The sequence below is a fragment of the Paenibacillus sp. YSY-4.3 genome (assembly GCF_054767475.1).
Genome location: NZ_BAABMC010000004.1, coordinates 461372 through 503885, shown reverse-complemented (window position 1 = coordinate 503885; position 42514 = coordinate 461372). Strand labels below are relative to the sequence as shown.

Genomic DNA, 42514 nt, shown 5'->3' with positions numbered 1-42514 from the left:
CACAGTCCGTTAATATTAAATTTCACGTATTTTTTTAAAAATAGCGAACGTAGGGTCCGTAAAGCTTATGGAGAGTACACTGCGTGATCATCGGCCCAAGTTTGTTGGAATGTGCCACCGAAACACCTTGGAACCTTCAGTCGGCCCTTCAATAGGTCTCTCAATGGGACTCTTCAATAGAACTTTCCATGGGAACTTCCCATGGAACTCCAGCGGTTCTTCCATTAGTTCTTCTTCCATTAGTTCTTCTTCCATTAGTTCTTCTTCCATTAGTTCTTCCATTAGTTCTTCCATTAGTTCTTCCACTGCTATCTTCAGCGTTACTTCCACTATCAATTGCCAGACCTTCGTTTGCTGTCCTTTGGCCTCCATTGAGCACAATACACAATACATGCCCTGATAAACGCAGAATAACCCGCTTTAAGCGAGGCTTAAAGCGGGTTATTTATAAGCACAGATGCATTGCAAATCCCTGGTTACTTCTTATCCGGCAGCTGGAAAGAGCTCTTCAGTGAAACGACCAGGTTAAAGACCGGACGGCCCGGAGCCGAATATTTGGAATCGACGTTGAAATAGCCGTGGCGGAAAAATTGGAATTTATCCTGCGGCTGCACGTCCTTCAAGCCCGGCTCCACAAAACCTTGAACCACCTTCAAGGAGTTCGGGTTGAGGTAGTCCATGAAGGTTTTCTCCTCGCCGCCTTCCTCATCGTCGAGCTGACCTTCCTCTTCTACTTGATCATCCAGGATTAGCGGCTCATACAGTCTGAACTCGGCCGGCACCGCCTGCGATGCCTCGACCCAATGGATCGTGCCCTTCACCTTGCGTCCAGTAAAACCGCTGCCGCTCTTCGTTTCCGGATCGTAAGTGCAGTGGATCTCCACTACGTTGCCTTCTTCATCCTTGATCACGTCGTTGCACTTGATGAAATAAGCATGCTTCAAGCGCACCTCATTGCCCGGGAACAAGCGGAAATATTTGCTTGGCGGGTCCTCCATGAAGTCTTCACGCTCAATGTAAATTTCCCGGGAGAACGGGATTTGGCGATTCCCCATTTCCGGGTTCTCGCTGTTGTTCTCAGCTTCGAGCAGCTCGGTTTGCCCTTCCGGATAGTTCGTGATCACAACTTTAAGCGGATCGAGAACAGCCATCGTTCTAGGCGCCTTCAGCTTCAAATCCTCGCGGATGAAATGATCGAGCATCTTCAGATCGATTTCCCCGTACGCCTTGGATATCCCCGCTTCGAACACGAAAGCTTTAATCGCTTCCGGCGTTAAACCGCGACGGCGCAGGCCGGATATCGTCGGCATTCTCGGGTCGTCCCAGCCGTCCACGATGCCTTCGTCGACCAGCAGCTTCAGCTTGCGTTTGCTCGTTACCGTCTGGGTCAGATTCAAGCGCCCAAATTCATACTGACGCGGAACGCTTGGCATTTCTGTCTCCTCGATGACCCAGTCGTAGAACGGACGTTGATCTTCAAACTCCGTTGTGCAGAGCGAGTGTGTGATGCCCTCAATCGCGTCCTCCAGTGGATGGGCATAGGTATACATCGGATAAATACACCACTTATCTCCTGTGTTGTGATGAGAAGCATGGAGTATGCGGTAAATGACTGGATCCCGCAGGTTAATGTTCGGCGAGGCCATGTCGATTTTGGCGCGAAGCACCTTCTCGCCATCCTTGAATTCTCCCGCGCGCATCCGGGCGAACAAATCGAGGTTCTCCTCCACGGAACGGTCGCGATGCGGGCTGTTTTGTCCCGGCTCGGTCAGCGTTCCGCGGGTCGCGCGAATCTCGTCCGGGCTTTGGTCGTCGACGTAGGCTTTGCCTTTCTTGATCAGCACGATCGCCCGCTCATACATCTCCTCGAAGTAATCCGAGGCAAAATGCAGCTCTTCCCAATCGAAGCCAAGCCATTTCACGTCTTCCTTGATCGAGTTGACGTACTCTACGTCCTCCTTGACAGGGTTCGTATCGTCAAAGCGCAGATGCGTGCGGCCGCTGAATTCATCAGCGATCGTAAAGTTAATCCAAATCGCCTTGGCATGCCCGATATGCAAATAACCGTTAGGCTCCGGCGGAAAGCGCGTGACGATCTCCTTTACTTTGCCGCTCTTCAGATCCTCGGTAATAATATTTTTAATAAAGTTAGGTGGGGTACTGTTGCTGCTGTTATGCTCCACGGATATCAACCTTTCCTTATATGATAAACCTCGTTCTAATCCGATTTTTCTTCTTATAAATATACCGATATCTCCGCAATAGTTCAATGGCATAGGCGTTTTCGACCCAGGAGCTGAAACCGGGCCGGCCTGAAACCTGAAGGATTCAGCAGTATCTTCAAGTAGGCGCAGCCCGGTGCTTTTGTTAAAATATAAGAAAACTACCGCTAATCGCGGTCTGGCTCAATACGTCGTTAAACGTTTTTCTTCTAAAAAAAACACCAAATCACGCGAAAGGACGTAATAAAATATGGCCATCACCCCATTAAAACTGCCGAGAGAGCAGCGTGAGCAAATCATATCGCTCATTCAGGAATATTTCGAAATCGAAAGAGGCGAACAAATCGGCGACCTGGCCGCAGACAGTATGTTAGACTTTTTTCTGAAACAAATCAGCCCGTATGTATACAATCAAGCACTAAGCGACGCCCGGCAGCTTGTGAATGAGAGAATGGCATCGCTGGAGGAAGATATCTATGCGCTTGAGCTGAGACCTGGGCGGATAAGATAACGGAGAGGAGAGTAAACCTCCTTGTTCAGTCGATCTCCTGGCCGCACATCTCCAGCTAGAGCTACTTTTCGCCATCCTTTGCTAAGGGGCGATCGGATACCACATTAAAATATCGTCCACGTATTCCCCTTCAATGTAATATTCCGCAATCAGCCTGCCCTGCATTATGAATCCGCAGCTTTCATAAAAAGCGATAGCACAAGGATTAGTGCCGAGTACACGTAGAGAAAGCTTGCGGATGCCCTCCTCTGCGGCCAGCTCCTTCACCGCCGCCATCAGTCTGCTTCCGATCCCGAGCCGCCGGAAAGCGGGGTGGATCGCCACATGAATCTCATACACATGGCGATGGCACGGCATCGCCGTCGGTGCGGCAAAACCCAAATATCCACACACCTGCCCACCCATTACAGCTACGAGCTGGTCGCCCGGCGGGCAATGCTGCAAATATTGCTCCCGGGAGGCCCACTTGATGGGAGAAGGGCTGGTCTTGCCGTTCCAGACCAACTCATCAAGCTCCATCAAATGAACTGCATCCCGCAGTTCCGATCGTCTAATCCATATGCTGGAGTCACGTAGCACATCTGATTCATCCGCCATGCATGCCGCATCCCTTTCCATCGTCCTTTAAGATGTTCCATCTAATTATACCACTATAGAAAATTTACTAAAAAAATCATATTGCATGCTTTGCGGCAGCCCGCGTCCGGTTCATTCGGGAATGGACGATAAAGAAGCAAATTGAAAGCACCGCAGTTCCGGCAGCCAGCCACGCGACCGGCGGAAGGCCGCCACCATCATACATCGTTCCCATGATATACGGGCCGATCACACGTCCTGCAGCACCTAAGCCGCCTACAAGCCCGATATAGAACGGAGCCTCCTTGCCGCACCGCTCAGCAATAAACGAAGGGATCGCGGGAGAAATCAGCATTTCTCCAAGCGTAGCCAGCACCATCGCCAGCACCATGCCCGGATAATTGTTCATGATGACAATGACGACGTAAGCGGACAAGTAGAACATGGCGCTGACCGCCATCTGGACATTTTCCGTACGGGCAAACAGCCGCTTAATCGCCCCCGTCACCGGCTGAGCGACGAAGATCAATATGCCGTTCAGCGTCCACAAATAGCCATAAGCGGTTTTGGACATCCCTTCCGAGATGATATACGGCGATACTCCGGTGTTCCAAATCGAGTTGCCGAACCAGAGAAACAGCGAGCCGAGCCCCATGTAGAGATAGATACGCGTGTTTCCAAGCAGCAGCCCCATCCCCTTGCCTTCGGGCGGAGCTCCCTTCTTCATCTGCACCGCTGCTTCAGAGCCGACGCCGTCAATCCGCGACAGATACGAGAAGAAGAACAGCGCGAAACCCGCTGAGGTTACTCCGTTCAGTATAAAGCTCAAATGATACGAGAATTCGGCCAGAAATCCGCTCAGCGCTGTGCCGACGGCCACTCCGATATTGTTGGCCACATAAATGACGTTAAATAGCTCGCCGCGCCGATCGGCAAACCGGAAGCCGATAAACGCCTGAATTGCCGGGAGAGACACGGCATTGCAGAAGCCGATGAAGCCCATCATCGCCACGAATAACAGCCAGTAGCTGCTGATGAAAGGCAATGTAAACAATCCGAGCGCATTCAGGATCAGGGAACCGACGATTAACCTTTTAACGCCGATTCTATGATACAGACCGCCCCCGAGAAGCTGTCCGGCGATGCCGCCGACCGATTGGATCAAAATGACGAAGCCGGCGGCCGCCATGCTGCGGCCCAGCTCATCAAACACATACATGGATACGAGCGGCCACATCAGCGACCCGCCCGCGGAGTTGACAAGACTCGCGACTAGAAAGCCCCTCACTTCTTTAGGATACTGCTCCAAAAATTTCATCCTTATCGCCCACCATCTGCATGAAGAGGAAAAAGCCCTCGCGGGCTTTTCCAATACACAAAAATAATTATCTAGTATCGCGCAATCTTATTGATTCGGCAAGCACTTCCGTTGACGCTTTACCTCGACAACAGTCGAGAAGAAGGTCGCTCCGTTCCCCATATCGGCGAGGCGCTCAGGAGTCAGTGCATTCGCACGCTGGCGCTTGTCTTCCTGCTCCCACCACAGCCCCTGGCTGACAACGGTGCCCGGCAGCATTTTATCCGTCACTGCCGCCGTTACTTCGAACTGCCCTCGATCGTTCCACACGAGAACCGCGTCCCCGTCAGATATTCCCCGCGCCGCCGCATCCTCCGGATGAATTTGCAGCATCGGTTCCTTCTCCAGCGCTGCCAGCTTCTCTACATTAGCGAAGGTGGAGTTGAGGAAGCTGTGGTTCGGCGGCGAAATGAACATAAGCGGATAGCGGGAGCCTGTGCCTGGCCGCCGTTCGCCGTCATAGCCTTCCACGAGCGGAACATAAGTGGGCAGCGGCGGAAGTCCGGCCTCGGCCATGCGCTGCGAATACAGTTCAATTTTGCCGGAAGGGGTTGGCGGCGCTGTGAAATAACGGCTCTGATATTCCATATTCAGCTTCAGGAAGCGGTGCTCCTTCAATCCATCCAGCGTAATATGCTCGATATGCGGATTTGCTGGGTGATCCAGCGCCTGGCGAATCATATCCTCTTCCGTATCCTGAAAGGCCTCCTCCGTGAACCCCATTGCCTGCGCAAGCAGCTTGAATACCTCCATATTGCTCTTGCTCTCGCCCTGCGGGGGAATGACCGGCTCCTGAAGCTGGATGTAGTGATGCCAGTAGGACCGGTATACGTCCGTATTCTCGAAGGTTGATGTTGCCGGCAGGATAATATCCGCATATTTGGCCGTATCCGTCATGAACAGATCATGTACGACCGTGAACAAATCCTCGCGCAGCAAGCCTCGCTCCACCTTGTCTGTATCCGGGGCTACCACAGCCGGATTCGCGCAGTAGACGAACATTCCCCGGATCGGCGGATCCAGGGACAGCAGCGCCTCGCCGAGCTGATTCATGCTGACGATCCGGGCATCGGGATTCGCCCGGAGGTCGGAACGCTCCAACGCCGTTCCATTGAATTTGGAATAATCACCGTTCGCTTTAATCGCGCCGCCTCCCTCGACGAGCCACTGCCCCGTCAGCGCTGGAAGGCAGACGATCGTCCGGATGTTCATGCCGCCATTGTCGTGATGCTGCAGTCCGTTGCCGATTTGTATGAACGCCGGAGATGTTTCCCCGTACATCTTGGCTAGCTTGACGATATCATCCGCCGGAACCCCGGTAATGGCTGCCACCTTGTCCGGCGTATACTGCTTCACATGCTCGCGCAGCTCTTGATGGCCAATAGTATATTTCTCGAGGAACTCCTCGTTCACCAGGCCGCGGTCGAACAGGACATGCATCAAGCCGAGCGCCAGAGCCGCATCCGTTCCCGGATGGAGCGGAATGAACCAATCCGCCCGGTCGCCGGTCCGATTCCGGTGCACATCGATAACGACGAGCTTCGCCCCTTGCTTGCGCGCCTTTTCCATGATGGACCATGCGTGCATATTCGTGCTGATCGTATTCTGTCCCCATACAATGAACAGCTTGGCCTTGGCGGTCTCCTCCGGACTCTTCCCCCCCATGAATCCCATCGTATACTTCCAGCCTACGTTGCCGGCGGCATTGCAAATGCCCTGGTCCAGCCGGGTTGAGCCGAGTCTGTGAAAGAAACGGCGGTCCATGCCGTCCACGCTCAGCGCTCCCATATTGCCGTAGAAGCTGTACGGCATGATGCTCTCAGAGCCGTGATCACGAATCAATTCCGTAAATTTCCCGGCAATTTCGCCGATGGCTTCGTCCCAAGTAATCCTTTCGAAATTCCCTTCGCCCTTGGCTCCCGTCCGCCGCAGCGGGTAGAGAATACGTTCCGGATGATAAATCCGCTCCGTCATGTTACGGACTTTATTGCAAATAGCGCCTTTCGTGACAGGATGTTCGGGATTCCCCGTCACCTTTACGATTTTTCCGTCTTCTTTATGCAGTAACAGGCCGCAGGTATCCGGACAATCCAATGGACACACAGCCGGAAACACTCCGTTCTCCTCTCGGACCATGTAAACACATCCCCTATTCTCCATGTCTTCCTTTTGTAATCATCTTAGAAAAAAGACGGACTGGTGTCTACTGGAACCTTAAATTAATCGGCTTGGCGATATGCCATAATACTTCTTGAACAGCTTAACGAAATAGCTCCTATTGTCATAACCAAGCGCCAGCGCCACTTCTTCTACGGCTGCGCTCGTATCGCTAAGCATCTCTCTGGCCTTCTCCATTTTCATCCGAGTCATATATTCAACAAAGGTCTCACCGGTTTCTTTTTTGAACAGCCGGCTGAAATAACTCGAGTTCAAGTAGAGGTGGTCAGCCACCTCCTCCAATGTAATCTTCCGCCGCAGATTCATTTGGATGTATTTTTGGGCTTCGATGATTTCTGTTTTTTTGCTTTGCTTGGAGATTTGATCCATGACGTAGACGGCTTCCATCAAAAATTGGGTCATCCAAACCTTCAATTCGTGGATATTGCCGATCTGGTCTAGCATCAGTTGGTTTTTTTTATTTTTAAACTGGTGGCTGTATATTAATTTCAGTTGTATATCAAGCTCGAGTTTATACAAAAATTGCTTCACGTAGCTCGGATGAAATTTCCGTTCGGCGATAAATTGGATAAATGCGTCAACCGTCGGTCCAACATCCGTATTTCCTTCCAAAACCAACAGATTGATCTGCTCGGCCAGCGCAGGGAAATAAGAGAGCAGCTCCTCTTGGCCTGCAAGCGGCATGATTCGATTTATTTGGCCTACTCCCGGTTCGGTGGAATAGAAAAAGGCGTTAACCGACTGGAACAAATCCATCCACTGGCGTTTCATTTTATGACTATCGCTACCCAGCTCGCCTATGAGAAAAGAAACTTCAACCTTAAGCGTCTCGGCCAAATTTCTCTGCAATTTGCAGCAAAAACGTTCCGCTTCTGCGTAGGGGTTAATTTTAAGATCTGGCTCGCACGCATAGAGCAGACAAAATTGCTTAGCCGAATAGGGAAAAAAAAGAATCCGCGATTCTTCTTGAAGCAACTCTTCCAACATATTCTCAATGACAAATTTTAAAACGTGTTCATTATTGTACCGAGATAAAGCATCTTCATAACTGTAAACACTGCCCACCATCGGCAGGAAACGTTTCAAATTCGGAATCAAACCATAATCGGTCAATTTTTGGATCCAGTTCTTAGGGTCCGTCAACGGGGAGGTCAAAAAATCCCGGAGCCACTTCTCCTTTAGGCTGGATTTGCTTTGAACAGCTTGATACTGCAGCTTCTCCACCCTTTGCTGTAAGCGGGAGCTTTCAACAAGCTGATTGCGGATTCTCCCGAGAATTTCCTCCATGCCTTCCATATTGAGTGTTTCTTTTAAAATATACTCCTGTACCCCTAGCTGAACCGCTTGTTGAGCGAATCTGAATTCATCATGACAGGAGAGGATAAGAAAATGCGCATGCCCGTTAAGCTCTTTCATTTTTTTAATCAGCTCTAGGCCGCTCATTCCAGGCATCCCGATATCCGTAACCACTAGGTCCGGCATATTCCGTTCACTTAATTCCAGGGCTTGATATGCATCCGAGCAGGCGCCTTCCAATTCAAAGCCATACTTCTCCCAAGATATCATATTGCTTAGGAAAGTAAGCACGGCAACGTCATCATCGACAATAATCACTTTATACATGGGCGTGGTTCTCCTTATTCTCTGTAAATGGTAATGTCAAAGTGATTTTTACACCCTCGCCGGAAAGGCTTTGCAGTTCCATGGAACAAGCTGTTCCGTAAATCATCTTGATCCGTTCATGGACATTGCGCAGGCCGATGCCTGAAATATGCTGATTAACCCGCGTTTCTCCCTCGATCTTCCCTTTGGATTGAAACAGATTCATCACAGCTTCCAACTGCTCCTCCGTCATGCCTTTCCCGTTATCCTGCACGCAAATAAACAGCTTAGTTTCGGTCTTCCAGGAGGAAATTGAAATTTCACCGCTCTTTTGCTCGAGGCCATGGATGTATGCGTTTTCAATGAGTGGCTGCAAAGTAAACCTCGGAATAGTTTCCAACAAGGTGTTGGAAGCGAGACTGATCTTGAGTTCCACCTTATCCATATGCCTGTAATTCATTAATTTCATATAATGCTCCACCGTTGCGACTTCCTCATGCAAAGGTATGAATTCATTATTCCGGTTAATCGTCATTCGGAGCAAAGTGGATAAAGACTCAATGATTTTAGCAATTTCGCCTTCGCCCTTCATCATGACCTGAAGACGAATGGAGTTCAAAATGTTAAACAGGAAATGGGGATTAATCTGGGCCTGCAGCAATTCCAGCTCAGCGATCCGCTTCCGGTTTTGCTCCCATTCGATTTGGCGGACCATTTCCTCAATCCGATCCAGCATTCGGTCAAACGACACCCCCAATTGGCCGATTTCGTCCGTCCCTTCGACTTTGGAACGTACATTGAGGTCGCCTCCCTGGACTCTGCCCGAGGTTCTTGCCAGTCGGATGATCGGATACGTAAATTGACGGAGCAAGTAGTACATGACGATAGAGAATATGATGACGAACAACATTTGCAGCAAAAACAAATAATTAATAAAACTGCCAATATTTCCCGTAACTTTCCGGGAGTCGATCAAGCTTTGCAGGCTCCAGCCCGCATAAGCAAGCGGATGGTCCACAGATAAATATTCCGTGCCGTTCCAATTCACCACAGCCTGGCCACCGGCCGAATGGGCTTCGGGAGCAGGTCGTCCGAGCTGTTCCAGGTCCGTATGCGAAATGATTTTTCCTGCCGAATCTTTCAACAAGATGGTTTGATCCGAGGCATATTTACTTAAGATTTGATGGAATTGCTCTTCAGGCTTGCTAATAATGATGTATGAGTTCGGACTGTGGGCATATAGCTGAAAGGTACGGGCCACGGTGATGACATTAGGATGTTTGCCGGCTTCCGACACGACATAGTTAGGCTGCGGCGCAATAAATCTCGTTGTATTTATCGGATCGTCCGCCATCTTCTGCAGCCAATTCGCATGATATATTGTAGAAAAATCTATATTATGCGTAGGATAATTCGTAAAATAAAGCCCGTTCGGCATAAGGATGGTCAAGTAGGTTTTATCCCGGATATAGGTAAAATCGCCAAGGTTTTCGGTTATTTTTCTAAAGGTGGAAAGATCGATTGAATTATAGCCTTCTTCATTGTATTGCATCCAGGCGGAACGCAATTGGGTGATGATTTCGCTGCTGTATTGGATCGAATTCGTAACGGAAATCATGTCGCTGACTATATTGGCTATATATAAATCAGAGACTTCCAAGGATTGCTCGGCATTAAGGATCGCTTTTCGCTTGAACTCATCCTTGGTATGGATACCGGTGAGCGCCAGTGAGATGATGGACGGAAGCATTAGACATAAGAGCGAGGTATAAATAAGTTTGTGTCTCCAGCTTATCTTGATCCTATTCATGGAGCCGGTTCCCTTCCTTTTATATAAAAATAGAGGGGATGCCTCAGGCGGCATCCTCCTTCTACTATAACGCAGCGATCATTTGTTTGCATCGATTATCTTTTGCAGGCTGGACTTAATCTTTCCAATCGTGGTATCGATATCCGCCTTGCCCAGCAAATATTGATCCACCTCGGAGATGTAAGCGTTCTCCAGATCGCCGGCATAAGGCACAACAACTGGTGGATTCGGGAGCTTCGTTACGGACAAAGTGTTCATAAGCGATTCTTTATCGATTTTGTCCGGAGATGGCGTCGAGGCAATAATGGCGTCAAGCTCTTTGCCCACATCCGCCTGCTTCCAGGCCGACAATTGTTTGGTCAGCGACATCCCTTCTGTCGAAAGGAAACGGATAAATTCATAGGACTCCTGTTTATGCTTGGATTGCGATGAAATAACCAGCGAATCGGCTCCGCCGTAAGAGTAAATTTCGTCGCCCTTATTGTTCGTAGGCCATGGTGCAAAGGCAGTTTCGAACGTGGCGGAAATCGTTTCCGTTCCTCCGGCTTCCGCAATCATCCACGGGCCCGTCGGCAGCATGCTGGCCTTGCCTTGGAAAAACTGATCGCGATAAGGTATTTTTTGCGTAATTACGTCCTGATAAGGCGTTGCGGACTTATCTACTTTCTCCATATCGTATCGGAGCTCGAGAGACTTTTTCATTAACGGATTATCCGCGTCTACCGCCGTTCCCTCATCATTCAGAATGCCTTGATTGTCGGGAGCGCTGTATTTGTTCAGCAACAGATAGTCCTTCCAGGTATGGAAGTGAGCTCCGTAATGCTTGCCCGCGCCTTCGCCGCTAGTTAACCGTTTGGCATAGTCACGGAATTCATCCCATGTCCAGCTCTCAGGAACAGACAGCCCTGCCTCGGTTAACTGGTCCTTATTCAACAGAATTAGCCAAGGCCCAAATTTTCCCGGTAAGGAGTAACGTTTGCCATCTACTTTCATTTGTTCGGCTTTATACTCGTCTTCATAAACCAAGCCTTCCTTGGCGATGTAATCATCAAGCGGCTCCAGCATGTCGTTGTTGGCCCGTTGGCTGAAATTAGGTGTGGAGTTAATCGAGAATACGTCAAATTCTTCACCTGAAGCGTACATGATATCCAATTTCTTTAATGTCTCGTTGGAGTCATTCTCAACCAATGGAACGTACTCAACAGTAATATGGGGATATTTCTGTTGGAAGGCATCGATCGCTGGCTGATAGACCTCAGGGCTCTCCCAGTTGATGAATTTGATCGTTACATGTTCCGCGGCAGTATTTCCAGCCCCCGAATCATTTGCAGGCGAAGCAGCATTCTGTTTCGGCTCGCTGCCGCAGCCGGACAACAGGCTAGTCAGCAAAGCGGATAAAGCAACGAATAATGCCCACTTTTTTCTCAATTTAAACCCTCCTTTATTTTAAAAACACATCTGAATCGTACCATCAAAATTTTTATGGCCAAAGCTACAATTTTGACTCGTTTCGCATTATTTTTACCCTTTTACGCCACCAAGCGCGATGCCTTCAATGACCTGCTTCTGAGCAAGAATGAAGATGATGATCAGCGGAATAATCGCCGAAACTGCGCCAGCCATAGTCAAGGAATAGAACACTCCGCTTTCCGAAGCAAACTTCTGAATGGCCAGCTGAATCGTCTCCAAGTTACGGCTCCGGAGAAAGATCAGTGGATTGGCATAATCGTTCCAGGTCCATATAAATCGCAGAATGGCGTAAGTGACCAATGCTGGACGAACCAGCGGCACGGCTACCCGCAGAAACAAGGTCGGTTGTCCGGCGCCGTCTATTCTGGCAGCATCAAGACAATCCTTCTGCAGCCCCATGAAAAATTGCCGCAGCATAAATGTGCCGAGCGCACTGAATGAACCGAGCAGGATTAGGCCCAGATGGCTATCGAACAGATGCAGCCATTTAAAGATCATGAATTGCGGGACCATAATCGAATAGTTAGGAATCATGAACGTCATGAGTACCAGGACGAACAAGAAATTTTTCCCCTTGAAATAAATCAGTCCAAAAGCATAGGCAGCCATGGAAGATACGGTAAGGGACAACAAAGTGGTTAGCACGCTTACCTTAATTGTATTCCAATAATATAGATAAAAGGGAGTTTCCTCGAACCAGACTTTGCTGTAATTTTTGTAAACTTGCCAATGCCGGGGAATCCACTCAATCGGGTACTTAAATACATCGATTTCCGGTTTGAATGAAGCCGAGATCATCCATAAGAAAGGCAGCAAAAAGGCAATTCCGAGAACAGTCATTAATAGCGTGAGGGCGATTTTCCCTAAATCGAGCGATTTTTTCATAGCAACCTCCGCATTAATAATTCACCCATTTGTTCTGGCCGTACAGTTGAATCACCGTAATCAGCATGACGCATCCAAACAAAAATAAGGCGATTGATGAAGCATAACCGGTTTTCAAATTTTCAAAGGCAGTTGTGTATAGATAGTAGGTGATGACTGAGGTCGAGTAGGACGGCCCCCCGCCTGTAAGGACTTTAATGATATCAAAGGATTTGAAGCTTGAAATCAGACCGGTGATAAGCAAAAAGAATGTCGTCGGCGAGACGAGCGGAAACGTAATCTTCCAAAACTTCGTTCTAAAGCCAGCCCCATCGATTTCCGCCGATTCATACAGGTCTTTGGAAATCGATTGCAAGGCAGCCAGGTAAACGACGAGACTAAAGCCGATACCAACCCACACCATAATGATCATCACGGAAGGAAGCGCGTAGTGCAGATCGGCCAACCACTTCGGCGGATCGGAGATTCCGAGCGCCCGCAAGGTCTGGTTGACGGGCCCGTAGGACGGCTGGAACAACAATTGGAATACAATGGCCACGGCCACGATGCTTGAAATATACGGCATGAAAAAAACAACCTTGAACACGCTTTTAAAATATACGTATTTGTCGATGATGACGGCGAATACTAATCCGATTAATAGCTGTACAGGCACGGCCAGCAGCAGGATCAGATTGTTCTTGAAGGAAGTGAGGAAGACCGGATCATCGAGCAGTTTCCTGAAGTTTTTCAAGCCAACGAACTTGATTTTATCGAGATGGGCAATAAAGCTCCATTCTGTAAAACTCAAAATAAAAGTAATGATGGTCGGAATGATGGTCAGGATCAGCAGTCCGATCAGCATCGGGGCAATGAAGACATAGCCGGCGAGATTTTCTTCTTTCTCGGTATTTATTTTTTTGCGTCTCGTTTTTTGGGTGGATATCGCGCTCACAGTTTACCCTCCTCTTCTTGCTGGTGTTGTATCATGGGTTAATATTTTTGTAAAAATCCTGCATCACATAGAACGCGGGTTTTTTATAGCTTTTGTCCCCATTCAATAGCCCTTTGGTATTGTAATAGTCTTGAGTAATCGGATGGAGCCTTCTCGGGCAGCGGAAATCATACAGAATCCAGGGGCTAGTTCCCTTGATATAAGGAATTTGGCCAAGCACCTTTACCTGTTTTTTATAGATGTCCACCTGGCAATCCTCGGTCCCTTTATCATCAGCGGTACCTCGATGTCCGGCTTTGGCATCGGCGCCGAATTCGGTAATGAGAACGGGCTTTTCCGGCTTGCTGTTCTCAAACAGCTTGATCAGATTGGTGAAATCGGTCTGATACCATCCGTAATATTGATTGGCCCCGATAATGTCCAGATACTCGGCAAGGCGGTCGTCAATGATATGATTGACATGGTCCAAGAGGCATGCAGCGGACACTAGCCGGGTCGGATCCCACTTTTTCGCCGTCATGGCCAAGGAACTCATAAATTTCAGTCTCGCATCGGTATCGGCATTTTCGTTGCCCACGGACCAGATGATGACGCTGGCTCGGTTGCGGTCTCTTTTAATGAGCTCGATCAGCTGGTTTTCTGCGTCCTGATAGGTTGCTTCGTTATGGAATTGAATAGCCCAATAGACGGGAATCTCCTCCCAGAGCATGATGCCCATTTCATCGGCGATTTTTGCCGCCTTTTCGGTATGGGGGTAATGAGCAAGCCTCATATAGTTGCAGTTCATCTCTTTGGCTAATGTAAAATTCTCAATAATCTCTGCTTCCGTAACGGCTTTGCCGTTAAGCACACTTTCCTCATGAGCACTGATACCCTTCAGGAAGATTTTGCTGCCGTTTAACAAAATGTCCGTACCCTCTACGCGGATTTCACGGAATCCAATGTTCTCACGGATCACGTCGTTTTCGAAAACCGCTTTGACCTTATACAGCTTCGGATGCTCAGGGCTCCATAATTCCGGTTTGGCGTCAATCACAGCGGATGCTCTGCCGTCCGATACTTCAAGCGGAAAAGTAATCCCCAGTTCTTCAATGGTTAGTTCCCCGAGGCCATTCCGGTTCGAACCCTCCACCTCCAGCTCGACCTTGATCTTCGAGAACCCGCTTCCGGGAAACAAGGCGATGGAGAAATCCTTAATGAACGTTTCCGGCAGCCGTATGATTTCTACATCCCGGTAAATGCCCCCGTAGTTGAACCAATCCGTATTATCCGTAGGAACCTGGCATGGTTTCCGCGTATTGTTCGCGACGGCTATGATCCGGTTATATTTCTTTAGAAGGCCAGTCACTTCGACATAGAAGGGGGTCGAACCTCCCTTATGGCAACCGAGATATTCCTGATTCAAAAAGATTTTCGCATCATAATTGACTGCACCGAATTTGATGAACACCCGCTCCTCCCCTCTGTTGCCGTACTGGAATGTCCGGGTGTACACCACGCTTCCTTCATAGTAGAAATATTTCTCTCCTTGGGTATTCCAGCAGGATGGCACCGTCATGGTCTCCCACTCGTCGAAGCTGAAATCCATCGGATTGGTTCTCCCCTCGGAATCCTCGTAGCTTTCTTTATACCAATCGGCTCTGAGGCAGGTATCGTATTGGTCAATTCCGAAATGCCAGCTCCCGTTTAAAGATTCCTTCTCTCTGCCATGGTCGTAAATCATGCTCTGATGAGTGATTCTCTTGGATAAATAACGATCCTCAAACGATTCATTGTGGAGCGCATCGACAAAATTCACAGCTGGGTTCATTCAGACATTCCTCCCTGTATATGCTCTGGATTTATTTAATCACTTCAGCAATCCATCTCATAGCAACAGATTTGACTGATCATGAAATTATTTGACTACAACGGTTTTCAGTTTTAATGCCTAAAAAAAATCAGCCTGTTGATGAATAATCAACAGGCTGATTCGCTTCTTAGGTTATTAAATTATGCGTGCTTGCTTACGGGAACGGATGCAAGCTCGGACTTCTGCACAGCTATAGTCTTTCTGTCTTTCAAATAAGCCGTCCAATAAGCCCCTGCGACAAACAGGGCGCCTCCGGTCAAATTGCCTAGCCAGACGGGCACGAAATTTCTAATAAAATCTCCCCACGAGAAATAACCCTCAAATATCGCCGCGGGGATAAGGAACATGTTCGCAACAACGTGCTGAAAGCCGATGGCAACAAAGGCCATTGTCGGGAACCAAATGCCGAGGATTTTGCCGCTAATATTATCAGCGCCATAGGAGAGCCACACGGCAAGAGCAACGAGCCAGTTGCAGCCGATCCCGGATACAAAGGCCTGCAGGAAGCTGTCATCCAGTTTATGCCCGGCCATAGCAATCAATTTATCAAGATAAGGACCACTGGCCGTCAGCCCGACGACATGCCCGAAGAAATATGCTACAAAGACCGCGCCCAGGAAATTGGCAATCGTAATCAGCACGATATTCTTCAGCATTTCCAGCGTCGTGATGCGTTTAGCCATCCGCGCGAGCGGCACGGCCATCATGTTGCCCGTCAACAGCTCGCCGCCAGCGAGCAGAACGAGAATCAAGCCGATCGGAAACACGGCGGCACCGATGAAATTGACGATGCTTCCCCATTCCTCCGGCGCGTTGCTGATCACCCGTATATCGAGTAAAAATCCGAGCGCGATAAAAGCACCGCCGAGAAAACCTAATATCATCACAGTCAGCAGCGGATTGCGCGCCTTCTGGACTCCCGTATCCACGGTTATTTCCGCAATTTGCGGCGGTTTGTAATAAGCCATGGTTATCATCTCCTCTTGGTCTGAGCAATATTTTATCTCTAATTTTATCCTCATTGTATCGTGCCTTGGCGCGCCGGCAATGTAACATAAGTCACCTTGGATATGAAAGAAGCCACCGCACAGGGGATCACCTCTCCCGGCAGTGGCTGTATCCTTGACAAAGATGTTTGATCAACGATTACACGTGAATGATTTCCTGTGCTGGCACTTCAGGGAGCACCTGCAATCCGGCACTATTCAAGAAATTCCAAGGCTTATTAAAATGCGGCTGGAAGAAGAAATCGACGAATGCGAGTTCCTCCATTTTCATATCGTTCTGGATACAGACGGATATCGTATTGATCGATTGCGTCAAATCCACCTTGGACATGATTTGCGCGCCGAGAATGCGTCTTGTTCCTTGCTCGTATACGAGCTTCAGCGTAACATTTTCATGGGTCGGCATAAATTCCGGCCGATAGCTGTCGGTCACAAGAACCGAGTCCGCCTCAAGCCCGGCCTCTTTGGCTGCCGATTCCGTCAGCCCGGTTGCCGCAATGTTGTTCTCGTAAATCTTGATGCCCGAGGTCCCTTGAGTACCTAAGTATTTCACCGTAGGCGATACCAGGTTCCGTGCGGCTAATGTCCCCATGCGAACGGCATTGGTGGCAAGCGGAATATAAGCATGTCTCTTAAGCGGATTATAGTATACGGCGCAGCTGTCGCCTGCCGCGAACACATCCCGTTTGCTCGTCTGCATGTACTCGTCGACGATGATCGCCCCGTTATCCAGCATATCGACCTGGCCCTTCAGAAGCTCCGTATTCGGCTTGAAGCCAATGCAGAGAATGACGACATCTGCGGCGTACCGGCCATGATCAGTAATAACGACATTCACTTTGCCCTCTTCACCTTCAAACCGCACGACCTTCTCCCCAAGCGCCAGAGCAATTCCGCGTTCACGCAAAGCATCCTCGATGATGTCTGTGTATTCCGCATCAAGATATTTGCTCAAGATTCGCTCTTCCGCGTCAATCAGCGTCACGTTCTTGCCGTTCATTTGAAAGGCTTCGACCAGTTCAATGCCGATGTATCCTGCGCCAACGACGACGATATTTTGCGCTTCCTTCCCTTTCTCAATGATCAAATTGGAATGATTGAAATTTTTGGATAGAATAATGTTGTCCAGCTCGATTCCTGGGAATCGGGGCACGACAGGCCACGATCCCGTCGTTACGATCAGCTTGTCGAAGTGATCTGTAAATTCCTCCCCAGTCTGCAAATTCCGTGCCGTCAACTGTTTCCGGTCCGTGTCCACGGCGGTCACTTCGTGGAGCATTTTTGTCTTTACACCAAGCTCCGCAAGCTGCTCAGGCGATGAATAGAACAATCCCTGAGGATCCTTTACCACGCCGCCGACATATAAAGCTATACCGCACGACAGGAATGAGATGTTGTCATTGCGCTCATATACGGTAATCTCCGCTTCCGGATATAATTTTGCTGTATTTACAATGGCTGCCGTCCCTGCATGCGTACATCCAATAACTGCTACCTTCATGATTTCTTCCTCCTTATAATGGCCCGATGTTATATATTGTTCAAATATCGGGATACTTATTGTGAAATATATCACTTATGAAAATGAAATATTGTGAAAACATTCACCTTATAACTCTTATTATAGTGTGATCTTTTTCACAATGCAAGGGGTTATGAATATTTTTTTAGGGTAATGATAAATATCCCTGTAAACTGGGGACATTGCCAATATCATCTAGATACCGGAGGGCTGCCCATGTATACCGTCTTTGTTGCGGGAGCGCACGGAAGAACAGGTCGTCACATCATTAGAGCGCTTCGAAGAGAACATTATGAAGTCAGGGGGCTGGTTCGCAATGAATCGCAGCGGGATAATTTGCAAGAGTGGGGGGCACAGCCGTACATCGGTGATTTGAGGAACGTTTTCTCGGAAGGAATCGATGGGGCGGACGCCGTCATTTGCGCGGTCGGCGCAGGAGATAAGGGCGATCCGGAGGAAATTGACCATCTTGGAACCGTTCGATTGATCGAACAGTCCGCCTTGCTGGGCGTTAAGCGTTTCATTCTAATCAGCTCGATGGGAACGCTGGAGCCGGAACGCATGCCGAAAATTTTGAAGCCGTATTTATTAGCTAAACGCCGGGCCGAAAAAGTACTGGAGGAAAGCACGTTATGCCATACGATTATACGTCCGGGGGGGCTGACCGATGATTTGCCTCTAGGCAAAGTATCGATCCGAGATGGGTTTACCCACTCGGGATTCATTTCTCGAAATGATGTGGCCGAGGCGGCAGTTCTTGCCTTAAAGCTGCCTGAGACGGAGCATGCCGCCTTTAATTTGATTGCAGGAGAGACTCCGCTCGTTCAAGCTTTGCAATCGCTAAAGTAATCGCAGTTATCGCCTAACCATTTACAAAAGCCGCCTTAACCAAGGCGGCTTATTTCTTGCTGGACTCCATTTGCCTCTGCATCACTTGGATCCGCTTCTCTTCCCTTTGCTGTTTGGTCAGCTTGGGGCAAGTGTAGCAGTAGCTTAAACCGGGCTTCGTGCGATAAGCCAGGCAGCAGGTCGGCTTCAAGGACATCTTCTCGCCAGGCGAATAAGGATTATCCACCAGGATTTCCTTGACCGCAAACGGATTGCGCTTAATGCCAAACCACTCCGCGGACATTTCCTTGACGGATTCATGATCCGCCCACAGCTGCTCACGGTGCTCCGCAGTCTCCAGCCTATTCGCTAATTGCTTGATATAATAAGCAACTCCCAGAGGCAGCTGCCCCCAGAGCTGCGTAACCGGCAGCTTTGACACATCGGCTACCGATTCCATCACCGGCCGCAAGGTCTCCTGGTAGAAGCTTCCCAACCACTGCTCCTGCCAGCCGCTAACCTCGCCTTCCGGCCAAGTTGACTCCGCATCGTCCCGCAGCACGAAGAAGACCGTTGGAAATTGCTGAACCCGAACGATCTGCAGCGTCAAATTGTCCAATCGGAAACTTAACTGCGAGCTCGTCAACGACGCCATATAATGCAGCGCTGTACAAAGGACCCGCCAGGTTGCCGCGAAATACGTCGCCGCAACCTGGATATCAAGCCCTTTGATCTCAGATTGGTACAAGGTCAGAAACTGCTCAACCCGCTGCCGATCCAGGAGATCTTTTCCCTCGACCGTATAAATGGCCTGCTCTCGGCATTCACGAACTACATGACATTGCTGCTCTAATAATTGATAATCGATAGCCAACCGCTCCATATGATCCTCCTGCTTCACTATAAGCCTCCTGAACGCCCCGGCGGCTTAACGAAGTGCAGCCACCTTGTCGCCGGCACCTGTAAGCACGCTGTTCTTCGGAAGCTGTCCTTTGCTCTCCGCTACGCGATACAGCTCATACGGAAGGCACAGCGGTACTCCGCTCCGCGGATCCGTCACAATATCTGCCTCAATGCCGAATACTTCGCGCAGGACGGAAGAGGTGACCACTTCGGTCGGCGCTCCCTCCGCGATGGCTTGCCCTTTCTTGATAGCGATCATATGGTGGGCATACCTTGCGGCATGGTTCAAGTCATGCACGACCATGACGATGGTGCGGCTGGATTCCGCGTTCAACTGCTCCAGCAGCTGCAGCACCTCCAGCTGGTGCGCCATATCCAGGAAGGTCGTCGGTTCATCCAAAAATAAAATGTCCGTCTCCTGTGCCAGCGCCATGGCGATCCAGGCCCGCTGCCGCTGTCCTCCGGACAGCTGCTCAAGCGCCCGATCCGCAAACTCATTCATTCCGGTGGCGTTGATCGCCCAATCGACAATTTTCCGGTCCTCGGACTTCAGACTTCCGAACCCTTTCTGATGCGGAAAGCGTCCGTACGATACAAGCTCGTATACCGTAAGCCCGTCAGGCGCAGTCGGATTCTGGGGCAGAATGGCCAGTTGCTTAGCCACTTCACGAGTCGACTGCTTATGAATGGATTTTCCGTTCAACAGCACCGTTCCAGATTTAGGCTGCAAGATGCGAGCCATCGTTTTCAGTACCGTCGATTTCCCTGAGCCGTTCGATCCGACAAGGGCGGTTATTTTCCCTTTAGGAATGCTAATATTCAAGTCTTCTACAATGAGACGGTCTCCATAAGCTATATTTAAGTGGGATGTATTCAATCCGATCATAACGATCTCCCTTTCCGCATACGACATATTGATTATATATGAACACAACGCGACCAATATCTAACAAAAAATCCTCTGTTCTAAAGATACTGATAATCATTATCAGTTGTCAATAGAAAAAGGTGATTTCCATAAGGAAACCACCTTCAGCAAAGATCAATTGATCTTATTGCGTCGTTTTAGCAAGCCTCACCAGGATATGGGCTAAAGCATGGCGATGCTCCTGCTCCCCGGCTTTCCACAGCTCTTGCAGCAGCTTCTCTTCCCGGTTGCGCGGCTCCTCGTTAGCCGCCAGGTAATCGCCGATCTTCTCCGCCGCCTTCGCCATCGTCTCTTCACTAAGCCCTATGCCTTGAGCCACCTCGATCCGCCCGCCCAAATAACGTTTAAAGGCATCGAAATTCTCGAGGATATCTTCCTTCCGCTCCCCATCCATACGCTTAATCGCATCATCCACTTTATTCAGCGCCATCTCGCCTTCTTTGTTGACTACATGATTATGTTCGGACATGTCCATACGCCTCCTTAAAGTTTAGTTGGAGTTCGTAACTACATAACCCGGTCGGCAGCAAGATGAATCATAATTAATTCCGGACGCCAAAAGCGTAACTTTAAGGAGTTCCAGATACCGGAACAGTATCATAATATTGTTCCAAAGTAATGTCCCGTTCAAAAATATCCACTGCGATTTCCTTGCCCACATAGCGTAGATGCCAAGGCTCATACTTGTAGCCTGTGATAGCTTCTTTCCCTTCGGGATAACGAATGATAAAACCGTATTCCGCGGAATGCTGAGCAAGCCACTCAGCCTCCTTCGTTCCTCCAAAGCAGTCCTCCGCAGCGCATTTCCCATCGCTTCCCGAGACATCGATCGCAAGCCCGGTCTCATGCTCGCTATGGCCTGGAACCGCACTGTACGTCTTGGCTTTCTCTTCCCCGTCCCTTGCTACATAGCGGTTGAATAAAGACTTTTGCGTACTGTGGGACCGATAAGCCGATACGCCGGCCAAATAAATGCCGTCCCGCTCCGCTCCAGCGAACATCTCCTCCAGTGCCTTTGCAGCTTCACTGCGCATCATTCGCTTCTCAATCTTCTCCTTAAACGTAAACCGCACATCTGGATAGACCAAATCGGAAGGCTTATAATCCTCAGGCAGAGCCAGTTCCTTATTCACAAGCACGGCAATACTGTGGGGATCGGCGGCAGCGGCCTTGTCGACCGCTGAAGAACCTTTCTGCGGATCTTTAGCCGCAGGCGCCTGCTCCGCATCTGGTCCGGCGTCCTGACCGGAGCTTTCTCCTGCAGAATCTCCTTCGTTCCCGCTATTCGACGGGTTAGCTCCCGGTTCGGACACCGAAGCCGAATTATTCGGCTTCGGTGAATTCTCCTTGCCACAAGCCGTTATGGCGACAGCCGCCAGAATACAAATCAACAAGATCGCCGTTATCTTTCGGTTATTCACTTCGCTCTCTCCCCCTAGCCTCTTCCCTAGAGGATGAGGCATTGTTTCTACTCTTTAAAACGTATTTTACCCGCATTATGTTGCGTTTTAACTTCAATCCGTCTGCATTTAACGCCCCCGGCGCCCTCCACGTTCTGACCTGCCGCGCCGGCCGCCGCCGTCGTTGCGAGAGGCCTGTCCGTTTCTCGAGTTGGATGGCTTGCCGCCCCTAGCCTGACCGGACTGGGACGCTTGACGTTCACGGCTGCCTTTCCCGCTGCCTTGGCCGCGGCGCCCTTCGCCTGCTCTTCCTCCTGCCTGCTTCCTGCCCTCAGGCCTTCTCCCTCTCCCGGCGGAGTCCCTGGATTCCCGTTTGCCTGCTGTATCCCGGCTCATAGAGGCTGCGGCATCGCTTTTCTCCTGGCGGCTCCGCTCCAGCTTCATCGAAATGCCCCGCTCAATATGACGCAGCGCATCGATATCTCTCGGTGAAGCAAAGGTTATCGCAACCCCTTTCCCGCCGGCCCGGCCCGTGCGGCCGATCCGGTGGATGTAGCTGTCCACATCCTGGGGAATATCATAGTTAAACACATGGGTTACACCCTCGACATCGATCCCTCTGGCCGCTACATCGGTGGCGACAAGCAGTTCCAGCTTCGCCTCGCGGAATGCGCGCATCACCTGCTCCCGTTTGGATTGAGATAAATCGCCGTGGAGCTCGTCAGAGGCAAAACCGGCCTCCTGTAAAGCTTCGTTCAGCTTGCTGGCTCGCCGCTTCGTCCGACAGAAGATCACCGCCAGATAAGGGCGATGGGTGCGAATGAGCTCGATCAGTGCTCCCTGTTTGCCTCGATCCGTGCATTCCACTAGAATTTGCCGAATACTATCCAGCGTGACGCGAGAGGTCTCCGCAATCCGGATATCCCGCGGCCGCTCCATATATGACCGGGCAAGCCGTTTTACATTATCCGGCATCGTCGCGGAGAACAGCATCGTCTGGCGGCTCTTTGGAACCATGCGAATAATCGCCTCTACCTCGGCCAGGAAGCCCATATGCAGCATCTGATCCGCTTCGTCGAGCACAAGCATGCGTACAGCACCCAGCGTCAGCGAGCCGCGGCGTAAATGATCCAGCAATCGACCCGGTGTACCGATAACCAGCTGCGTGCCATTCTGCAACTTGCGAAGCTGCCGCTCCACATCTTGTCCGCCATATGCAGCGAGAATCGATATCCCCTCACGAGCAGCAGCCAGCTTGCGAGCCTCTGCCGTAATTTGGATAGCCAACTCCCGAGTCGGCGTAATAATCAGCGCTTGCGCGTCAGGGCGATCCGCTCTCAGCTTGTCCATAATCGGCAGTAGAAAAGCTAGCGTCTTTCCCGTTCCCGTCTGCGCCTGGACGATCGCATCCTCCCCTGCCAGCAGCACGGGTATAGCTTCTTCCTGTACAGGCGTCGGTGTGCTGATGCCATAACTTTGTAATGTTCGAATAAGCTCAGGCGAAATGCCCCATTGATCAAAAGTCGTCAAATATATCCACCTCGTTGTGTAATAGTCCTTCTAAGAAAACAGACCGCGTTTTAGCGGTAGTTTTTCTTGCGATATAAGGAAGCGAAGACCGGACCCGCATCCAATCAGCGTTCCGGCCTTTTGTAGAAGCTTGTTTTGGTTACGTCCTGCAGCACGTGCAAGCTCACGCGCCTCAAATCCACTTACCCCGGCGACCTTGCCGCCCACTTCGCAGCCTGCAGCACCAGCTTGCGATATTCCGGGTGCTGGAACGCGGCCTGATCGCGGCCTGGAAGAAGATAGACTACGCGGCCAAGCCCATAGCTATGCGCCCATGCCGCCGGATGCCATTCCCCATCCATCTCGTACTCCAGCAAAATCGTCGTTTCGCAAAACGGATCGAACTCGAATCGGTATGGCTCGTCCTCGATTTCAAAGGGCGAAATGTCAAGCATGATGTCATGCTCCGGTGCTGTCACGCGCATTTGCAATTTCTGCAAGGATGGGTGCGATACATTTCTGGCGCCAATGAGCTGCGCAATCTCGTATTTCTTTTGTAAGACAATGCCGTTATGAAGAATTAACAGCCCCCGTCCCCCGCTGATGCAGGACAGAAGACCTGACGTCTGTTTGGAGGACAGCTTCTCCCTCCAGCTGTCGTGATAGGAAATGCACAGATCGAACGACTGTAGGTTGCTTTCCTCAAGCATATGGTTGTTCTCTGTACATTGTACCGAGAAGCTATCATTCAAAATATGGGTAATTTCCCGGTCAACCCCTTGCAGGGGATAAAATTTAGGATGAGTATAATCTCCGATCAGCAGCGCTCTCTTCTTGTTCATGAATTGCTCCTCCTGTCCGTAAAGTCCCCATCCCGAGCAGGGCAGGGCTTATTCGCTAGCAAGCAGGGGATCGCTCTCACCGGCAAAATAACGCGCCAGCTCAACAATCATGCTTCCCATTCGTTCTTCCTTTGGAGCGACTACGCGAGGAACCCCAGCTTCATATAGTCCCTGGGCAGTCACTTTGCCAACGGCAACGGCGATCACCGGCCCGCGCAGCGCAGAGATAAGCTCGTAGAAACGTCCTTGCTTCTCCGCATATTCAAGCAGGAACCTTACCTGTGGACTGCTTGTAAAGGATACGGCATCGACATGTCCTTCCACAATATCGAGCAATAAACGGTTTAAGTCCACCTCCGGCGGCGCAGTATGGCGGTAAGGCAATACTTCCTTACAGACCGCCCCCTGCTGCTCAAACCATGCCACCAGCTTCGGTGCCGGATCGCCGTATAACTGCAGCAATACCGTAGCATCCTTCAAATCATATGCGGCCAGTTCACGGATCAGTCCATCCGTACTGCCGTCGTCGTCACGGACATGAGGCGTCAACTGGTGTTTCTTCAGAACATTTACCGTCTTATATCCACGTGCGGCAATATGCGATTTAGAGAGATTGTCCAGCAATGCATCCAGCAGCCCCATCTCCTCGGCCATCTCGAACAGAGCATTAAGGCCGATTCCCGTTGTGAAAACCGACCAGTCCGGCGGATAGTTCACCCACGTCCGAATCCCTTCGCGCAGCTTCTCGTCATCTAAAAACACGGTTCCCTGCGCCGGGCGGTACAGCGGAATTCCGCCCATGTTCTCGATCAGCTTTCCCAGCTCCTCCGCACGGCGAGGTCCGGTCAACGCAATTCGCTTGCCTTCTAACCTTCTAGCCACATCTCTACCCCCGTATTCAGCTATCTTTACCAGCAGCTTCGTTTATCATAAGCTTAAACGACACCGGGGGTTAAGTAAATCGTTCTATTGCATCTTTCTCGTTAGAATGAATTCCGATTGGAGCAATTATACATCCAACTTAAGAATCAGAAATGCCAAGAAGAAAAAGAACCTTGAACGCAAAAAATGCCGCCCCGCCGTCATTTAGCCGACTTGCGAGGCAGCATTCCAAAGCATTGCCTATGCTTTGTGCCTTTAGGATTTCCGCAATTTAAACTTGCCCGACATTTCTTCCAGCCGTCCAGCGATCGAGGACAACTGGGTCGTGGAGGATGCAATTTCCTGAATTGAAGCAAGCTGCTCCTCGGCGGCGGCGGAAATCGTCCCGACATTCTCCGCCCCTTCCTCCGTAATGTTGCGGATTTCAGATATCGTCTCCGACACTTTCCCGGCTCCCAGCGTCAATTCCCGTGCTGAGCCGGAGACCTCTTCGATTTTGGCAGCCGCGCCCCTGACGGCCCTGCGGATCCGCGAGAAGCTCCGGCCGGAGACATCGACGGCAATTATTCCTTCCTCAACGCCCTTCTTCGCACGCTCCATCGATTCGAGCGCCCGCTGAACTTCCAACTGGACGCCGCCAATAAGCTCTTCAATCTGATGGGCGTAGCTCTCAGAGCCTTCGGCAAGCTTCCGGACTTCGGAAGCAACGACGGCAAACCCGCGGCCTTCCTCCCCAGCTCTTGCTGCTTCGATCGATGCGTTCAAGGCAAGCAAATTGGTCTGCTGAGCGATCCCTGTAATAACACCGACAATTCCACCTATATTCTCGGTATGCTCGCTCAAGGTTTGAATGACTGTGCCAAGCTCATCGACCGTTTGGTGAATATGTTCGATTTTCTCAACGACGCTGATAACAGAAGTATTTCCTTCCTCTGCCACGGCTGTCGTCTGCTCCATCGTCTCGGTTACGTCTTGAATATGGCTCGAAATCGCCGCTGCCTGCCGCGAAATATCCCCGATTCCCTCCACGCCGCGAGTCATATTATCCGCTTGGCGTTCGCTGCCGGAGGCCACCTCCTGTATGGCCTGGGTTACATGCTCAATCGCTCTAGTCGTCTGGTCTGCACTGGACGACAACTGATTCGCCGATAAATTAACCTGGTTCGACGCCTGCTGCATCTCTGCCAACATGACATTCCAGTTATCGACCGCCTCCTGAAGCCGTTTCGCCACGATGCCGATTTCATCGTTACGATCGGCTTCGCTGACCCGCTCCGACAAATCGCCTCCGCTAATCTTCTGAATAGATTCACTTAAGCGCTGAAGCGGACCCGTTATACTGCGAATTAATAACGCAGATACCAACAAAGCAAACACAATAGATATTACCACTACGATCCATTCCATAGAATCATCCAGCAGCAGCATCAACACGACAGGAACGACGGCAATCAACACACTAGCCATAAACAATGAAAACGTTACGCGCTTTTTCATTTAATTCAGTTCCTTTCCTTTAAAGTTTGACTCAAGATTGACCCACTTTATATGTAACTTTTATGTTGTTATATTCGACATAAATCGCATATTCTCCTTTTAAAACGACGCAAAAAAACCGCTCAGCCCATAGGGCGAACGGTTTGAAATATTTAGTCGGCCAAACGGTATCCTACCCCGCGGACAGTCGCGATATAAGTCGGACTCGCGGCGCTATCACCAAGCTTCTTGCGCAGGCTCTTGATGTGTACATCCACCACATTGCTTCCGCCCATGAAGGAGGTTTCCCACACGTCGGCGAGCAGCTCTTCCCGGGACAGGACGCTCCCTTCATGATCCAGCAATTTAACCAGCAGCTCGTATTCCGTCTTGGTCAACTCGATCGCCGCGTCGGCTCGATATACCTGCATCTTCTTGCGGTCGATCCAAAGATCTTTATACGCTGCCGTGCCTGCAGTTGATAAAGGTCCGGGAACAACTGGCCGATGATTGCTTGTGCGAATAATTCGCTGAACATGGTACAGTATCTCGTTCGGCGAGGATGGCCAGACGAGGAGCTCAAAGTTCATTAAGCTCTGATCCATCTGTGACAACATGGCTTCATTTACCAACAGCAGGGAAGGGACGTCTTCGAGGTCCTGCAGCATCCGCTTCGTGATCATCGAAGCCTCATCACTGCCGTGATAGGCCGTCAGATCAACAATGACAAGATCAGCAGCCTGAGCGTTGCCGATACCCTGCGCTAAGTGATGAAATACAAGGACATCGAAGCAGCCTACCGACAAGTCTCTGACGAGCTCATAAATTTCGCTTGGAAATGGGCTGACGAGTATGACGCGCTGCGTAACAGAACATGCCTGGGGATGGACATTGCCGAATGGCTCCTCATTGTATGAAAGCTCTTGCCCGGGACGCCTGAACGGAGTAACCGAACCGCTCTGCACTCTTCCCTTTATTTCTTCTGCCTGCATGCTGGGCACACCCCCCCAAATACGACATGGGCATGATGCACGTCGTATCCGGTCTCCTTGGCTACCTCAGTGCTCCATTCCTCCGGAACCTTCGACATGACTTCATCCACTCTTCCGCACACCTCGCATAGAATATGCTGGTGATCGTCAAGCTTGGCGTCATAACGGCTTGCGGCCTCGCCCAGCTTCAATTCACGGATCAGCTCTTTATCGGTCAAGTATCTGAGCGAATTATATACCGTGCCGTATGCAAAATTATAACCCTGCTCTACAAGGCGATTCATGACTTCCGCCGCGGTCGGATGGTCATTCGCATTGCGGACGACATCATAAACCGCTTTACGCTGTGTCGTTAAATTTAGTGATTTCATATATAGAATCATTCCTTATGATTTGTTTTTAGAATTAGTATAAGTCTGATTATATAATTCGTCAAGCTGATCTGCCCCAGTTCCCGGCTCAATACCCTGGCAATATTCAAATTCTGTATGGGATCGCCGCATCCTTTCACATAATAGGACTATAATTTTGACCAAAAGGATGGATTACCGATGTTCGTCAAAAAGTATGTCATCACCATTTTGTTCACCCTATTATGCGCCGCATTTAGCATGTGGGTCGATGTCCGAACCGGCTTTTCATGGAACACCATTTTTATAAACATGAACCATTCCCTCTTCACGGGTGCAGAAAAATGGACTGCTTGGGCAATGCTCCTGCTCCTCGTTATTCCCGACATGTTCCGCGCTTTGTATGCGAAAAAGAAAAATCCGGCCGACAAGTCAACTTCCACCACCGCCAACGCCTCCACCGCTTCCGGAACCGCCTCGGGGAATTTCGTATCCGGCTCCGGAACCGCCTTCAGTTCCGGTATAAGTAGTCCCAACGGTACTAGTGCCGGTTCCGCCCAATGTCCCGTCCCCGGCTCCTGTCCCGAACCCCCCGCCGGTTCCGGTTCCAGTTCCAGTTCCAGCTCCGGATCTTGAACGGAAAATAAGCTTGCGAATCACAGCTGCTATTAGAAGGATTAACGGAAGCACAATAAAAAATATAGGATCGACCGAATACAGCATTTTACCGCCTTTCAATAAATGCTCGCTATATGAACGGGTTTCAAAAGCCGTCAGAGCCAAAATGATGAGAGTAAGCGGGTAAATTAATTTCTGGTACGGGATATTGAAAATATTCGATATCCCTATGACCGCCGCAAAGAAGTAAATGCAAATTTTGAAGTAGATGCCAATAATTAACGCCATAACGACAAAAATATCCGGCCGCTGAATGAAGTCGGATATTGAAGCTTTCCCAACCGTAATCAACATAGGAAAATAAGATCGCTCAGCAAGATCAACCCCCAATACGGCTACTGTCGTCGCAACGGCTAAACTAAGTATAAAGCCGGCAGACAAAAGGGCTAAATAACCGGCTTTAACCCCCTTTTTAGGATGATTCAGGAACGGCAGCAGCATGTTGAACGCAACGACCTCTGCAAATGGAAACTGATAATTTGTTCTGGTCACCGATTGCAGCAGCGGACCTATACCGTCGCCCAGCACAGGCAACAGCCGATTAATATCGACAATATGCGCGAATGCAATGAGAAGCAGGCTCAGCGCGCCGATCAACATCATGGACGCCAATAGGATCAGAGCCGTCCGGGCGAGCACCTCCAGCCCTTTATGCACCGTATAAGCAACGGTAATCATCATGAGCATATTAACAATAAAAACGGGAGTTTCCCGCAGCGACGTGGCAATCACCAGCAACCCGCCGTCCATCAAATCCCTCGAAGCTTTATACATGAAAAATACCATATAGCTGATTCCAACCAAGGTTCCCAGGTATTTGCCAAGCAGCAGTTTATCATACTCTGTAGGCAGCATATTGGGGAACCACAGGTACAGCATCGAATAGCCGGCATATAGCAAAATACCGATGATCATTCCCAACAGAACGGCCAGCCACTCATCCTTGTGGGCTTCCATTCCCAAATTGACGACTAGTCCCGTACCCAGCTCAAACAAGAGTATTAACGAAAATATTTGCAGAGGAGTGATTTTGATTTTTTCCACTTCGCTATACCTCCCTAGCGTTGGTTAAATTTATAGGAGCGGTCACGCAGCTGCGTGTTGCGTACGACGGAATCTACTTTATATTCAACTTCAAGCTGTGGAAACAGATCATCCCATTGTCCCTCAATCTTTTTCCAAACCGCAGGACTTTGGCGCTCAATAACTTCTCCAAATCCAAAAATATCGCTTTTTGCCGATTGTACTTTTTGGACAACGGATCGAAGATCCTTGGCAATCGCCTCATTCGCTTTTGCTTCGATCTTGTGGAGCACCTCAGGATTTTTCAAATCAATGGAGGTATCGACCTCCCTTATGGACAGCTGCAATTTGACTCCGACTTGAATAACAGGGTGAAGCGGATCCTCCAGCTTTGCTTTCAGGTTGGTTTTGGAGCGTATGACGTCTATGCCCATGCTGCCTATTTCCTGATCGGGTTCCAAGACCAGCGACGTTTTTTTCATTTTATTCTTGATCCAGACCATTCCGCGGCTTTCGTTCGGGGATAACCATTCCACCAGCTTATCGCCTTTGAAAATAGCAGGGGCGCCCACCACGATCAACGGACTTTTCACGCTTTCCAAACTGCTCTTCTTGCCCAACCCCTTCACGTCACCGAACGCTTCAACCCCATTGATAACAGGCCCTCCTCCAGGGGTCAGCAAGTCACGCATAATGTCATCTATTACCATAGGGTAATTTCCCCCTAGCTGGTCCGATGTAAGCTCAATTTTTTCAGAGAGAGAATAGGACATAATTTTACCGATGGGCGTTAGCGAGGCAGTCACATCTTCGGCGGTGATATCTTCTCTGGCAATAACGACATCAGCGGTCAACCGAATATCGGAGTCCCTGTCCAGAAAGTCCATAATTTCCGCGATCCCTTTCCGGGCAATACTCTCAGATATGGTAATGAGCCTGGTATGCGCCGTTGAAGTTAAGCGCGGCACTTGGCGGGAAGCGTTGCGGATCGCCTCGCTAATCGTGTGGCCCTTGCCAAAGTAAACAGAAGTAGGAGTAGCTCCTCTGCCGGTTTTACCCGAAATTTCGTCGGCAATGATAACCTGGAAGGTAACCAGCAGCTGGTTCTCGTCTTCCGGTGCTTGATCGATGCCGATGCCGGCAACGACCGCCCTCCGGTTCAATTCAATAGCGTCCCAACAGCCGCTCGTCAACACAATGCAGCAGAAAGCCAAAGCGACGGCTATAGTCCTCTTTATCATGGATCACCCCTCCTGCTTGAAACAAATTAATGTATAAGCTGGTTCAGTTCATGCTGCAGCCTGGCATCCCCTTATATCCCGTGATCCGAAGCCCCTTGTTGACCTTGGGGCTCTTGCTGGCCTTGTTGGCTCTGCTGGCCTTGCTGCCATTGCTGACCCTGCTGGCCCTGTTGGCCCTGCTGGCCCTGCTGCCACTGCTGACCCTGCTGCCACTGCTGACCCTGCTGACCCTGCTGCCACTGCTGACCCTGCTGCCACTGCTGGCTCTGCTGCCACTGCTGGCCCTGTTGGCCCTGCTGCCACTGCTGGCCCTGCTGGCTCTGCGGCCACTGCTGACCCTGCTGGCTCTGCTGGCCCTGTTGGCCCTGTTGGCCCTGCTGCCACTGCTGCCACTGCTGGCCCTGTTGGCCCTGCTGGCCTTGCTGGCCTTGCTGGCCCTGTTGGCCCTGCTGGCCCTGTTGGCCCTGCTGGCCCTGTTGGCCCTGCTGGCCCTGTTGGCCCTGCTGCCACTGCTGGCCCTGTTGGCCCTGCTGGCCCTGCTGGCCCTGCTGGCTCTGCGGCCACTGCTGACCCTGCTGGCTCTGCGGCCACTGCTGACCCTGCTGGCTCTGCGGCCACTGCTGACCCTGCTGCCACTGCTGACCCTGTTGGCCTTGCTGGCTCTGCTGGCCTTGCTGGCCCTGTTGGCCCTGCTGCCACTGCTGGCCCTGCTGCCACTGCTGGCCTTGCTGGCTCTGCTGGCCCTGTTGGCCCTGCTGCTGATTGGACCCTATCGAGTTTTTATTCCGGCCTTCTCGAATGAGATGCTGCTCTCTGATCTTGTTTGGCGGAGTCCTTAATATCCAAGCCGGCATTCGGAAGAACGTGTCCTTCTGATCCTTCGGAACAAACGGTGTAATTGGAGCTAGATACGGAACTCCAAAAGATCGAAGACTGTTCATGTGGATGACCAGCATCAGAATTCCCAAGGTAATGCCGTACAATCCAAACGTACCAGCCAAAACCATGAATAAAAACCGGATCAGCCGTCCAGCAACAGCAATGTTGTAAGCAGTCGGGGCGAAGCTGGAAATTCCCGTCAAGGCGACGACGATAACCATTCCTGGAGTTATCAGGCCCGCTTCAACCACAGCTGTTCCTAAAATAAGCGCACCCACAATCGATATCGTCTGCCCGACAGCTCTTGGCATGCGCAACCCTGCTTCACGGAGCAGCTCAAAAGTAACCTCCATCAGCAAAGCTTCGACAAATGCCGGGAAAGGAACTCCTTCCCGTTGCGCAAGCAGACTAACCAGCAGCAGCGAAGGAATCATCTCATAATGAAACGTTGTCAGTGCTATATATAGAGCTGGTCCAAAAAGCAGCACGATAAAACTTAAATAACGAACTCCGCGCATCAGAATGACGATATCGAAACGCTGCGAGTAATCCTCCGGCGATTGAAAGAAATGGCCGAATACGGTGGGCAAAATTAAGACAAACGGTGTCCCGTCAACAAGGATGATTACCCGGCCTTCCAATAAATGTCCAGCCGCCGTGTCAGGCCTCTCTGTGTTGTATACGGTAGGGAACGGAGTAAAAGTCTTATCCTGAATAAACTCTTCGATATAACCAGATTCCAGTACTCCGTTAAGCTGGACGTTCTCCAGACGCTCCCTGACTTCCTGAACAAGCTTAGGGTCAGCCAGGCTCTGGATATACATCATGGCTACATTTGTGTGAGTAACGGCTCCGACTTTCATGGTCTCCAGCCATAAATCCGTATTCCTGATTCTGCGCCTAATAAGTGATATATTGGTTGCAATCGATTCAACAAAACTGTCTTTCGGACCCCGAACGACTAGCTCCGTGGTAGATTCCGTGACGGATCTCCATTCCCCGCCGCGGGTTCCAGCTACTATGGCTCTAGTACTTCCCTCCAAAAATATAGCCGTATCCCCGGATAAAATATCAAATACGACATCGTTCCACTCCGACACTACTTTAGATTCTCCCAGGGACAGTAAGCTGTATTGCAATTGATCCAACAATGCTTCCGAATCCTTCGCTTCTACCTCTCCAAGGCCGGATATGGTTTCCATAACGAAAGTGTTGATTATCATTTGATCGCTTAAGCCATTTAAATAAATGACAGCAACCGAAATAGGCTTCTCCCCGCCTAAACTCATTTTTCGCACGACGATATCGGGGCTATCTCCGGTTTCTTTCTGAATACGCTGTACAGTCTGCTGCAAATCTCCCGAAATGGCCTTATTGCCGGATTCCTGTGCATTCTGCGTGTTTGCGCTGGATTGGGAATTGGCACCGTCCTGAGAAATAGCGCTGCTCTGATATATTGCACTGCTGTGCGAATTAGCGCCATTCTGGAAGCCAGCACTGTTCTGGGAGCCGGAAGCTCCTTGCGAGCCTGCACCTCCCTGTGCGGAACCCGCCGCCTGGGGGGTAGAACTATTCGATGAACCCCGACCCCCCTGTGAATATGCACCACTCTGTGAACTATCGCCACTTTGCGGGTTATCGCTACTCTGTAACTCTGTTTGATTCTGCTTCGTACTGCTGCTGCTCTGAGACCCAGCATCACCATGCTGGGCATTTCCGCTGCTTTCAGACCCAGCATCACCATTCCGTGTGCTGTCGTTGCTTTGGATACCTGCGTCACCCTGGTGTGTTCTATCGCGGCTTTGAGAATCCGCTTGATTCTGTTGAGAATCAGCTTCCTTAAAGGAATCAGCCTCATCCTTGCCCCGGCTCATATCCCCCCCTGTTTCGTGGTGACTTCCGCTCTTCTTCTTCTCGTGGTTTCTATGAGATTGGCGTCTGCTTCTACCGATAAACTGATTGCGTTTCATGCTGGCAGCTCCTGTCCCTTAACTTATCCCCATTATTTGCTAACAGCCTCAATTTCATGCGGACGGCTACTCAAGTATCGAATAACCCTTTCCGCGAAGAAGCTTTAATTCGCAAACAACGTGGTAATAATGGAAAACGACTGCGATTATTAAGGAGGTAACCAATGAATAACCAAGCATACGGTTCTGGAGCATTACCCCGGTTTCCCCAGTCAATGTGGAGGCACACGGTCGATCTGCCCTCTTTTCCCCGGATTGAAGAGGATATCGAGACTGAAATCGCCGTCATCGGCGCTGGAATTACGGGAATTACCACCGCCTATTCGCTGTGCAAAGCAGGCTTTAAGGTAACCGTAGTGGACGCGGCGACAATTCTTGACGGGACTACCGGGTTCACAACGGCCAAAATCACGGCCCAGCACGGCCTGATTTACGACAAGCTGCGAACGCATTTCGGGGATAAAGAAGCCAGACTCTACTATGAAGCGAATGAGGAAGCCCTCTCTTTCATTCGCTCCACGGTGGAGGAGCATCAAATTGACTGCCAATTGCAGCAGCAGGACGCCTATTTATACGCCGACTCCGAGGAACAGGCGGAGCAGCTGCGGAAGGAATGGGAGGCATATGAGCAGCTAAAGCTGCCGGGCGAATGGTGCGACACTTTGCCGATCCCCATTCAAGTCCATGGAGCCATCCGGCTGAAAAACCAGGCCCAGTTCCACCCGCTCCAGTACCTGCGCACCCTGGTCGAATATGTGACTTCAAATGGCGGAACTCTGTACGAGAATACGACCCTGGAGGATGCGGCCAAAAACACCGGGGATGGGCGACGGCAGCTCACTACCGGGGACGGTTATAAGATCACCTGCCAGTATGCGGTCTCTGCCTCGCACTTTCCGTTCTATGATGGGGGCGGGTTCTACTTTACGAGATTGCATGCGGAACGATCTTACGTAGTTGCCATAGAACCGGAAATTCCGCTGGAGCAGGGTATGTACATTAACTGCGGCGAACCTAAGCGTTCCTTGAGATCGGCCCTGCTAAACGGCGAGCAGGTTATTTTGGTCGGCGGAGAATCGCATAAGACGGGAAAAGGCGAATGCACGTTCAAGCATTATGAAGAGCTGGAGGAATTCGGCGGCAAGCTGTTCGGAGCCAAACGCATCCCTTATCGTTGGTCGACTCAGGACCTGATCACACTGGACGAAGTCCCTTACATCGGAGCTATCACTGCGGACGAGGATCATGTTCTGGTGGCTACCGGCTTTGCGAAATGGGGAATGACAACCGGGACTGTAGCCGCCCTGATATTCCGCGATCTCATTATGGGCCACGGCAACAAGTATACGGACCTGTACAAGCCTTCCCGATTCAAGGCAAATCCGGGAATTAAGAACTTTACCGTACAGAACGCGGATGTAGCCAAGGAATGGGTGTCCGGCAAGGTAGAACTGATCCAACGCAAAGCGGAAGAATTAGCAGCCGATGAAGGCGGAGCTGTACGGTATCACGGCAAGCGGGCCGGCGGCTACAAGGATGAGGAAGGCAGACTATTCATCGTCGATACGACATGTACACATCTCGGCTGCGAGGTGGAATGGAACGAGGCTGAGCGCTCTTGGGACTGCCCCTGCCACGGATCGAGATTCAACTATAAAGGAGAAGTGCTGGAAGGACCGGCTACGGAAAAACTGCCGCTGCTCAATCAGGAACCCTGAAGTGATCACACTCCAAAAGAATCAGAACCGAAATGCAAGAAAGCACCGGCAAGTGCCTTTCTTGCATTTCACTATGTTGCTTTATTCAGTACTGGATGATATCATGTAGGAGACAGCTAATAAACACTGCAAAATATATGGGAAAAAGAGGCGATGCCACTTGGATATTAGTATCCAGTTCAAAAAAGGCGCCTTGGAGATTTGCGTGCTCGTACTCATCCACGAAAAGGATCGCTATGGATATGAGCTGGCCCAATCCGTCTCAGAGCATATCGAAGTGGCGGAAGGCGCTCTGTATCCCCTGCTGCGCAGGCTCGTGAACGAAGGCCACTGCACAACGTATTTACAGGAATCGAACGAAGGGCCTCCCCGTAAATATTATAAACTGACCCCTCAAGGGGAAATACACATGAAGAAGCTGGTGATTGAATGGAAACGATTCGTCAGCAACGTATCCAATTTAATCGAGAGAGGGAACCATCTATGAACAAAAGTGAATTCATGTCGCTGCTCAGCATCCATTTATCGGTGCTCCCGCCGGAAGAGCGCAATGAATTGATGGAGGATTACGAAGCTCATTTTGCTTTCGGCCTTCAGAATGGAAAGACCGAGGAAGAAATCGTCCGTGAACTGGGCGAGCCGGCTGAATTGGCCCAGGAAGCCCTGGGCAACCGCCCAGCTCCACAGCACCACTTATACTGGTTTGGGGAATCGCCACAGGAGCAGACGGACGAAGTTCCTCCCGGAAATCGCGGCAACCGCCACCGGAAAGCTGCTCCAGCAATTTATGCCGGATTGTTCTTCCTCAACCTAGTCATGATGCCTTTACTGGTTGCTTTATGGGCATCTGGCCTGGCTCTTGCATTAGGGGCCGTTGGCGGCATTATGAGCCCTGCTGCCCTGCTGCTCGAATATGCCGTCAACGGGGCTCTCCTGCCGGCAAAGGCTTTTGCCGCCCTCACCTTGGTCGGCATCGGCATCTTTCTCGCCATCAGCACGCGGCATGCCTATTCCGGCATCATTAAACTAAGCGCGTCTTATTGGGCATGGAACGTCCGAGTCGCCAAAGGAGTTAAAATCAATGAATAAAAAAGGATGGACCTTAATCGCAACCCTTTGCATCATCCTGGGCATCAGCGGGATGATTTACCAAGGCTTCAGCCTCGGGGATGAACAGCCTGCCTATACGCAGAAATGGACGTTTGGGGATAACGAACTGCAGTCGCTCTCCATCAACAGCGCCTACAATGTCGATTTCGAATTTATCCACAGCCCAGATGGAACGAACTACGTAGAAGCTAGCGGGAATTTGCCCCAGAAATCAATCGAAAAGCTGACGGAGACGAAAATCGCCGATCATGCCCTCGCCCTTCATTTTCAGGAGGAGCACGTCATTCGTTTCCTCAGCCTCAACTTTCAATCTTCAACCCAGCATGTGACGGTGGCCCTGGCCGATCCGGAGCAGTCATTAAATCGAATTGCCGTCGATCTGCTGGCCAACAACGGGAATTTCAAGGCTTTACGCGCCAAAGAAATATCGCTGGAAACGACATCAGGCAATCTGTCAGGTCAGAATTTAACCGCCGACCGCTTGCAGATCCAGAACTTCTCCGGCTTAATATCGCTGGATGAGATTACGGCCGACACCGAGCTTAAATTAACCTCTGGCAATGTGAAGGTCAACAATTTAAGAGGATCTTTAACTTCCAAAATGACCTCTGGTGATTTCTCAGCTCAAGATTTGAATGGCGATATTCAGGCTACGATCACTTCAGGCAATATTAAAATCAGCGAATGGACGGGTAACGGAACCTTTAAGTCCACCTCCGGCAACATTACGATTAAGGAGCAGCGTTCAGACTCGCTGGATGTATCCATCCATTCTGGAAACGTAACTCTTTCTGCCGATTCTGAATTTCAAGGCATATACGACCTGAGGGCCACTTCGGGCCGAATCGAAGCGCCGGATTCACCGGGCGTAACCGACGACCTCATCAAGGTGCGCTCCACTTCAGGAAACATTACGATCAAATAAACTGACCTATTATATACTATCCAATAAAAATAGCCCTCGGCTTTGAAAGCCGGGGGCTATTATGACATATAACATGCTGAACTGCGATTCGCTAGGCGATTTCGCCTGCAATGGCATCGCGGTATGACTTCAGCGAGTAATAAATGACCGTCTGCATAATGCTTTGATCTTCCTCAGGTATCAACGTCTTGGCATAGTCCCAGGCGTTCTCTTCAATCCGGAGAGCGATCCTCTTCCGCTCCAACTCGTTGTCGCTGGCATCCAGAAGATCCGACAGCTCCTTCAGGCTGGCATCCTCCGCATGTCCCAACTCATGGGCGAATACGATACTTAACACCTGCGGAAAAACATCCAGCGAACCAAAGAGACTTAGGCACTGCTTCTTGATTTCCTCCAAATACATCGTGACCTTATGGTTGACGATACTGTATTTGCCGCCTACGTTCCGGCCCCCGGGGAACCGAGAACGAACGTCAAGGGAAACCGTGCTGCCGGACTGCATCAACAGCTGATCCATGATATGTTGTGCTGTTCTTTCCAAGTAGACTCCCCTTATTTCATGTAGATTGACACCTCGTAATCCGGTTATCTTTAACCAGTACGTTTTTGCCTTCCTCATTATAATGCAACGGATTTCAGAAATAAATAACAGAGCAACCACTTATTTTTACATGTTTATTTGGCATAAGAACGGTCGAGACGCTTCTCCATATGGGTCTGCAATGCTGAAAGAACCGTGCTGAACAGCAAATAGATTAGAGCGGCCTCACTATACACGAGGAGCGGCTCATAGGTCGCGGATGTGATTTCCTGCGCCTTACGGAACATCTCCGCATAGGTGACCGTAAAGGCCAGCGAGGTATCCTTCACTAGACTGATGAAGGAGTTGCCCAGCGGCGGAACCGATACGCGGGCCGCCTGAGGCAGTATGACGTAATATAGCGCCTGGATTCGGCTCATGCCTAAAGAATAGGCCGCCTCCCATTGCCCTTCCTCGATCGACAATATTGCTGCACGAACGATTTCCGAGCCATACGCACCGACGCTTAACGTGAAGCCGATAACCGCCGCGGGAAAAGGCTGCAGCGTAATGCCGACACTAGGCAAGCCGTAGAAAATAATAAACAGCTGCACGAGCAGCGGAGTGCCCCGGATAACCCATACGTAAAACTTCGCGGCTTGCCGGATCGGCATCCACTTGGACAATCTTGCGAGGGCTGTCAATATCGCCAGGAGCATGCCAAGGCCAAAGGAAATCAGCGTAAGCGGAATCGTAAAAGCAACCCCCGCTTTAAGCAGGGGCAGCAAAGAATCGATAAATATTTGTACAAGTCTGTCGTTCATATCAAGACATCCTTTGCGGGCAGACCAGCTGAACCAACATGTTTTAGCTTCGGTTTATTTAGATACGTCTGCGCCGAAATATTTGTTGGAAATCTCCAGGTACGTGCCATCTTCCTTGATCGCTGCGAGCGCTTCGTTAACGGCGGCTGCAAGCTCATCATTCCCTTTGTTAAACAGCGCTGCGCTCTCCGCAGCCTCCGGCAGCTCATCGACGACTTTCAGCGGCACATCCGACTTTTGTTTTTTCAAATCCAAGTAAGACAATCCGTCATTCACCGTCGCATCAATCCGCTTCGAGAGCAGCAGGTCGATCGCCTGGTTAAAGCCTTCGGTTCCGACAATCTCCGCCCCGTTATCCCTGGCAATATCCGTCAGATTGCTCGTTAGCGACTGCCCGGCTTTTTTCCCCTTAAGATCGGCAAATGTCGTAATGTCGTTATTATCCTCGCGGACGATCAGAACGGCACGGGATACAATATAGGGATCTGAGAAGTCGTACTTCTCTTTGCGGTCTTCGCGAATCGTGACCTGATTAAACACGGTATCGAACCGCTTCGCATCCAGTCCGGCGAAGATGCCATCCCACGGCGTCTCGATGAATTCCGCTTCCACACCAAGACGCTTGGCGACCTCCTGAGCCAACTCTACGTCAAAACCTGTCAGCTTGCCATCTTTATCATGATACGTGAACGGCGCGTATGTCCCTTCTGTCCCGATCCGGATTTTGCCGCTTGCCTTGATCGTTTCCAGCAGGTTCTTCTCCCCCGAAGCCGATTCTGCCTGCGTTTCTGCGCCAACATTGCCTTTGGCCGAAGAGTTGTTTGCCGTATTGCCAGAGCCATTATTTGTTCCCCCGCCGCAGGCAGCTGCCAGCAGTGTCGTTAATACCAAGGTTAGGACGGTTAAGCTAAGTTTCTTCATCTCAATCAGACCCCTATCTATCCATTTATTTAATTCATATAATTCAACTCGGATTAATTGAATATATTACGCTCCATCTCCGCTTTCGTCAATCCCTTTTTATGCCAGCAAAAGACTTGAAAATAAATGCCAAAACGGATACAATTTAAATATTAGTATTAGAAGGAGGTGGGTAGAGTGGATCGCAAGTACGCATGGAGTCGAATTAGCCAATTGCCTTTGGCATTATTTGGCACCGTTCATGGTGTAGCTGACAACGGGAGAAGTCTGTCCATTTTTAGCTATTCGATATCCATATTACACTTGCGAAATGCCGCTCCTACCTTAACCTAACGGATCGTTACGTGAAGAAGGCTGCAGAATTTCTGCAGCCTTTTTGCGTCTCCAGGGTAGCTTTGCTTCGCTAGAAGCGGCATGAGCCGAAGGAGATTATATAGAATGATTATCCAATGTAAAAATGTCCAAAAATATTACGGTGCCGAGCTGGTGCTCAGCGATGTTACCTTTGAAATCAAATCCAGTGAGAACGTAGGCTTGATCGGCCGCAATGGAACCGGCAAGACGACGCTGATGCGCCTCTTATCCGGCAGCGAAACGCCCGATCATGGCTCTATCGCCATCCGCAAGGACACTACGTTTGGCGTTCTCGCCCAGATTCCTGACTATGCCAACCGGATGACAGTATACGATGTGCTGCAATCCGCCTTTGAGCCTTTGCTCGTGATCAATGCGCAAATGCGGCAGCTGGAAGCGGAAATGTCTGTATTATCCTCGGCAGGCATGAACACCTCTAACATGGATTGCCTGCTCCAGCAGTATGGAAGCCTGCAGGAGACCTTTGAGCAAAACGGCGGCTTTGAAATAGAGGCGTCCATCGAGCGGGTGGCTCAAGGGCTCGGTATCCCTGCCAGCTCCTTCAAGCGACCCTTCAGCTCATTATCTGGCGGAGAGAAGACGAAGATCGGTCTAGCCGTCATTTTGCTGCAGCATCCGGATGTTCTTCTACTTGACGAGCCGACCAATCATTTGGATATTACTGCCGTCCATTGGCTAGAAGAATTTCTGCGTGCTTTTAAAGGTACCGTTATTGTGATCTCCCATGACCGCTACTTTCTTGACAGGGTGGCCGATAAAATCATCGAAATCGAGGACGGCGAAGCATTTACTTACCCCTGCAGCTACAGCGAGTACAAAAAAGAGAAGGAACGCAGGCTGCTTCAACAATTTGCCAACTATCAGGAACAGCAGAAGAAAATCAAGAAAATGCAGGAGGCCATCAAGCAGCTGATCGAATGGGGAAACCGTTCCAACCCGCCGAACGCGGGATTCCACCGCAGAGCAGCCTCCATGCAAAAGGCGCTGGACCGCATGGTCAAGCTGAAAAAGCCCCTGCTCGAACGAAAGCGTATCGATCTGCAGCTGTCGCAGTCCGACCGTTCCGGCAATGATGTCATCATCCTGCGGGAAGCAGGTAAAAGCATAGGAGAACGCACGCTGTACCGCGGAATAAATCATACGCTTCGCTACGGAGACAACGCTGCCTTAATCGGCGGAAACGGCACTGGAAAAACTACGCTCATGAAGTGCATTCTAGGCATAGAACCCATTCAAGAGGGAGAGATTCAGCTCGGCTCCCGGGTGGAAACCGGCTATCTTGCGCAAGAATCAGCGCCCAAAGACGAACCCTGCACGGTACTGGAGTATTTCCGAAATGAGCTCGGCATGGAAACTGGAGAAGCCCGTAATCAGCTTGCGCGCTTCCTCTTTTACGGAAGTGACGTTTTCAAGAAGGTTCACAGTCTGTCAGGCGGTGAGTGGACGAGGCTTAGACTAGCTATGCTGATGTACCGAAAACCGAATTTGCTGCTCCTGGATGAACCGACCAATCATCTGGACATCGATTCCCGGGAAGCCCTGGAAGACGCACTCGAGGAATATGCCGGCTCCGTGCTCGTCATCTCCCATGACCGCTATTTCATCAATAAGATCGCAGACCAAATATGGGAGCTTGCCGGGGGCAAGATGTTCATCACCGAAGGCAGCTATGAAGACTATCAGGATGAGCTGAAGAAGCGCCAGCCGGCGGCAACTGGACAGACCACGCAGGCATACGGATTCAACTCGGCGAGGGATTCCGCTTGCCCCAAATTGCCGGCTTCGGAAGCTGCCTCTAACGGAAAAGTGCGAAACAAAGCAGGACAGACCACAGGGCAAGAGCACGGCAAAGCAGCCTCATCAGCTGCTAACCCCGCCACGCTTCGCAAAATGGAACAGGAGATATCCTCCATGGAGCAGAGGATTGCACAGATCGATGAAGCTATACTTGATCCGGGCATCGGGAGCGACGCAGAGAGGCTGTCCGTTCTGCTAGAGGAGCGTGCTGAAGTTCAGCGGAATCTCGACCCGGTCATTGATAAATATATCTCTCTTTTAGAGGAGTGAATGCCGATGAACCCGATTTCTTTCCATCTTCGGATAGATGATCCTCGCCTTGCTGCCTTGTCTGGGGCCGATGCCCGCATGGGAGCCTTGATCACGCTGATCGGCGAGATCAAGACAGCGCCGCAAGGCCCGCACTTCGCTGCCCTTGCCCGCTCGATCATCAGCCAGCAAATTTCCGTCAAGGCTGCGGCAACGATCCGGGGCAGAGTGCTGGAATTGGCTGGTGA

General features: G+C 50.5%; 37 protein-coding genes (1 of these 37 only partly in view). 8 read left to right on the top strand and 29 right to left on the bottom strand.

Going from position 1 to position 42514, the window contains the following annotated elements; all coding sequences use genetic code 11:
* Positions 1-87: 87 nt before the first annotated feature.
* Both ACYUJT_RS16625 and ACYUJT_RS16620 read right to left on the bottom strand, forming a co-directional pair.
* Entirely contained in the window at positions 88-330 is a 243-nt protein-coding gene (locus ACYUJT_RS16625; protein WP_460324171.1) for a hypothetical protein, read from the bottom strand.
* Positions 331-476: 146 nt separating this feature from the next.
* Positions 477-2183, bottom strand: coding sequence for a glutamine--tRNA ligase/YqeY domain fusion protein (locus ACYUJT_RS16620; RefSeq protein ID WP_460324169.1), 1707 nt, complete (start codon positions 2181-2183; stop codon positions 477-479).
* 289 nt (positions 2184-2472) lie between these two features.
* On the opposite strand from ACYUJT_RS16620, the gene ACYUJT_RS16615 reads away from it, so the two are divergent.
* Complete coding sequence (locus ACYUJT_RS16615) at positions 2473-2733, top strand: DUF2164 domain-containing protein (RefSeq protein ID WP_460324167.1); 261 nt, start codon at positions 2473-2475, stop codon at positions 2731-2733.
* Between the two features lie 81 nt (positions 2734-2814).
* Here the strand turns inward: ACYUJT_RS16615 and ACYUJT_RS16610 are convergent, their stop codons facing one another.
* The 11 genes from ACYUJT_RS16610 to ACYUJT_RS16560 all read right to left on the bottom strand — a co-directional run bounded on the left by ACYUJT_RS16610 (position 2815) and on the right by ACYUJT_RS16560 (position 17905).
* Positions 2815-3330, bottom strand: coding sequence for a GNAT family N-acetyltransferase (locus ACYUJT_RS16610; protein ID WP_460324165.1), 516 nt, complete (start codon positions 3328-3330; stop codon positions 2815-2817).
* Between the two features lie 76 nt (positions 3331-3406).
* Positions 3407-4627 (bottom strand): MFS transporter, encoded by a 1221-nt coding sequence (locus ACYUJT_RS16605; RefSeq protein WP_460324162.1) that lies wholly within the window; start codon positions 4625-4627, stop codon positions 3407-3409.
* Positions 4628-4714: 87 nt separating this feature from the next.
* A complete protein-coding gene (locus ACYUJT_RS16600) occupies positions 4715-6802 on the bottom strand; it encodes a molybdopterin-containing oxidoreductase family protein (protein ID WP_460324160.1) in 2088 nt (695 codons plus the stop codon).
* A 78-nt stretch (positions 6803-6880) separates the two neighbouring features.
* On the bottom strand, positions 6881-8467 hold the full coding sequence (locus ACYUJT_RS16595; RefSeq protein WP_460324158.1) for a response regulator transcription factor: 1587 nt from the start codon (positions 8465-8467) through the stop codon (positions 6881-6883).
* A complete protein-coding gene (locus tag ACYUJT_RS16590) occupies positions 8460-10196 on the bottom strand; it encodes a sensor histidine kinase (RefSeq protein ID WP_460324156.1) in 1737 nt (578 codons plus the stop codon). The genes ACYUJT_RS16595 and ACYUJT_RS16590 overlap by 8 nt, the downstream gene beginning before the upstream one ends.
* A gap of 138 nt (positions 10197-10334) precedes the next feature.
* Positions 10335-11684 (bottom strand): ABC transporter substrate-binding protein, encoded by a 1350-nt coding sequence (locus ACYUJT_RS16585; protein WP_460324154.1) that lies wholly within the window; start codon positions 11682-11684, stop codon positions 10335-10337.
* Between the two features lie 93 nt (positions 11685-11777).
* On the bottom strand, positions 11778-12611 hold the full coding sequence (locus ACYUJT_RS16580) for a carbohydrate ABC transporter permease (protein WP_283926123.1): 834 nt from the start codon (positions 12609-12611) through the stop codon (positions 11778-11780).
* A gap of 13 nt (positions 12612-12624) precedes the next feature.
* The gene (locus tag ACYUJT_RS16575) at positions 12625-13545 is read right to left on the bottom strand and encodes a carbohydrate ABC transporter permease (protein WP_460324152.1); all 921 of its coding nucleotides are present in this window, start codon (positions 13543-13545) and stop codon (positions 12625-12627) included.
* A 31-nt stretch (positions 13546-13576) separates the two neighbouring features.
* A complete protein-coding gene (locus tag ACYUJT_RS16570) occupies positions 13577-15355 on the bottom strand; it encodes a glycoside hydrolase family 2 protein (protein ID WP_460324150.1) in 1779 nt (592 codons plus the stop codon).
* Positions 15356-15537: 182 nt separating this feature from the next.
* Positions 15538-16365 (bottom strand): formate/nitrite transporter family protein, encoded by an 828-nt coding sequence (locus ACYUJT_RS16565; protein ID WP_460324148.1) that lies wholly within the window; start codon positions 16363-16365, stop codon positions 15538-15540.
* Between the two features lie 178 nt (positions 16366-16543).
* Positions 16544-17905 carry an FAD-dependent oxidoreductase gene (locus ACYUJT_RS16560; RefSeq protein ID WP_460324146.1) on the bottom strand — a complete coding sequence of 454 codons (1362 nt, stop codon included), beginning with the start codon at positions 17903-17905 and terminating at the stop codon, positions 16544-16546.
* 237 nt (positions 17906-18142) lie between these two features.
* Here ACYUJT_RS16560 and ACYUJT_RS16555 point away from each other — a divergent pair, with 237 nt between their 5' ends.
* Entirely contained in the window at positions 18143-18775 is a 633-nt protein-coding gene (locus ACYUJT_RS16555; RefSeq protein WP_460324144.1) for an SDR family oxidoreductase, read from the top strand.
* A gap of 49 nt (positions 18776-18824) precedes the next feature.
* On the opposite strand, the gene ACYUJT_RS16550 is transcribed toward ACYUJT_RS16555, so the two are convergent.
* The 13 genes from ACYUJT_RS16550 to ACYUJT_RS16490 all read right to left on the bottom strand — a co-directional run bounded on the left by ACYUJT_RS16550 (position 18825) and on the right by ACYUJT_RS16490 (position 33827).
* Entirely contained in the window at positions 18825-19655 is an 831-nt protein-coding gene (locus ACYUJT_RS16550) for a hypothetical protein (protein WP_460324142.1), read from the bottom strand.
* A gap of 27 nt (positions 19656-19682) precedes the next feature.
* Positions 19683-20543 (bottom strand): ABC transporter ATP-binding protein, encoded by an 861-nt coding sequence (locus ACYUJT_RS16545; RefSeq protein WP_460324140.1) that lies wholly within the window; start codon positions 20541-20543, stop codon positions 19683-19685.
* Positions 20544-20709: 166 nt separating this feature from the next.
* Complete coding sequence (locus ACYUJT_RS16540; RefSeq protein ID WP_460324138.1) at positions 20710-21054, bottom strand: DUF3243 domain-containing protein; 345 nt, start codon at positions 21052-21054, stop codon at positions 20710-20712.
* A 100-nt stretch (positions 21055-21154) separates the two neighbouring features.
* The gene (locus ACYUJT_RS16535; RefSeq protein ID WP_460324136.1) at positions 21155-22006 is read right to left on the bottom strand and encodes a M15 family metallopeptidase; all 852 of its coding nucleotides are present in this window, start codon (positions 22004-22006) and stop codon (positions 21155-21157) included.
* 108 nt (positions 22007-22114) lie between these two features.
* Positions 22115-23515 carry a DEAD/DEAH box helicase gene (locus ACYUJT_RS16530; protein ID WP_460324135.1) on the bottom strand — a complete coding sequence of 467 codons (1401 nt, stop codon included), beginning with the start codon at positions 23513-23515 and terminating at the stop codon, positions 22115-22117.
* Positions 23516-23697: 182 nt separating this feature from the next.
* Positions 23698-24336 (bottom strand): ThuA domain-containing protein, encoded by a 639-nt coding sequence (locus ACYUJT_RS16525; RefSeq protein ID WP_460324133.1) that lies wholly within the window; start codon positions 24334-24336, stop codon positions 23698-23700.
* Between the two features lie 48 nt (positions 24337-24384).
* Positions 24385-25218, bottom strand: coding sequence for a uroporphyrinogen-III synthase (locus ACYUJT_RS16520; RefSeq protein ID WP_460324131.1), 834 nt, complete (start codon positions 25216-25218; stop codon positions 24385-24387).
* A 255-nt stretch (positions 25219-25473) separates the two neighbouring features.
* On the bottom strand, positions 25474-26715 hold the full coding sequence (locus ACYUJT_RS16515) for a methyl-accepting chemotaxis protein (RefSeq protein ID WP_460324129.1): 1242 nt from the start codon (positions 26713-26715) through the stop codon (positions 25474-25476).
* A gap of 152 nt (positions 26716-26867) precedes the next feature.
* Complete coding sequence (locus ACYUJT_RS16510) at positions 26868-27686, bottom strand: winged helix-turn-helix transcriptional regulator (protein WP_460324127.1); 819 nt, start codon at positions 27684-27686, stop codon at positions 26868-26870.
* A complete protein-coding gene (locus tag ACYUJT_RS16505) occupies positions 27668-28057 on the bottom strand; it encodes a Fur family transcriptional regulator (RefSeq protein ID WP_460324125.1) in 390 nt (129 codons plus the stop codon). Before ACYUJT_RS16505 ends, ACYUJT_RS16510 begins: the two co-directional genes overlap by 19 nt.
* A 411-nt stretch (positions 28058-28468) precedes the next feature.
* The gene (locus tag ACYUJT_RS16500; protein WP_460324123.1) at positions 28469-29758 is read right to left on the bottom strand and encodes a GerAB/ArcD/ProY family transporter; all 1290 of its coding nucleotides are present in this window, start codon (positions 29756-29758) and stop codon (positions 28469-28471) included.
* Between the two features lie 14 nt (positions 29759-29772).
* Positions 29773-30978, bottom strand: a complete 1206-nt coding sequence (locus ACYUJT_RS16495) for a Ger(x)C family spore germination protein (RefSeq protein WP_460324121.1) — start codon at positions 30976-30978, stop codon at positions 29773-29775.
* Positions 30979-31049: 71 nt separating this feature from the next.
* Positions 31050-33827 (bottom strand): spore germination protein, encoded by a 2778-nt coding sequence (locus tag ACYUJT_RS16490; RefSeq protein WP_460324119.1) that lies wholly within the window; start codon positions 33825-33827, stop codon positions 31050-31052.
* 164 nt (positions 33828-33991) lie between these two features.
* On the opposite strand from ACYUJT_RS16490, the gene ACYUJT_RS16485 reads away from it, so the two are divergent.
* The 4 genes from ACYUJT_RS16485 to ACYUJT_RS16470 all read left to right on the top strand — a co-directional run bounded on the left by ACYUJT_RS16485 (position 33992) and on the right by ACYUJT_RS16470 (position 37580).
* Positions 33992-35545 (top strand): FAD-dependent oxidoreductase, encoded by a 1554-nt coding sequence (locus ACYUJT_RS16485; protein WP_460324117.1) that lies wholly within the window; start codon positions 33992-33994, stop codon positions 35543-35545.
* A 160-nt stretch (positions 35546-35705) separates the two neighbouring features.
* On the top strand, positions 35706-36032 hold the full coding sequence (locus ACYUJT_RS16480) for a PadR family transcriptional regulator (RefSeq protein ID WP_460324115.1): 327 nt from the start codon (positions 35706-35708) through the stop codon (positions 36030-36032).
* On the top strand, positions 36029-36634 hold the full coding sequence (locus ACYUJT_RS16475) for a DUF1700 domain-containing protein (RefSeq protein ID WP_460324113.1): 606 nt from the start codon (positions 36029-36031) through the stop codon (positions 36632-36634). Before ACYUJT_RS16480 ends, ACYUJT_RS16475 begins: the two co-directional genes overlap by 4 nt.
* A complete protein-coding gene (locus ACYUJT_RS16470; protein WP_460324111.1) occupies positions 36627-37580 on the top strand; it encodes a DUF4097 family beta strand repeat-containing protein in 954 nt (317 codons plus the stop codon). Before ACYUJT_RS16475 ends, ACYUJT_RS16470 begins: the two co-directional genes overlap by 8 nt.
* Positions 37581-37671: 91 nt before the next feature.
* Here the strand turns inward: ACYUJT_RS16470 and ACYUJT_RS16465 are convergent, their stop codons facing one another.
* From ACYUJT_RS16465 to ACYUJT_RS16455, 3 genes are all read right to left on the bottom strand, one after another.
* Positions 37672-38097, bottom strand: a complete 426-nt coding sequence (locus ACYUJT_RS16465) for a hypothetical protein (RefSeq protein ID WP_460324109.1) — start codon at positions 38095-38097, stop codon at positions 37672-37674.
* A 158-nt stretch (positions 38098-38255) separates the two neighbouring features.
* Positions 38256-38924: an amino acid ABC transporter permease gene (locus ACYUJT_RS16460; protein ID WP_460324107.1), complete on the bottom strand. Its 669-nt coding sequence runs from the start codon at positions 38922-38924 to the stop codon at positions 38256-38258.
* 54 nt (positions 38925-38978) lie between these two features.
* Positions 38979-39845 carry an amino acid ABC transporter substrate-binding protein gene (locus tag ACYUJT_RS16455; RefSeq protein ID WP_460324105.1) on the bottom strand — a complete coding sequence of 289 codons (867 nt, stop codon included), beginning with the start codon at positions 39843-39845 and terminating at the stop codon, positions 38979-38981.
* Positions 39846-40283: 438 nt separating this feature from the next.
* Between ACYUJT_RS16455 and abc-f the strand changes: the two genes are divergently transcribed.
* Together abc-f and ACYUJT_RS16445 are read left to right on the top strand one after the other, a co-directional pair.
* Positions 40284-42287 (top strand): ribosomal protection-like ABC-F family protein, encoded by a 2004-nt coding sequence (gene abc-f, locus ACYUJT_RS16450; RefSeq protein ID WP_460324103.1) that lies wholly within the window; start codon positions 40284-40286, stop codon positions 42285-42287.
* Between the two features lie 6 nt (positions 42288-42293).
* Positions 42294-42514 carry the 5' end (the start) of a DNA-3-methyladenine glycosylase family protein gene (locus ACYUJT_RS16445; RefSeq protein ID WP_460324101.1) on the top strand. It continues 442 nt past the right edge of the window, so the window shows 221 of its 663 coding nt (coding positions 1-221); its start codon is at positions 42294-42296; the stop codon falls past the right edge of the window.

What these genes read in the sequence shown, in the direction of transcription:
- ACYUJT_RS16615 (WP_460324167.1), top strand. Translation starts at nt 2,473, where the DNA reads ATGGCCATCACCCCATTAAAACTGCCGAGAGAGCAGCGTGAGCAAATC.
- ACYUJT_RS16610 (WP_460324165.1), bottom strand. Translation starts at nt 3,330, where the DNA reads ATGGCGGATGAATCAGATGTGCTACGTGACTCCAGCATATGGATTAGA.
- ACYUJT_RS16605 (WP_460324162.1), bottom strand. Translation starts at nt 4,627, where the DNA reads ATGAAATTTTTGGAGCAGTATCCTAAAGAAGTGAGGGGCTTTCTAGTC.
- ACYUJT_RS16600 (WP_460324160.1), bottom strand. Translation starts at nt 6,802, where the DNA reads ATGGTCCGAGAGGAGAACGGAGTGTTTCCGGCTGTGTGTCCATTGGAT.
- ACYUJT_RS16595 (WP_460324158.1), bottom strand. Translation starts at nt 8,467, where the DNA reads ATGTATAAAGTGATTATTGTCGATGATGACGTTGCCGTGCTTACTTTC.
- ACYUJT_RS16590 (WP_460324156.1), bottom strand. Translation starts at nt 10,196, where the DNA reads ATGCTTCCGTCCATCATCTCACTGGCGCTCACCGGTATCCATACCAAG.
- ACYUJT_RS16580 (WP_283926123.1), bottom strand. Translation starts at nt 12,611, where the DNA reads ATGAAAAAATCGCTCGATTTAGGGAAAATCGCCCTCACGCTATTAATG.
- ACYUJT_RS16570 (WP_460324150.1), bottom strand. Translation starts at nt 15,355, where the DNA reads ATGAACCCAGCTGTGAATTTTGTCGATGCGCTCCACAATGAATCGTTT.
- ACYUJT_RS16565 (WP_460324148.1), bottom strand. Translation starts at nt 16,365, where the DNA reads ATGGCTTATTACAAACCGCCGCAAATTGCGGAAATAACCGTGGATACG.
- ACYUJT_RS16560 (WP_460324146.1), bottom strand. Translation starts at nt 17,905, where the DNA reads ATGAAGGTAGCAGTTATTGGATGTACGCATGCAGGGACGGCAGCCATT.
- ACYUJT_RS16555 (WP_460324144.1), top strand. Translation starts at nt 18,143, where the DNA reads ATGTATACCGTCTTTGTTGCGGGAGCGCACGGAAGAACAGGTCGTCAC.
- ACYUJT_RS16545 (WP_460324140.1), bottom strand. Translation starts at nt 20,543, where the DNA reads ATGATCGGATTGAATACATCCCACTTAAATATAGCTTATGGAGACCGT.
- ACYUJT_RS16540 (WP_460324138.1), bottom strand. Translation starts at nt 21,054, where the DNA reads ATGTCCGAACATAATCATGTAGTCAACAAAGAAGGCGAGATGGCGCTG.
- ACYUJT_RS16525 (WP_460324133.1), bottom strand. Translation starts at nt 24,336, where the DNA reads ATGAACAAGAAGAGAGCGCTGCTGATCGGAGATTATACTCATCCTAAA.
- ACYUJT_RS16515 (WP_460324129.1), bottom strand. Translation starts at nt 26,715, where the DNA reads ATGAAAAAGCGCGTAACGTTTTCATTGTTTATGGCTAGTGTGTTGATT.
- ACYUJT_RS16510 (WP_460324127.1), bottom strand. Translation starts at nt 27,686, where the DNA reads ATGCAGGCAGAAGAAATAAAGGGAAGAGTGCAGAGCGGTTCGGTTACT.
- ACYUJT_RS16505 (WP_460324125.1), bottom strand. Translation starts at nt 28,057, where the DNA reads ATGAAATCACTAAATTTAACGACACAGCGTAAAGCGGTTTATGATGTC.
- ACYUJT_RS16495 (WP_460324121.1), bottom strand. Translation starts at nt 30,978, where the DNA reads ATGATAAAGAGGACTATAGCCGTCGCTTTGGCTTTCTGCTGCATTGTG.
- ACYUJT_RS16490 (WP_460324119.1), bottom strand. Translation starts at nt 33,827, where the DNA reads ATGAAACGCAATCAGTTTATCGGTAGAAGCAGACGCCAATCTCATAGA.
- ACYUJT_RS16485 (WP_460324117.1), top strand. Translation starts at nt 33,992, where the DNA reads ATGAATAACCAAGCATACGGTTCTGGAGCATTACCCCGGTTTCCCCAG.
- ACYUJT_RS16475 (WP_460324113.1), top strand. Translation starts at nt 36,029, where the DNA reads ATGAACAAAAGTGAATTCATGTCGCTGCTCAGCATCCATTTATCGGTG.
- ACYUJT_RS16470 (WP_460324111.1), top strand. Translation starts at nt 36,627, where the DNA reads ATGAATAAAAAAGGATGGACCTTAATCGCAACCCTTTGCATCATCCTG.
- ACYUJT_RS16465 (WP_460324109.1), bottom strand. Translation starts at nt 38,097, where the DNA reads ATGGATCAGCTGTTGATGCAGTCCGGCAGCACGGTTTCCCTTGACGTT.
- ACYUJT_RS16460 (WP_460324107.1), bottom strand. Translation starts at nt 38,924, where the DNA reads ATGAACGACAGACTTGTACAAATATTTATCGATTCTTTGCTGCCCCTG.
- ACYUJT_RS16455 (WP_460324105.1), bottom strand. Translation starts at nt 39,845, where the DNA reads ATGAAGAAACTTAGCTTAACCGTCCTAACCTTGGTATTAACGACACTG.
- abc-f (WP_460324103.1), top strand. Translation starts at nt 40,284, where the DNA reads ATGATTATCCAATGTAAAAATGTCCAAAAATATTACGGTGCCGAGCTG.